Genomic DNA, 42,162 nt, shown 5'->3' on the forward strand with positions numbered 1-42,162 from the left:
CTCGTAGTTGTTTATAAGCCACAGGCCTAGGCCCGTGCGGGTCCTTCGGCTGCCCCGGTCGTCCGAGCCGGCCTGAACAGATCGCCGACCGGCACGACCGGAAGACCGGTCGGGCGGTACGCGGCGGGGGCGGCGGCCGGAACGGCCGGGTTACGCGGCGGCACCGGCTCGATCCGCCGGTAGGGCGCGCCGAGCGGAGGCCGCGGGTCGCCCTCGCCCCTGTTCGGCCAGAACGCCATCGCTCGCTCCGCCTGCGCCGTGATGGTCAATGACGGGTTGACGCCCAGGTTCGCGGTGACAGCGGCACCGTCGGCGACATGCAGGCCCGGGTGACCGAAGACGCGCTGGTAGGCGTCGACCACCCCATGCTCCACGGACTCCCCGATCGCCGCGCCGCCCAGGATGTGGGCGGTGATCGGGATGTTCGCCAGCTCCGTGATCGAACCCGCGGGATGGCCACCGAGCCGGGCGGCGACCCGGCGCGTCGCGTCGTTGCCCTCGGGGATCCAGGTCGGGTTCGGCCCGCCGTGGCCTTGGCGGCTGGTCAGCCAGGACAGGCCCCACGGCCCACGACGGCGGCGCACGATCAGCGAGTTGTCGTGGGACTGCATGACAAGGGAGATCATCGTCCGCTCGGACCACCGCCACGGCAGCCCGGTGAGCAGGGCCAGGTGCGGCCGGCGCAGGCAGGCGCCGAGGAACTTCAGCCACCGGGGCACCCGCCCGCCCCCGTCCGTCATCACCGACGCCAGCGGCGCCAGCGCGTTGCTGCCGATGCCGTAGCGGACCGGCTCGACGTGGGTGTGCTCGTTCGGATAGAAGCTGGACGTGATCGCCACCCCGTGGGTGATCCGCCGATCCGGGCGCACCTTCGTCGCGCCGAGGATGGCCTCCGAGTTCGTCCTGGTCAGGTAGCCGAGCCGGGGCGAGAGGTCGGGCAGCCGGCCGGCGTCGCGCATCGCGAGCAGCAGCCGCTGGGTGCCGAGCGCGCCGGCCGCGAACACGACCTGCTCCGCCCGCCAGCCGCGCCCGCGCCGCCGTGCCCGCGCGCGGCCCCACGGGGTGACCGCGGGCCAGGCGCCGGCCGGCTCGCCGAGGACCTGGTATCCGCCGCCGGGCAACGGGGTGACCGACCGGATCGTGGTGTCGGGCACGACCGTGACGCCGAGCCGCTCCGCCAGGTAGAGGTAGTTGCGGTCGAGGGTGTTCTTGGCGTCGTGCCGGCAGCCGCTCATGCACTCGCCGCATTCCAGGCAGCCGGTCCGCCGTGGCCCGGCGCCGCCGAAGAACGGGTCGTCGGCCGTCTCCCCCGGGGCGGGCCGGCCAGGGGGCCCGAAGTAGACGCCGACGTCGGCCAGCCGGAAGGTGTCACCGACGCCCATCTCCTCGGCCACGGAACGGAAGACCTCGTCGGCGTAGGTCGTCGTCGGGTTGGGGACTACACCGAGCATCCGCTCGGCCTGGTCGTAGTAGGGCGCGAGCTCGGTCCGCCAGTCGGCGAGGGCAGCCCACTGCGGGTCGGCGTAGAACGCCTCCAGCGGGCGGTAGAGCGTGTTCGCGTAGACCATCGAGCCGCCGCCGACGCCGGCACCGGAGAGCACCAGCACCCGGCCCAGCAACGTGATCTTCTGGATCCCGTGGCAGCCCAGCCAGGGCAGCCACAAGTATCGCCGCAGGTCCAGGCTGTTGCGCGGCAACGGCGACGCTCCGCCGCCCTGGCGCCGGTCACCCGAGCCCGCCTCGGCCACCCGGCCGGCGGCGTCGTCGGCGGCCGGGCCACCGGCAGCCGCGGGTGGCGGGGTGAACCGGCGGCCGGCCTCGACGACCGTCACCCGGTAGCCCTTCTCGGCTAGGCGCAGCGCCGTCACGCTGCCGCCGAACCCGCTACCCACCACCAGAACGTCGACGTCGAACGCACCGTCGTCGTCCTGGGCCGGTCCTGATCCCCCGGTTTCCATGACCCCATCATTCCCCCGCCGCCGCCCTCGCCATCGGAACCGGTGTCAGGTGGGAGGCCAGGAGGGGTCGGCCGCCGCCCGGCGGCCGTCAGGGTGAACGTCAGGGGCGAGAGTCAGGAGGCGCGGGCGCGGGCCAGTAAGGCGGCCTGCTCGGCGCCGAGGGCGGCGGCGCGTTCGATCTCGGCCACGTCCGGCAGCGCGGGGCTGTCCTCGCCCGCCCGGTCGGACCGCGGCTGGGCCGGTGTCTGTGCCACCGCGTTGCGCCAGCTCCGACAGGCCGCGCAGGGACACTGGTCGCTGGCCCGCGGCAGGTGCTTGAGCCGCCAGGCCAGGTTGTCCCCTGGGCTGTCGGACCCGACCTTCACCCCGCCGACGACCATGTGCACGAGGTGGGTCGCGAGCGTCGGCGCGGTCCAGCCGCCCTCGCGCAGGATGTCCGTCAGCCCGTCGACCGAGTCGTCGAACATCTCCGGCTCGCAGCGCATCGCCTGGGCCAACGTCGTGACCACCTGCCGCGCCGCGACGACCACCGGGTCAGGCGCCTCCTCGACGACCGGCGCCTCCTCTACAGGCGGTGCCTCGGCGACGGCCGGCGCCTCCGGCGCGGACGGTGGCGGACCGCTCGCGACGGCAACGTCGACCGGCGGCACGCCCACGGCCTCGAGCGGAGGCTCGGCCGGGGTCGGCCTGGCCGGCTCGAAGGGTTCCGTCCCAGGCGCGAAGTTCCGGTCCTCGATGATGATGCGGGTCGGCGTCACCGTCTCGTCGGTGATGATCCGAGTCGGCGGCAGCAGCTGGTCGGCAAGCCGGCCGAGCGGGGTGTCGTCCCGACCGTCCGCGGTCGGCCGGCTGCCCAGGAAGGCGCCGACGACCTGGGCCCGCCGCCGCACGGCCGCCTTCGAGTTGTCCAGCGGCCGCCCGCCACGGCGCCGGAAGACGTGCCTACCGACGATCACGCGCGGTCGGTCGCCGGTCGCCGTCAGCGGGCCGTCCTCCTCGGTGACCTGCTCCTCGTCCTCTTCCCACTCGACGACGGCCGTCTCGGTCGCACCCACGGCCGCCCGCCGGGACTTCGGCCAGCCGGCCACAGCGGAGGCCGCGACCTCGTCGGGCGCCCGCGTCGGGGCGGTGCGCTCGGGCAGCGGGAACCCGGCGCGTTCCGGGACCTCGTCCAGCGGCCGCCACCCCTGCATCGCGGCGCGGGCCGTCGCGGCCAGCGGGCCAGGCCTGGCCGGCCGGTGACTCGCGGGTACCGGGCCGGGCACGGGCGCCTGCCCGGCGACCGACGCCTGGGCGGGCGCAGCCAGGCCGACCCCGGCCGAGCGGGCGACCTCCGTCGGCAGAGTCAGCACGAAGCAGGCCGGGCGACCGGCGGCGGGCCGGCCGACCGTGCTGAGCCAGCCGAGCTCGCGCAGCTTGGCGAGCTGACGCTGGACGTGCGTGCGGCTGTACCCGGTCTGCTCCACGAGGACGGGCAGCCCGGGCGCGCAGAAGGCGGCGCCGGCCGGCAGGTCCGGGTCGGTGCCATCCGCCGGCTGCACGTGGCTGGACAGGACGAGGGCGACCAGCTTGGTCGCGCGAGGCAGCCCGGCCTGGGCCACTGTGCGGTGCCAGCCCACGTTGTCGGCGACGAGGTGGTCGGCGGAGGGCGTCGAGACCAGCACCAGGACCCCGGGAAGGGACAGCTGGCGCATCGTCTCGTCGGTCCTGACGGTCTGGCCGGTCTCCACGGAGCGTCGCCTCCTTCCTGCGTGTCTGCTCGTGCATCGCGCGTTCCTCGCCATCGGCCGACGGCGGGTCGGCTCGGCGCTGTATCGCGGGTCACGGAGCGGGTGGACGGTCTGGGCCGTCGGTCTCGGGTGCGGGCCTGCCGCGGGCCTTTCGTGCTCGGGCGGTCAGCCGGTCAAGGGTCGTGCGCTCGTCGCGGATGGGTCTCCGGGAGGCCGTCGCCGGGTATGGCGAGGCCGGCCTTCGCTATGCCGGTTCAGGCACGTTACCCCCTGCCGGCGAAGGGGTAAGGGGCTCGCGGCCAAGGGGCACACACCACGGCAACATGCCTGTGCGCGCGCACAACAAGCTCCTTACCAGCACTTATGCCTCTCTTCGGTCGAGTGACGCGAGTTCCAGCAGTCGTCCGAGCCTGCGCCGCATCGACACTCATCGACGCCGCGAAACGCCGACCCTCTCGCAGCCCACCCGGCCGCAATCTGACACCTACGTCAGGCCGCGCCAGCACTCCCGAAAACCGTTCGACGGGGCGGCGGGACCACAGAAGACGATGATCGCCAACGGTGCCTCCACTCGAAGGTGACGGAGCCCGTCGGTAACGTTGGGTCATGTCCGCCGACGAGGCGCAACGAGCCGATCCGCCCCGGGCCGAGCCGCTTCCAGCCGTCGGCACGCCGCGGGACCCGGCGGCCGTGGCCGGCACCGACGAGGACCCCGCGGCCGCCGTGCCCCAGCTCGTCAGGGCGCTCGCGGCCGCACCGGTCCAGCGGCACTGGCTCGACCAGGGGTCCTGGGTCGACGTCGGCCGCGGCTGGCTGCCTGGCGCCGAGGAGCTCTACCAGCACGTCCGCGACACGGCACCCTGGCACGAGGGCGCCATGTGGCGCTATGAGAAGTACGTCGTCCCGCCGCGGCTTTCCGCCTGGTACCCACCGGGCCAGCCGCCGCCGTACCCGCAGCTGTCGGCCGCCCATCTCGCGCTGCGCCGCCGCTACGGCATCTCCTTCGACGGCTTCGGCCTGTCCTACTACCGCGACGGCGCCGACTCGGTGGCGATGCACCGGGACAAGGAGCTGCGCTGGCTGGACGACACCGTGATCGCGATCCTGACGCTCGGCGCCCGCCGGCCGTGGACCGTCAAGCCGGCCCGGCTGCCCTCCGGCCGCCGCATCCTGAACGACGCGACCGACACGACGGGCCTCCTCGACCTCGCGCCCGGCCCGGGCGACCTGCTCGTCCTCGGCGGCCGGGCGCAGCGGAACTGGCTACACGGAGTACCCAAGGTGACCGGGCACGTCGACGGCCGGATCTCGGTCCAGTGGCGCTGGACGAGCCGCACCGGCCAGCCGGAGCAGGGCGCCGGCTACATGGCGTCCCGCCACTTCGGCCGCTAGCCGAGAACAACGGCCGGTCGATCGAGCCGGGCGGACGGGCGCGCCCCGCGATCCCGTCGGCGGGCGCCGGACCCCCGATGACGGACCGCGCGAGCACGCGCGACCCCTCGTCGGGCCGGTCGCCATCGAACATGAATCGAACATTCGTTCGTACTCATGAGGTGGCAACTGACGCTCACCACCCCCGAGAGCCCGATCTCTGTGACCGACATCACAAAACAACGGACGCTCGTCTTCTGGTCAGGGCAGTGGCGTCAGGGTGACGGCGAGCAGGCCAGGACGCAGGTCGTCCCAGCGATACCAGGCGGTCAGCTCCCGTCCGGGGTGCTCCCACGGGTTGCGCAGCTGCACTCGCCCGCCGGCCACGTCGACGGCCAGCACCGTGTACGCGTGCCGGCCGACCAGGCCGCTTCCTACCCGCGGCGCCTCGCCGTCGGTCGAGACGATCACCACGTCCCCGGCCGCCAGCCGGGCCGCCAGCTCGCCGACGGACACCTCCCCGGGCCGGAGCGTCCGGTGCGGCCGGCCGGTCAGGTCACTGGTCGCCACCCCTGGATCGCCACCGTTGATCGAGTCGTAGCCGCCGTGTGCCCGGGCGTACGCCTTCTCGTAGACGGCCGCCCACAGCTCGGGCCGGCCGGTGCCGTCATAGGCCGCCATCCCGGTCCGCGCCGGACGGCCTGCCGCGTCCCCCAGGCCGTCACCGGAAGCTAGGCCGGGCAGGTCACGGGTGACGGTGACGGGGAAGGCCCGGCCGTCGCGGTACAGCGTGACGGTGAACGTGCCGTTGGCGTTCTCCCGGATGCCGTCGGCCAGCAGGGCCGGGCGTTGGCGGGCCAGTCCGACGAGCGCGGCCGCGAGGTAGCAGTCGTCGACGCCGCCCTGGCCGACGTCGGAGGAGAAGATCCCGTCGCGGACCACCGCGTCGGTCCGGTCGGCGTCGGCCCCGTCCGCGCCGGGGGCACCGCCGCGATGGCCGCCGGTGCCCGGCGCGGCGGGCTCGAGGTCCGGCAGCAGCCGGACCAGCTCGTCGAGCATCGCCGTCGGCGCACTGGCCAGCAGCAGGTCCGCGACCGCCGTCAGCGCGGTCAGCTCGGCCCGGGTCCGCGCCGCCAGTCGCTTCTTCAGCCGTGTCACCGCGGCGGCGAACACCGCCAGCGGCGCGCCGCGCAACCGGCTGATCACCGCCTCCCTGGCCGCAGGCGGCAGCGCGGCCAGCCGCCGGCCCACCTCGCGCACCTCACCGGCCGACAACGCCTTCGGCTCCGTCCCGATCAGGGCCACCAGACCCGCGGCCACGGACCTGATCTGCCGAAGGCTCGGGGCCGGGGCGTCGTCGAACCAGGCCCGCTGGTCGATGAGCAACCCGCCGGCACGCACGGCGTCCTCGGCCGCGGCGAAGTGCGCCATCCGCCGGTCGAGCGACGCGGCCAGCCGGGGAGCGCCGACGGCGACGACGTGCGCGCCGAGCCTGAGCACGTCGGTCGCCGCCGCCAGCCCGGCGACCCGGAACGATCCCGGCGGCCCGACCGCGACGACGGCCCCGATGGCGCCGCCGAGGCCGTCGCCGGTGCTGGCGACGAGCTCGGTAAGGGCGAGGACGGCGGCGTGCAGCGCCTGGTCCTCGGTCGCGTCGACGGCGCCGGTGAGCCGGGCCGCGGCGGTGCCGGCGGCACGCAGCCGCCCGGCGAGGGCACCCAGCCGGCCCGCGTCGAACGAGACCGGGCCGTCCCCGCCGACGTCCCCGCCGGGCGGGTCGGCCGGGTCGGCGCCGTCGCTGCTCAGCCCGGCGCCTAGAGCGCGGACCAGCGCCAGGTCGGGGGAATCCCAGCCACGCGGCAGCGCGGGCACGACCACGGCCGGGCCGGCCCCCACCAGGGTGGACCCCTCAGCCGCGTTGCCGTCTCCGACGAGGCCTGGACCGCCGACCCGGCCGTCGGTCGAGCCGGTGGTGACCGCCCTGGTCGCGGCGTCGAGGACGTCCGCGACCCGGGAGTACCAGCCCGACCGGAGCGCCAGCGCGTCGGCGCCGGCCGTCAGCGCCTGCTGCCAGGCGTCGACGCGGGCCGTCGAACGCCGTTGCCAGGGTGAGGACCAGGTGTCGGTCGTGTTGAGCTCCGCCACTGGCTCCAGCAGGGTGGCTGTCGTCACGGCCAGGCGGCGCAGCGCCAGCGCCGCGTCTCGCAGCCGCGCCACGGCGGTGCCGACCACGGCCGGCAGCCGCACGGCCTGGTCGTCGGCATAGTCCCGGTCCCGCGCCATCGGACCCCCCGCACCCGTTTCGTCCCGCGCGGATCAAGGTAGGGGCGCCGACGGCGAATGTCACCCGGGAGCTTGATCGGGAGCCGTCCACAAGGGAGGCCCGGATGAGCGAGTTGCGTTAGCTTGGGCGGGGTAGCTGTCGTCCGCCCTGACCGTCACCCGCCCTGGCTGGCACGGCCGGCGCCCGCCCTGACCGTCACGGCCAACGCGCGGGCGGCGTACCCGCAGGTGCGCTCCAACGACACGTGCACCTGACCGACAACCGCGGCTGGAACGACCGCCCGCGTACCGCCCGTCGAAGGAGTCCCCCGTGCCCGAGGCTGTCATCGTCGCCACCGCCCGGTCCCCGATCGGCCGCGCGTTCAAGGGATCGCTGAAGGACCTGCACCCCGACGACCTCGCGGCCACCATCGTGCGGGCCGTCCTCGACAAGGTCCCGGCGCTCGACCCGACGACCATCGACGACCTGATGCTCGGCTGCGCCCAGCCGGCCGGCGAGCAGGGCTTCAACATGGCCCGGGCGGTCGCCGTCCAGCTCGGCTACGACTTCCTGCCCGGCACGACGGTGAACCGCTACTGCTCCTCGTCGCTGCAGACCACGCGGATGGCCTTCCACGCCATCAAGGCCGGCGAGGGCGACACGTTCGTGTCCGCCGGGGTCGAGATGGTCAGCCGCTTCGGCAAGGGCAACGCCGACAACCTGCCCGACACGCACAACCCGCGTTACGCCGACGCCGAGGCCCGCACCAAGGCCCGGGCCGAAGCCGGCGCGCCGGTCTGGACGGACCCGCACGAGGCCGGTCTGCTGCCCGACATCTACATCGCCATGGGCCAGACCGCCGAGAACGTCGTCCAGCACACCGGCCTGACCAGGGCAGACCAGGACGAGTTCGCGCTGCGCTCGCAGCAGAACGCCGCCAAGGCGATCGCCGACGGCTTCTTCGAGCGCGAGATCACCCCGGTCACCCTGCCGGACGGCACTGTCGTCTCGACCGACGACGGCCCGCGGCCGAGCACCACGCTGGAGGCGCTGGCGGCGCTCAAGCCGGTCTTCCGGCCGGATGGTTCGGTGACGGCCGGCAACGCCTGCCCGCTGAACGACGGCGCCGCCGCTGTCGTGGTCATGAGTGACACCCGGGCCCGCGAGCTGGGCCTGACCCCGCTCGCCCGGATCATCGCCACGGGCGTCACCGGCCTGTCCCCGGAGATCATGGGCCTCGGCCCGATCGGCGCGGTCCGCCAGGTCCTCGACCGGGCCGGGATGACGATCGGCGACGTCGACCTGGTCGAGATCAACGAGGCGTTCGCGGCCCAGGTGATCCCATCGGCCCGCGAGCTGAACATCGACTTCGACAAGCTGAACGTGCACGGCGGCGGGATCGCGCTCGGCCACCCGTTCGGCTCGACCGGCGCCCGCATCCTGACCACCCTGCTCAACGGCCTGCGCACCCGGGACAAGACCATCGGCCTGGAGACCATGTGCGTCGGCGGCGGCCAGGGCATGGCCATGCTGGTCGAGCGCCTCAGCTAGCCCCCGGCCCCAGCAAGGTCGGCCCGTTGACATGATCGCCGTTTTGGCCCTCAAGTGGTCACAAAATCGCTGCGGATACAGCCACCCGAGGGCGAAAACACCGATCTTGCTGGTCTCAGGACGAGGCCAGCCCTGTCAGATGCGGCACTAGGCGCCGGCCCCGGCCCTGGCGTGGCCCCGGGCCCCTTCCCGCACGCCACGCCGGGCTGCGGTGCTCCCTCGAAATGGCGATCAGCCGGGGGCTGATCGCCATTTCGCCTGGATCGCCCCGACCGCCACCTGGAGCCACCTGGGCGCAAACGGCGATCAAATTCCCCTACGGCGGTCGACGGTCGCCGTAGAGCATGCGGCGCGGGCGGCGAGAATGGCGGACCGCTGGCCGTGGACTGGGGTTAGCGGGCGCATGGAGGGGACAAGTTCCCAGGGACGACCAGCTATCGACGATAGGTGACCAGTCGAGGGGGCAGCGATGCATGCGACCGCAGGAGACCGGGTCTGCGTCCGCAGCCGGACGGTAGGCCAGGCAGAGCGACACGGTGTGGTGCTGGAGGCCCGCGGCAAGCCGGACGGACCGCCCTACCTGATCCGCTGGGACGACGGCCACGAAGGCCTCTGCTTCCCGAGCGCCGACTCCGTCCTCGAGATATTCGCCAGGCAACACGCCTAGCCCGACCAGCGAGAACGACTGGCACCGCACAAAGGTGGCCGTAGCCGGGGGTAGGCCGAAAGCGACGAGGGCCGCCCCTGAAGGAGCGGCCCTCGCGTTCAGTCTGGGGAGCCGGGCGGCGCCGGCCCGGACTCAGTAGCGGTAGTGGTCAGCCTTGTACGGGCCCTCGACGGCGACGCCGATGTACTCGGCCTGCGCCTTGGAGAGGGTGGTGAGCTTGACCCCGAGGGCGTCGAGGTGCAGCCGGGCGACCTTCTCGTCGAGGTGCTTCGCCAGCGTGTAGACGCCGGTCGGGTACTCGTCGGTCTTGGTGAACAGCTCGATCTGGGCGATCACCTGGTTGGTGAAGCTGTTCGACATGACGAAGCTCGGGTGGCCGGTGGCGCAGCCGAGGTTCATCAGGCGGCCCTCGGCCAGCACCAGGATCGAGTGGCCGTCCGGGAAGACCCACTCGTCGACCTGCGGCTTGATGTTGACCTTCTCGATCCCGGAGATGCGGGCGAGGCCGGCCATGTCGATCTCGTTGTCGAAGTGGCCGATGTTCGAGACGATCGCCTGGTGCTTCATCGCGGCCATGTGGTCGGCGGTGATGATGTTGAAGTTGCCGGTGGTCGTCACGAAGATGTCGGCGATCCCGACGACGTCCTCCAGCGTGGTGACCTGGAAGCCGTCCATGGCCGCCTGCAGCGCGCAGATCGGGTCGATCTCGGTGACGATGACCCGGGCGCCCTGGCCGCGCAGCGCGTCGGCGCAGCCCTTGCCGACGTCGCCATAGCCGGCGACTACGGCGACCTTGCCGCCGATCAGCACGTCGGTGGCGCGGTTCAGACCGTCGATCACCGAGTGGCGGCAGCCGTACTTGTTGTCGAACTTGCTCTTGGTGACCGAGTCGTTGACGTTGATCGCCGGGAAGAGCAGGTTCCCGCCCTTGTGCATCTCGTAGAGCCGGTGCACACCGGTGGTGGTCTCCTCGGTGACGCCCTTGATCGACTCGGCGGCCGCAGTCCACCGGCCCGGCTTCGCCGCGATCGTGGTGCGCAGCGTCTCCAGGACGATCGCGTACTCCTCGGAGTCCGAGGCGTCGGTCGCCGGGACGGCGCCCGCCTTCTCGAACTCGGCGCCCTTGTGGACGAGGAGGGTCGCGTCACCACCGTCGTCGAGGATCATGTTCGGCGCGCCGCCGTCCGGCCAGGCCAGTGCCTGGTCGGTGCACCACCAGTACTCCTCCAGCGTCTCGCCCTTCCAGGCGAACACCGGGATGCCCTGCGGGTCGTCCTTGGTGCCGTTCGGGCCCACGACGATCGCGGCGGCCGCGTGGTCCTGCGTCGAGAAGATGTTGCAGGAGACCCAGCGAACGTCTGCGCCGAGCGCGACGAGGGTCTCGATCAGCACGGCGGTCTGGATCGTCATGTGCAGCGAGCCCATGATCCGCGCGCCCCTCAGCGGCTGGCTCGCGGCATACTCGGCGCGGGTCGCCATCAGGCCCGGCATCTCGTGCTCGGCCAGCCGGATCTCCTTGCGACCGAACTCGGCCAGCGCAAGGTCAGCGACCTTGAAGTCGAAGCTCATCTCTCTCCTTCGGCGCTCCGCGCGCGCTCCTGAGACCCTTTTTGACCCTGGTCGATCTAGGACCTTTGTGACCACAGCCCGATGCCCGAGCGAGGGATTCATAGCCCGTGCCGTCTGGCGTCACGGTACGGCACTCGGCAGCGCGCAGCGGCGACCGGCCCCATAGTCGGGACCGGCCGCCGACCGTGATTTTCCCCGCCCTAGCAGGGCCTTCCGCGTCTGAGGCAGCGGTGAAACTTGACGCGAACTGGTCAGGAACCGATCGAGCCGACGCCCGGTCGGCGCCCGGTCCGCGCCCGCGCGGCAGGCGCCGACCCGCGTTCGGACGCGACCGTCGCTACGCCACGCTGCTGCCCGTCGGCGTGTCCGCCGGGGAGGTGGCCCGGCCGGCCGCCGCGCTTCCGGCCCCGCCCTTCGGGCGGTACACCCAGCCGCGCTCGTCCGCCCACACCAGCAGCGGCGGAAGCACGACGAGCGCAGACAGCAGCGCGACCGCCACGTTGAGCGCGACGATCAGGCCGAAGTCGCGCAGCAGCGGCAGCGGGCTGAACGCCAGCACCAGGATGCCGACGACGGCCGCCGCGGCTGACACGAGGAAGGCCCGGCCGGTACGCGCGGCCGCCTCGTCGACGGCGGCCCGTGGCGCCAGGCCGAGCGCCCGTTCCTCCAGATGCCGCTGCACGATCAGGGTGGTGAACTCGGTGCACAGCGCGATGACCAGCGGACCGCTCACGGCCGTCAGCGGGGAAAGTTCCAGGCCCGATCCCCGCGCGATCAGCGACGTCAGCCCGACCGCGATCAGTACCGGAACCACCGACAGCAGCGCCTTGACGAGGCTCAGGTACCGGATCAGCAGGACCAGGAAGACGCCGATCAGGGCGTAGTAGGTGAGCAGCGCCCGGTTGTGCTGGATGTTGTCCAGCAGGCTGGTGCCGACGACGGCGAGACCCGACGGCGTAGCCCGCACCCCGGCCGGCGGCTGCACGGTCGCGCGGATGTCCTTCACGACCACGGCGCGCTGTACCAGCGAGCTCGGGCCGGTCTGGAAGATCAGGTTCATCGCGCCGGCGGTCCCGCCGGGCGAGCTGAGGTTGACCGTGCTGCTGCGGATCGCGGCCGGAGCGACCCCGTAGGCGGCCCGCACGTCGTCACCGGTCGGCGGCACCATCTTCGCGCCGGGAACGTCGAGCAGGTAGCCGACGGTCGTGACGAGGCTGGAGGCGTTGGTCAGGACGTCGGGGTGCTTCGCGATCTGATCGCGAGCGACGGTGTTCACGAACGCGGCGGTCTTGTCGTCGAAGAGGTTGTCCGCCTGGATGTAGACGCCCAGCTCGCTGGTGGTGCCGGCGTGGTCGCCCAGGTAGTCGAGGTCCTTGATGACCTGGCTGTCCTGGTTGACCCACTTCTGCGGGTCGGTCTGGATCTTCTGGCCGCCCTCGACAAACGCCCCGCCGACGAAGACCGCGATCGCGATCACGACCAGCGGCAGCGCGGCGAGGCGCGGCAGCGACCCGAGCGCGACGGTCGCCCGCCCGAGCGGTCCGCGGGTGTAGTCCTTCGGCTGGGTGGGCCGCTTGTCCTCCCGCCACGCCAGCGTCGCGGACGTCAGCAGCACGGTCGCGAGCACGATGACCGGCAGGCCGATGGCCAGCAGCACGCCGAAGTCGCGGATCATCGGCGTGGCGTTGAACTCCAGCGCGAGGAACGCGACCACGGCGGCGACGGTGGCCAGCAGCAGCGCGGGCATCAGGTTGCGCAGCGTCGCCGCGACCGGGTTGTCGGCCCGGTCGAGCTGTGCCTCCTCCTCGACCCGGCTGTGTAGTTGGACCGCGAAGTCGATGCCGACGCCGAGCAGCACCGGTAGGCCGGCGATCGTGACGACGTTCAGATGGATACCGAGGTAGCCGGCGAGGCCGAACGCCCAGATCAGTCCGACCACGACGACTCCGAGTGGCAGCAGCCGCCAGCGCACCGCGAACGCGACCAGCAGCAGGCCGACCATGAGCGCCAGGGCGATGGCGCCGAGGGTCAGGAAGCCCCCGCGCAGGTAGTCGTTGATGTCCTTGAGCAGCACGGAGGCGCCGGTCGTGACGACGTGCGCGTTCTCGAAGTGCTGCTTGGCCATCGCCTCCTGCACCAGCGTCGCCGCAGCGCCCTCGTCCTTGATCGAGGCGTTGCCCTCGAGGCGGACCACCATCTGCGCGTTGGTGCTGTTCGGGAAGAACGGCACCAGCGCCTCGCGGACCTTGCCGCTGTTGTCGTAGAGCAGGAAGTTGTCCCAGGCCTGGGAGCCGATGGTCTGCTGCGCGGGCGGGATCGCGTTGACCCGACCCAGGGTCTTGATCGCGTCCTGGAGCCGGGTCGCCTGTGACGTCGGATCGGTGTCGCGCTGCTGCGCCGAGAGCAGCATCTTGGCGGCCGGGCTGTTGATCGGGTTGCCGTCCGCGCTGCTGACCAGGTTGTGGGTGAACTGCAGCGCGGTGACCGGGGTGACGACGGCGACGATCCGCTTGTCGGCCTCGAGCTCCTTGGTGACCGCCGCGAACGCCCTGAGGTTGTTCGGGGTGAACAGGTCAGTGAGGTTCTTGCCCGGGTCGACCGTGAAGTCCGTGATCATCGACTCGCCGCCGAACAGCGACTGGTAGGCGTGGTTGTCCTTCGCCACCTGCGAGCCCGAGTTGACGTAGTTGCTCTGGTCCGTACTGAACTTCAGCTGGGAGATGCCGAAGCCCAGCCCCACCGTGAGCACGAGCGCGATGACCGCGACGATGCCACCGCGCTGACCCGCCAGCCGGGCGGCTGACGTCCAGAAGGCTCCGGACCGGCCGCCGGGCGTGGGTCCACGCGACTCGGAGGGACCTGTGGGTGTGGACACGAGCAGACTCCCGGCGGGGTTCAGTGGGGCGGCGGTGGCTGCCCGGCTGGTTACTGGTGAGTTAGGTAACAGGTCCCAAGCTGTATAGCCCAAGTCTCACGCAGATGCGCAGTGCTCCCGGGACAGCGGCCGCAACAAACTTTCAAGGCGCGGGAAACGTCACGCTCGGCGATCACCCCTACTCGCCGAGTAGATCCTTGGTGAAGTGGATCTCGGTCGTGTTGGAGAGATCGTGGAGGTCGCGGGTCCGCCCGGCGCTGCGGTAACCCAACCGCTCGTAGAGCCGGTGCGCGTCCGAGAACCGGGTGTCGGACCACAGCTCGACTACCTGGGCGTGCCGGCGCCGGGCCTCCCGCTCCACCAGGAAGACGAGGGCCTGACCGAGCCCGCGTCGCCGGGCGCTCGCCGCGACGTAGAGCGACTTCAGCTCGACCCAGCCAGGCGCGGTCTCGCGCACCGCGACGCTGGCGGCGAGCAGGCCAGCCCGCCCGCCGTCCTCGTCCTCGACAACCCTGTTCTCGTCAACCTTGTCCTCGACGACCCACATGCGGCCGCGGTAGCGGGCGGGGTCCCGGTCGCCGGTGTACGCCGTCGCCGGGGCACGCATCCACGGCTCCTCGCCGTCGACATCGAGGACGCAGCCCGGGTACTCGGCCCAGGCCGCGCCGATCAGCCCCTGCACCGCCGGCCCGTCCTCGTCCTGGACCGGCCGCAGCCCCGGCAGGATCGACCGCCGCATCCAGACATGATCGATGCCCGCGGTCCGGTCAGTCGGCCCGAAGGTCTCGTAGCCGAGGCCGAGGTAGAGCCCGGCCACGGCCGCCTGCGAGTGCAGGCGGATGCCGGTCAGGCCACGCTCGGCCGCGCGTCGCTCCAGCGCGACCGTCACCGCCCTGGCCAGCCCGCGACCACGCACGTCCGGCCGGACCGCGACCCGCCCGATCACCCCGACGGACTCGCCGAAGCGGTCCGCGACCGGCCCGTCCGGCACCGGTTCGACCGGCGCCGATCCGTCCGCTGTCGGCTCGTCCGGCACCGGGCCGAGGTCGAGGTCGGGAATGGCGGCCGGGTCCAGCAGCCGCGCGGTCGCGAGCGCCCCGCCCGCCTCGTCCCAGATGACGGCGTGGTCGGCGGCGAGATCCGCCGCGTCGTGCTCCAGCTCGGCAGGGACGCCCTGCTCCTCGACGAAGACGGCCGTCCGCAGCGCCCGCGCCGCCGCGGGGGGCGGGCCCGGCAGCACGACGACGCGCGGCGCTCCGCCGTCGTCGCCACCGCCGCCCTCGGTACGAGGACCTGGACGAGCCGACACAACCATGGGCCGGAGTCTAGAAAGCGGACGGGCGGTCGGGACGGTGCTCGACCGGCCGGCCGTGCCCCTCGTCCGCCGCGTTCGGGCCGCCCCGGCCCTGCCGCACCGGCACTTCAGGGCCGCTGCGCGGAAGGCCTCGACACGCGGTCCATCCGGGCCCGATGACCCGGAGTGACAGAGGACACAGAGAATGAGAGTCGCAAGTCGCGCTTTTCTGGCAAGGCCGGCGACAGCATCGTCTCCTGACCGGCCCGGCAGGGCGGCAGAAATGAGCCTCTCCCGCCGCGACTCGGACACGACCCGAGGTCACGCGGGATCGCGTGCATGGCGGAGGCTCTCCGGCAAAACAGGGGTCAGAAATGGACATAATGAACAACTTCCGCGCGCACGACGTGGGCGCCGGCAGCTCCGGGTCGATGGCTCGGTCCGGCCGCCGGGGGCGGTGACGTGGCCGCCACCCGTTATCCATCCGCCGCCTGGCGCCCCGTCGTCAACACCTCCGGCACGATGATCGAGCCGACGCGCGGCCTCATCCCGCACGTCCAGCAGGGCAACGGCTCGCTCTACGGCATGTTCAACACCCCGAGTACCCAGGTGTCCAGCCATCTGTGGCTGTCCAAGGGCGGCGGCTGGGAGCAGTACGTCGACCTCGCCGACAAGGCCTGGGCCGAGGCCGCCGGCAACCCGTACTGGATCTCGGTGGAATGCGAGGGCTACGACACCGAGGACTACTCGCCGATCCAGGTCCAGCGGCTCGCCGAGTTCTATGCCTGGGGCATGACCGAGTTCGGCTGGAAGGCCGAGATCACCGACAGCGTCGACGGGTACGGCATCGGCACCCACCGGATGGGCGGCACCGCCTGGGGCGGCCATTCCTGCCCCGGCGACATCCGCGCCAACCGACGCCAGGACGTCCTCTCGGCCGCGCTGGCGCTGAACGGCACCCCGCCGCCCACCCCCAACCCGTCCCAGGCCCAACAGCGCTACGTCAACATGCCGACGCTGCGCAGTGGCAGCAAGGGCTCGGCCGTCGTCACCCTGCAGAACGCGCTGAACATCATCTTCGGCCACGAGGCACCGACCGGCGACCCGAACCGGCTCGTCCCGGACGGCAGCTTCGGCCCGGCGACCATCGCCCGGGTCGGTTCGCTGCAACGGCTGAACTCGCCGTACTACGGACCGATCGGGGTCGACGGCGTCGTCGGCCGGCAGACCTGGCTGAAGATCGGCTACATCCTCACCGGCATGAACCGCTGGGTCTGAGGCGTCGACGCCTGGCGGGCACACGGCACCTCCGACGCCGAACCGGCCGCGGCGCTACTCGGTGGGCTGCCGTGCGCCCGGCGCGCCGCGGCGGCACGGCAGACCGCGATCAGGCCGCCGGCGAGGAACGAGGAACCGAGCCAGCAGGCTCAGCCTCCAGGTCAGGGCCGGGCCGGTCAGGGGCGGGCCCAGACCCGGCAGCTCGAAGGGCCGCCCGACAGTCCAGGGGCGGGCGTTCGGACACGACGGCCGGTGAATTCGAGTCCTTCTGACCGATACCCGGTCAGGCCGCGCTCGACGTGATCACAGGTCAGCATTTTGAACGCCGTTCCCCGGGCACCGGTGACGTTGATTTCCCGGCGGGTCGGCCATGGGTCACCAATCGGATTGTCCGCCTTTCTTGTTTCCACCGGTAAGTCCTCACCCGAGTTCATTTTCCATTTGCCAGAGGGGCGCGCGGCTCGTTCTGCCCGGGCCGGCTCGCGGCATTGGTCTGCACAACCATGGCGACCTCGGGCCACGGTCGGTGACAGCGGGCAGAAGTAGCACTAAATTCTGGGCCGACGCCGGTGGGGCAAGCACCGGCGAGCGGCCGACTCCCCGATCTCACCGTCGGGCCGTGACCGGCCCCGATCGTGGATGGAGCATCACGTGACTGGTACGACGGAGCTCTACACATCGGGGGAATATCTGGGCCTGAACCCGGGCTGGCACGACGACGACGGCGCCTGGAAAGCACTCCAGATTGCCCGGATACTGGAGCGGAACAACCTGCACCCAAACTCCGTCTGCGATGTCGGCTGCGGCACCGGAAGGGTGCTGCGCGAGTTGTCGCACCATCTTCCTGGAACACCCCGGATGGTCGGTTTCGACATCGCGGCGGCGCCGCTCGGACTCAGTGAGGACGCCGGCGATGGTGTCGAGCTCGTCGCTGGCGACGCACGTGCGTCGGACGAGCATTTCGACCTGCTGATGATGGTCGACGTCTTTGAGCACGTCGAGGACTATCTCGGATTCCTGCGAACCTTCCGCGACCGCGCGGGTGCCTTCGTCTTCCACATACCGCTGGACATGTCGGTGCAGACGGTGCTGCGGGCGAAGCCGCTGCTGGGCGCGCGCCGCGGCGTCGGCCACCTGCACTACTTCAGCCGCGCGACCGCGCTCGTCACGCTGGCGGACGCCGGCTACCGGGTGATCGACGAGGCCTACACCCGCGGTGGGGTCGAACTCGCCGTCTCCGGCCGGCGCCGGGTCGCCCGGGTGCCGCGTCAGGTCGCCCACCGGCTGAATCCCGACCTGGCGGCCCGGGTGCTCGGCGGCTTCTCGCTGCTGGTCCTGGCGGAGGGTGCCTGAGCGTCCCTACGCCTGACCGGGCCTTGGAGTCCAGGACCTTGGAGTTCAGGCCCTAGGAGTTCAGGTAGGCCAGGACGGCGAGAACCCTGCGGTTGTCGTCCGCCGAAGGAGGCAGGCCCAGCTTCGCGAAGATGTTGTTCGTGTGCTTGCCGACCGCCTTCTCGGTGATGAACAGCCGGCCGGCGACGGCCGCGTTCGACCGTCCCTCGGCCATCAGCCCGAGCACCTCGCGCTCACGGGCCGTCAGCGCCTGCAGCGGCTGGTCCCGGGACCGCCTGGTCAGCAGCTCGGCCACGACCTCCGGGTCCATGGCGGATCCGCCGGCCGCGACCCGGCGCACCGAGTCCACGAACTGGCTGACATCGCCGACCCGGTCCTTGAGCAGGTAACCGACCCCGCCGCCGGGGCTCGAGAGCAGCTCGCGGGCATAGACCGGCTGAACGTCCTGGGACAGGACCAGCACCGGCAGCCCCGGGATCTGGCCACGGGCCTCGATCGCGGCGAGCAGGCCCTCGTCGGTGAACGTCGGCGGCAGCCGGACGTCCACGACGGCGACGTCCGGCCGGTGGGTCACCAGCGCGCGCAGCAGCGCCGGCCCGTTGTCGACGGACTCGACCACCTCGAAGTCGAAGGCCGTCAGCAGCCTGATCAGTCCATCCCGCAGCAGAGCCAGATCCTCGGCAAGCACCACACGCACCCAGCTAGCCTGTCACCCCGCCCATCCGGCCGTCGATCAGGCCGGATTGACCGCTTTCGACCGGGCCAGCCATCCTGGCAGCGACGACAGCGGTGCGGGAGGCGCGTTGACGAACCAGCAGGCCACGGGTGGCGACGGGGCGGCGAGCCGGTGGGGAACGCTGGCGAGCTACGCGGCGATCGCCGCCTGCACCCAGCTGCTCTGGCTGACGTTCGCGCCGATCACCACCGACGCCGCCCAGCACTACGGCGTCTCCGAGGGAGCGATCGGCTGGCTGGCGAACGTCTTCCCGCTGCTGTACGTCGTGCTCGGGATTCCGGCCGGCCGGCTGCTCGACCGGTCGATGCGGACGTGGCTGGCCGTCGGCGCCGTGCTCGCCGCGGCCGGCGGCCTCGTCCGGCTGGCCGGTGGCGGGTTCGGCGTCGCGATCGCCGGCCAGCTGCTGGTCGCCGTCGCCCAGCCGCTGGTGCTGAACGCGGTCACGGCGCTGGCCGGCGGCTACCTCGCGCACCGGCACCGGGCCGCGGGGATCGCGCTCGGCTCGGCCTCCCTGTTCGTCGGCATGATCGCGGCCTTCGTGCTCGGTGCCGCGGTCGGAGCCAGCCGGATGACGACGCTGCTCGCCGTCCAGGCCGCGCTCACCGTGGTCGCGACGGTGGCCGTGCTGGTGGCGTTGCGCCGCCCGGGACCGTTCGCCGCCCTGGCCGGTGCCGGTGCCGGTGCCCGGGGCGGCGAGCTCGTCCCCGCCGGGGCGGCCGCGCGCGGCGCGGTCCGGCGGCTGTGGGCCGACGAGGTCGTCCGCCGGCTGGTCACGATCGTCACCCTTGGCTTCGGCGTGTTCATCGCGCTGACGACCTGGCTGCAGGCCCTGCTCAAGCCGGCCGGAGTCTCCACCGGCGTGGCCGGGGCGCTCCTGCTCGGGATGGTGGCCGCCGGCACGGCTGGCTCCGCGGTGCTGCCGGCCTGGGCCGCCCGGCGCGGCCGTCGGACGGAGGTGATCCGGCTGTCGGTAGGGGTGACGGTGGTTGGCTGCGCGGTGCTGGCCGTCGCTCCCGGCGTGGCGACAGCGGCGGTCGCGGTCTGCCTGATGGGGTTGCTGCTGCTCGCCGACCTGCCGATCCTGCTGGAGGTCGCCGAGAACCGCCAGGGTGGCGACGTGGCGACCCTCGCCGCCCTGGTCTGGCTCGCCGGTAACGCCGGCGGCGTCGTGGTGTCCCTCGCGGTCCAGGGCCTGCTGCACCATCCCGCCGCGGCCTTCGCCCTGCTCGCCGTCGTCCTGCTGGCCGGGGTCCCGGTGATGCGAACCCGCTGGCTCGACGCCCCCGCCCGCGGCGACGCCTCGCCCGCCACGACCCCTGTCAGCGAGGCCGTGCCGTCCGTCTGACCCGCGCCTCGGCCCGTCAGACGGACGCCACCGCTTCCGGGTCGGCTCAGCCGCCGCCGGCAGTGGCGGCCGCGTCGGCCTTCTGGTCCCGGACGACCTTGCGCAGCGCCTCGCCGACCGGCCCGAGGCCCGCCGCGAGCTCGCGCGCCCGGTCCCGGTGGGCGCGCCGCTCCCGCCTGGAGAACAGGACGCCCATCTCGGCGATCAGACCGAGGGCGGCGAGCTGGCGGTCGCGGTCGGCGACGCGGGCCGCCGGCGACGCGCCTACCAACGTCTGACGCACGTCGCCGATCAGCTTCCGGGCCAGCCGGGTGTCGCGCACGGTCACGCTCGTGCGCGGGATCAGCCCGATCACCCGGTAGCGGTCGACGCGTAGCCAGCGGCCCGCCTCCAGATAGTCGCGGGCGCACCGGGTCGTGACCCGGTTGTCCTTGGCGATCCAGTGCCGCAGGGACCGACGGCGCCCTGAGCCCTCGATCTGGTCGAGCACCCGCGTCAGGATCGGATCGTCTGGAAGCACGGCCAGGCCGGGCCCGGCTGCCACCGCCGCGCGCCGCTCAGGGTCGACTGGCACGACCTTTCCGTCGGCCACGGCGACCCGCCCGCGCCGCTCCAGCTCCAGCACGGCGGCCGCGCGCAGGCCGGGGCCCAGGTAGCCGGACCTGTGCCGGCCGGCCATCCGTTCGCTCTCGGGGTTGTAGGTCAGCAGGTACAGCTGGGCCGGCAGCGAGTCGGGCAGATCCACGGCCTGCTCCTCTCGGACACGAGGTCCGGGCCACGGGATGGTCCGGCGTTCGGGGGTTCGGGTTCGGATGTGCGCCACGGACGCGACGCGCCACCATCAGGCCGTCAGGCATCCGGTGCGGGCTCGCGGCCGAGCGGGGTCTCGCCGGCGCCGTCGTCGGGCGCCTCGTCCGTGATGTCGTCCGGCGCCTCGGTGTCGTCAGCTCCGAGGGCTGGGTCGGGTGGGAGGGCTGGGTCGGGTTCCCGTGCGCCGTTGGCCTCGGCGGCGGGCGGGCGGCCGCGCCGCGGCATCCGTCCGACGGCGGACGGGAGCCGGCCGGCGGAGGCCAGCGCGCCGCGCAGCACGAACTCGATCTGGGCGTTCGTGCTGCGCAGCTCGTCGCCGGCCCACCGGGCCAGTGCGTCGTGCACCGCCGGATCAAGCCGCAGCAGGATCTTCTTACGTTCCGTCATGGGCCGGGACTAGTGGTAGAGCGACCCGGCGTTCACCACCGGCTGGGTCGACTGCTCGCTGCACAGGACCACCAGCAGGTTGCTGACCATCGTCGCCTTTCGCTCCTCGTCCAGCTCGACTACGTCCCGGCTTTCCAGCCGGGCCAGGGCCGCCTCCACCATGCCGACGGCGCCCTCGACGATCCGGGCCCGGGCCGCGACGACCGCGTTCGCCTGCTGGCGGCGCAGCATCGCCTGGGCGATCTCCGGCGCATACGCCAGCCGGGTGATCCTCGACTCGATGACGTGGACCCCGGCCGAGGCGACCCGTGCGGCGATCTCCACCGAGAGCATGGCCGTGATCTCGTCGGCGTTCTCGCGCAGCGACATCTGCCCCGTCTCGTGCGCGTCGTACGGGTAGCGCGTCGCGACGTGCCGCACGGCGGTCTCGGTCTGGATCGCGACGAACTCGATGAAGTCGTCCACCTCGAAGACGGCCTGCGCGGTGTCCGCGACCTGCCAGACCACCACCGCGGAGATCTCGATCGGGTTGCCGTCGGCGTCGTTGACCTTGGCGACGCCGGTCTCGTGGTTCCGGATCCGGGTCGAGACCCGTCGCCGGCTCGTCAGCGGGTTCACCCAGCGCAGGCCGGTGTGGCGGATCGTCCCCACGTAGCGGCCGTAGAAGGTCACGACCCGCGCCTGGCCCGGGGCGACGGCCGTCAGCCCGCCGAAACAGATCAGGCTCGCGAGGAAGAGCAGGATCCCGACCACGAGCGCCGCGGTGCCGCCGACGGCCACGCCGTTCGCGAACAGCACGCCGGCCAGCACGATCAGCCCGGCGGCCACCAGCAGTGCGCCGAGGGTGCCGAAGAACCCCACGGCGCCGGAGATCCCGGTGATCACCCGCTCACCCACCCGCGGGGCCGGCATGTCGATCGTCTCTCGGGGATCCAGCTCGGGACGGACCTGCGCGCCGGCCGGGCCCTCAGGCCCCCGCGGCGCGTCACCGCTGCTCATAGCGGCCATCTCCTTCGATCTCGATGGCGCGGGGACCGCCCCGCCGGCAAGCCCGGCCGCGCCACTATCAAAGTGATATCACTTTTTCGGGCCCGAGCCAACCGCCGGTCTGGCCGGTCGTGTGTCACGGCGGTAAATCCCAGCGGACGATCTTCCTGGACGTCGGGTTCGTCCGTACCGTCGTCGCAGGCAGGCCGCCGCGCGGCGGCGCCGAGCCGGCGCCGCCCGAACTGCCGACCCCCGGAGCGGCGTCCCGGCCGGCGCGGCGGGCCCAGTGAGGAGTGAACTGCGATGCGTGACCTGCGTGCGCTGCCCAAGGGGCACCTGCACCTGCACTTCGAGCTCGGGATGCGGCCGTCGACGCTGGCGGACCTCGCCGCGCGCAACGGCGTACCGACGCCGCCCACGACCGGGTTCACCGAGTTCGGCGGCTTCGGCGTCGTGATCGGCGGAATCCTGCCGATGTTCCGCGAGGTCGCCGACTTCGAGCGACTGGTCGACGAGGTCGTCGAGGACGCCGCGCAGGAGGGCGTCGTCTACCTGGAGCCGAGCTTCTACCCGTACCCGTACCTGGATGTCTTCGGTACCGCCGAGGCCGCCTGGGAAGCCGTGCTGGCCCGCTCCGCGCTGGCCGGCGAGCGCCACGGCGTCACCGTCCGCTGGATGGCCGCCGTCGACCGGGTCTTCGACACGCCGGAACAGGCCGTGGAGGTCGCGAAGCTCGCCGTCCGCAACCGGGACGCGGGTGTCGTCGCGCTCGGCCTGCACAACGACGAGAACGGCTACCCGCCGGAGCCCTTCGCCGACGCGTTCCGTTACGCCAAGGACGCCGGCCTGCTCTCCACCCCGCACGCCGGCGAGCTCGACGGCCCGGCCTCGGTCCGCGGCGCGATCGACGTGCTGTTCGCCGACCGGCTGCAGCACGGCATCCGCGCCGTCGAGGACCCGGCGCTGGTCGAGGTGCTCGCCGCGCGCGGCACGGTGCTGGACGTCTGCCCGACCTCGAACCTGCAGCTCTCCGTGGTCCCGTCGCTGGCCGAGCATCCGTTGCCGGAGCTGCTGGCCGCCGGCGTGCGCTGCTCGATCAACGCGGACGACCCGCTGCTGTTCGGGCCGAGCATCCTGCGGGAGTACGAGCTGTGCCGAGACACCTTCGGCCTCGGCGACGACCTGCTCGCCACGTGCGCTCGCAGCTCCGTCACCGGCGGAGCCGCCCCGGCCGAGGTCCAGGCGGCCGCCCTGGCCGGCATCGACGCCTGGCTCGCGGCTCCGGCCGGCTGACCGCCGGCGCCGCCGATCAGCCCTGACGCCGATCAACCCTGGCCGACCGGGCCACGCCATGATGGCGGGGTGGCGGACAGGCTGAAGGTCGTCATCGCGCCGGACTCGTTCAAGGGAACGCTGGCGGCCGATCGGGTCGCGGCGGCTCTGGCCGAGGGCTGGCTCTCGGTCCGGCCGACGGACGAGGTTGTCCGGCTGCCGATCGCGGACGGCGGCGAGGGCACGCTCGACGTCTTCGCCGCCGCCGTACCAGGAGCGCGCCGGCGGCCGGCCACGGTGACGGGCCCGCGCGGCCAGCTGGTCGACGCCGAATGGCTGGCCCTGCCCGACGGGACCGCCGTGGTCGAGCTGGCCCGGGGCAGCGGGCTGCCGCTGATGGGCGACCGGCGGAACGCGCGCGCCGCGCACACCCTCGGCCTCGGCCAGCTCCTCGCAGCGGCCCTCGACGACCCCGGGATCCGCCGGATCATCGTCACCCTCGGCGGCTCCGCCTCGACCGACGGCGGCACCGGCGCGCTCGCGGCGCTGGGCGCCCGGTTCCTCGACGCCACCGGCGCCATGCTGCCGCCCGGCGGAGGCTCGCTCGTCCGATTGGCGGGCGTCGACCTGGCTGGCCTGCGCACGCCGCCGCCCGGCGGAGTGCTCTGCCTGACCGACGTCGACGCGCCGCTGTGCGGCCCGCGCGGCGCCGCCGCCGTCTTCGGTCCGCAGAAGGGCGCCGACAAGGCCGACGTCCCGGTGCTCGACGAGGGCCTGCGGCGGCTGGCCAGCCTGCTCGGCGGCGACCCAGACGTGCCGGGAGCGGGAGCGGCGGGCGGCACCGGCTACGGACTGGCCGCCGCCTGGGGCGCTCGGCTGGTTCCGGGCGCGGCGACGGTCGCCGAGCACGCCGGCCTGCCGGACGCCCTGGCCGAGGCAGACCTCGTCATCACCGGCGAGGGCCGCTTCGACGCCACCTCCCTGACCGGGAAGGTGGTCGGCGGTGTCCTGAGCCTGGCTGCCGCCCGGCCCGGCGCGGCCGGCCCCGTGCCTGTCCTCCTGGTCGCCGGCCAGCTGGGCGCACCCGCCCCCACCGAGGTCCGCACCGCACTGGCTTTGGCCAACCTCGCGGGTGGCGTCGCCGCGGCGGTAGCCGAACCCGAACGCTGGCTCATCAACGCGGCCACCCACCTCGCCGCCGCCGCTACCAAGCAGGTCGAGGGCCAGCCATAGGCGCCAGGGCCGCCGCCAGCTCAACGCACGTTGATCGTGATCAACGCCTCCGCACCTATGGTTGCATGCCCGGCGAGCTGGCCCGCGTTCAGGCGTTCCGGGGGTCTGGTTCCTGGTCGGGGTAGGGGGCGCGGAGGCGGTACGGGGGGCCGGCCTGGGTGCTCGAACAGCGGGGGCAGATGACCGTGGGCGCCGCGGCCGGTACCAGGAAGCGGTGGGTGCAGGCGCCGGGCCAACGGAGCTGGCGGACGGCGTCGGGCAGGACGCGGCCGAATGGCAGCCGGTCCAGGCCCGCGCGGTCGCGTAGCCGGCCCAGTGGCAACCGGTCCAGCCGAAGGCGCTCCAGCCCGAGGCGGTCCAGCGGGAGGCGGGGCAGGCGGCGGGCGACGCAGGTGAGCCTGGTGTCGCAGGGCGGCTCGTCGCCCACCACCCGAGGATGGACCGAGCCGCAGACGCCACAGACGACCTCGGGCGGGGACGCGACGAAGGTCGGGTTCCGCGAGGTGGCTGAAAAGATCTGTACCTCGGCGTGATGGGGAGTCGGCCCCGCGCAGCTGTCGCACTGGATGTAACGGACCGCGGTCGCCCCGTCTCCACGGGTGTCCTGGATGAGCGCCACCATGGCGGACTGGATGCCAGGCCCGGCCGGCTCGGATCCGGTCGGGTCCGGCTCTTCGCGACTGGGCGGCCCCACATCCACCATGGTCGCTGACGACCGGGCCTCCGGTCTCGCCACAGTGCGGATCGGGGCGACTGTTGGCTCAGGTCACGGCCGTGTCGCGGCTCGATAGGCCGACCGATGTCCCGGCCAAGGAACCCAGCCGAAGTACCTAGCCGAAGTACCCGGCCGAGGAACCCAGCCGCGAGGACGGTCAGGTCGAGGTCAGCGGCCCGATGAGCAGTTGGCGGACGCTGGACGACACGCAGGCCGTGATCCCGCCGGACAGGGGCACCGACAGCGTCACGGTTCCGCCATCCGGCGGCGTGACGCGCAGCGCCGCGGCGAGCCTCGTCTGGCTCGCGGCGGTACAGCCGCGCTGGATGCCTGCCTGGGTGATCCGCAGCATGGCGGTCGCCGTGCCCCCGGCCGGGAGCAGAACCGCCGTTGCCGGACCGTCGTCCGTGTCGTCCGCCGGAGCGCCGAAGGCCGCGCCATCCGCGTCGACGAACCGGACGTCGGGGTAGCCGGTCAGGCGGCAGGCGACCGTGCCCTTGTTGCGCAGGACCAGGTCGTTGTAGACGTGGCCGGCGGTTCCCTCCGTGTGCCGCAGCGCGCCGGTGAGACCGCGTGGCGGACAGACCGGCGCCGCGGCGACGACGGCCGCCGGGGGCTCCAGATCGGTCGTCTGAGCCGCGGACGGTGATACGGCCGCCGCTGCGGTGGCCGTATCGCTGGGGACCCCGGCGGCGGCCTCGTCTGAGGCGGTTACGGGAATGGCGGTTACGGGAATGGCGCCCTCGGTGGCGACGGCGTCGGAAGGGACAGCGTCGGTCGAAAGGGTCGCCGGGACGACGCGGGCGGGCACTGCGGCCACGGGCCGGTAGTCGGACCGGCTCGCCGTGACGGTGGCTGTTCCGGCTTCGGTCGCCGGCGACCCACACCCGGCGCACGCGACCAGGCCGAACGCGGCGAGCGCCACTGCGGTGCACGACCTCCAGTGCGCTGGCGGGGCCCAGACCCGATCCGTCCGCATCTTGGGCTCCTTGGACTGGCGAGCGGCTGGCCTCACGCCGCTTATGCGACGCAACGCAAGGCCACGATGACGCAGAAGACCGTATCCACCCGCCATCGAACCGGAAAGCGCGACACACCGCTATTGAAGTGTCGCTTAGTGTGCCCACTCGCCGCTAGAACGACGACCGGCTCATCAGAACCAGCCGAAGGTGCGGCGCGGCCGCGCCGCGAGCAGCACGGCGGCGGTGAGGTTGTCGCCGGCTCCGGCGGCGCCGGCCCTGGCGATGAGCGATCGAGCGGTGGCCCTGGCGGCGTCCGGTTGGCCGCCGTCGGCGCCGGCCCGCGAGGCCGCCTCGATGGCGGCGCCGAAGGCGCGGCCCAGGTAGTCGGGAACGCCGTCGGAGACGACGACGAGCAGGTCGCCGGGCCCGCGGCGACGGCGGGTCACCGGGTGACCCGCGAATGGATCCGCCGGAGAGGTGGGCCCGAGAAACTCGCTCGGCTCGTCCAGCAGGTGCAGCCGGCCGCGCCGGACGACGGCCGCCGTCGTGTCGCCGTAGCCGACCGCGGCGAAGGCCGCCGCGGTCACGACGACCAGGCTCAGCGCTGTCCGCGCCGGCCGCGGCTCACCGCCAGGGGCCATGGCGGCGGCTGGCACGGCGCCGCCCGGGGCCGGTGGGCGGGCGACGGCGCCATGCGCCGCCGCGGCGAAGGCGGCCGCGAGCTCGGCCTCGTCGCCGGCCCGATGCGCGAGCAGCGCCGGGGCCCGCGCCGCGAGGGCCCGCAGCGCGGCGGTCGAGGCGGCCGAGCCGTTGTGGCCATCAGCCACGGCCAGCAGCGCGCCGGCCGGCCCGACGGCAAGCAGCGCCCCGTCCTCGTTCGGCTCGACCGCGGGCACCGCCTTCGGCCGCCAGCCGGCCGACAGCGCGGCACCGAGCATCGCCGGACCGCCGTCGCCCTCGACGGACAGCCCGCCGAGGGCGACCTCACCCAGAGCCGGATGGTCCGGACCGAGCAGCAGCACGGTCCGGACCGCATCGCCAGCCGCGCGGCCAGTGGCCACCCGCGGGGCCGGCCCGGTCGGGTCAGCACGCCGTCGGGCGGGAGATCGCGCCGTCATGACACCCCGGCGGCGGTCACCCGGAGGTGAGGGCCGCGCCGGGCTCCAGCGCGGCGCGCGGTGCCGGCACGGCCACCGGGGCCGGCGAGCGATGCCAGACGGTCCGGTTCACCTGGTCGATGTAGCTCAGGATGATCCGCAGGACCCGCGTGGAGACGTCGTCGACGTCGTAGTCGGGAGGCAGCCGGCGGCCCGCGCCACCGGCCGTGAGCCCGGACGCACCCGGTTGGGCCCACGCGGCGCCGCTCGGTCCGGTCGGCTGGTCGGTCACCGCGGCGACGGCGGCGAGGACCCGGTCCGGCCGCAGCACGCTGGACACCAGCACACCGTGGTCGAAGCCCTCCGGCCGCTCGTGCGACTCTCGGATCATGACGGCCGGGAAGCCGAGCAGGGCGGCTTCCTCGGTGAGCGTGCCGCTGTCGGAGATCACGCAGTGCGCCCCCCGCTGCAGCGCGACGTAGTCCGCCAGCCCGAACGGCCGTAGGAAGCGCACCCGCGGGTCAAGGTCGGCGACCGACGAGGGGCCGCCGGGGGCCGCGAACGCGTCGGCGCCCAACTCGTCGAGCCGGGCCCGGGTCCGCGGGTGCGTCGAGACGACGACCGGCATGTCGAACCGGTCGGCCAGCAGCGTCAGGGTGGCCAGCAGCGCGCGCAGCAGGTCGGGATGGTCGACGTTCTCCTCGCGATGCGCGCTGACCACCAGGAAACGCCCCGCCGTCAGCCCCAGGTCGGCGAGGACCGTGGAGCCCTCGATCTGGGCCCAGTGCTGGGTGAGGACCTCTTTCATCGGCGACCCGGTCACGAACACCCGGTTCGCGGGCAGGCCCTCGGCCAGCAGATGACGGCGCGCGTGCTCCGTGAGCGGCAGGTTCACGTCACTGAGGTGGTCGACGAGCCTGCGGTTGATCTCCTCCGGGACCCGGTCGTCGAAGCAGCGGTTTCCGGCCTCCATGTGGAACACCGGGATGTGCCGCCGCTTGGCCGGGATCACCGCCAGGCAGGTGTTGGTGTCGCCGTAGAGCAGCACGGCGTCGGGGCGTTCGGCCGCGAGCACCCGGTCCACCCTGGCGATCACCTGGCCGATCGTGTCCGCCGCCGTCGCGCCGGGCAGCACCGCGTCCAGGTGGTGGTCAGGCGGACGGATGCCCAGCTCGTCGAAGAAGATCTGGCCCAGCTCGTAGGCGTGGTTCTGCCCGGAGTGCACCAGCCGGACGTCGACGTGCCGCTCCAGCGCGGCGATCACCCGGCTGAGCTTGATGACCTCCGGTCTGGTCCCGACGATGACCATCACCTTGACCCGGGTGGGCGCTACTCGCGCCGGCCCCTGGTAGGCCAGCCGCATCGCGTGCTGCTTGGCGTTGTCAGCCATCACGGCGACCTCCGTCGTCTCGCAGCGTGATCCGCTCGACGAGCTCGTCGAGCATCGCGTCCCAACCGGGCGCGGTGTATCCGGTCGCCTCGGCGAACCGGTCGGCCAGCAGGCTCCGGTCGCAGGCCGGCCCCTCCGCGGCTACGACCTCGGCCACCGCGCGGGAACCGCCGGCGCGGCGCAGCCGGTCGGCGAGCCGGGTCAGCAGCTCGTGCTTCGTGATCGCCTCGGCCGTCGCGACGTGCCACAGCCCGGTGAGGTCCTCGTGCTTGGTCAGCAGCCGGTCGACGACGCGGGCGAACTCCATCGTGGTGAGCCCGGTGTAGATGGCCCGCCGGTAGCCGGAGACCTGGCCGCTCTGGGCGAGGAACCACTCCACCAGGCCCGACCCGCGGCCGGCCGGCTCAAGGCCGATGATCGACGTCCGCAGGGTCACCACCGGCGCCTCGCGGATTTCCCCGAGCAGCTTGGACATGCCGTACACGTCGACCGGGTCGGGCTGGTCGTCCTCGGTGTACCGCCCGCGCCGGCCGGAGAACACGCAGTCGGAGCTGACGTGCACCATCCGGACTCCCGCGATCCGGCACAGCCGGGCCAGCCGGTGCGGGAACACGGTGTTGATCTCGACGGCGGGCAGCGCCGTCCTGCCCTCGGGCCGCTGCTTGACCAGACCGACCGCATTGACCACCGCTTCGGGGCGGAAGTCGGCGAGCAGCGCGGCGAGGTCGTCCTGGCAGCGGACGTCCAGGCCGGCGAAGATCCGGTTGGCCGGCAGCGCGCCGGCCCAGGGGTCGGACCGGTCCTTTCGGCGCGGTGGCCTGGGCCCGTGGACGGTCACGCCGACGTCGTGGCTGCCTGCGAGCGCGCTGGCCAGCTCGTGTCCGAGCATCCCCGCACCACCGAGCACGAGCACTCTCATCAGGTCGTCTCCGTCAGGTCGGCGGCGGGCAGCTCGGGCCCAACCGGCTTGGCCTCTTTCCGGCCGGACCGGCCGTCGACGCCACCGGGACGGCCGTCAACGGTTGGCCTCCGCGTGGCGGCCACCGCTGCCGAGCCGCTGGTCGGGCACCCGGCCGGCGGTTCCGGCCGGCAGGGCGCCCGTCCGGGCCTGCTGCTGGCCATAGCCGTAGCCATAGCCGTAGTGCCCGTACCTGCGCCTGGAGCCGGTGGACTTGTTGAAGACGTAGCCGAGCAGCGGCGTCCCGACGAACTCGAGCCGGTGGCGGACCTCGGCCAGCACCCGCAGCGGCGTGCCGCGCCCGACGATCAGCACCACCGCGTCGGCCTGCGCCGCGATCGCGGCGGCGTCGCTGACGGCGAGCAGTGGCGGCGAGTCGACGATGATGATGTCGGCGTGGCCGCGCAGCCGGCCCACGGCGCCGCGGAACCGGCCGGTCCTGAAGAAGCTGGCCGGGTCCTCCAGGCGGGCGCCGGAGGCGATCACGTCCAGCCCCTCCGTGCTGTCCAGGTCGAGGGAACGCAGCACCTGGTCGACCGGCACGTCGGCGCCCAGGTCGGACAGGCCGGGCTCGTCGGGCACCTCGGCCAGCCGGGTCAGTCCACGCATCCGCTCGTCGCCGTCGACGACGGCGACCCGCCGGTCGTCTCGGGCCATCGCGATCGCCAGGTTCAGCGTGGTGACCGTCTTGCCGTCGCCCTGACGGGGGCTGGTGACGGCGATGACCCGTCCACCGGCACCACCCTCGGGCCAGGCGCGGGCCGTGGCCGCCATCGCGAAGCCGATCGACTCGACCAGGAAGTTGTAGGCCTCCCCCGCCGGTGACGATGGCTCGTACGCCGCAGGCAGCGCTCGGCCGCCGGCAGAGGGGACGAACTCGGGGACGTCGCCGAGGAGCGGGACGCCCAGCACGGTGGCGGGGTCCTGCTTCTCGTCGGCCTTGCGGCGGTACTCCGCGCGCCACCAGACGACGGTGGCCGCGAGCAGCAGCCCGACAAACGCTCCGACGACGCCCCCCACCGACGGCCTCGGCTGCGTCGGCGAGGACGGCTGCTTGGCCTCCTCGAACATCTGGACACCGTCGCCGTAGGTGGCGGTGTCGACGGCGATCTCGTCGGCCCGGCTCTGCACGGTCAGCAGCTGGGTAGCCGCGGCCTGGCGGGCGGCGGACAGGGCCGGGTCGGCGCTGCCGTCCTTGGTCGACGCGAGTTGGCCGTCGAGCTCGCTGATGCTGTCGCGCAGCCGCGAGATGGTCTGGTCCAGCTCGTCGGTCGTCGACTTGGCGTTCTGGGCGGCCGATGAGCGCACGGTCTCGCGGTAGGCCTGGCAGACGGCGTTCGCCACTTCGGCCGCGCCGGCGGCCGTCGGCTCGGTCGCGGTCACCATGACCTGCTCGAGCTGGTCCGACGAGGTCGCGCTGACCCGGGTACGCAGCTCGTCGACGCTGAGCCGGTTGTGCAGGATCTTGGTGGCCGCGGTCAGTACCTCGGTGGACGTGAGGTAGCTGGCCTGGCCGCGCACGTACCGCGACGGGTCGACGATCACCCGGTTGTTCTGGCTGAAGACGCTCGTGCTTCCCGGGTCGTTGAGCAGCATCGTGGCCGTGCTCGTGTAGAGCGTCGACTGGAGCGACGAGAGCAGGACACCCGCCGCGCCGAATGCGACAGTCACGGCAAGCAGCAGGTGCCATCGGCGTGCGAGGACTCCGGCAAGGTTCCGGCCACCGCCGACAGCGCTGTCCGTCTCCACAGGCTCGTTTCCTTCCCCGCTGGGGTGGCCGCCGGGCAGCGCCGGGCGAACCACCAACGTCGATCACTTAGAGTGTCTGGCCAACTATGTTGAGTGACAGTAGGGCCGGGATGGGCCGCACGGCGGAGGCGCGCCGACACTGGCCAGCCATCGAGGCATCCGCCGCCACGAGATCCGGGCGAGCGTCGCCACCTGAGCCATCCGGCGACTGAAAGTAGTCACGTTGATGCTTTGAGCATCTATTGAAGCGACCTAAGCTCACGGCGTGTGGCCGAAGACACGCTGGGAGACAGGAAGCGATCACCCATTGCTCAAATCAGACCTCGACCTGCTGTGCGCTCCAGACGGCACCAGCGCCCTGACCGTGGTGCCGGCACCGATGGCGCCCAGCCCGGAACTGTGGACGCTCGCCGCGCACGTCGCGCCGGCGCTCGCGCCGCTCCCACGGCGAGCCCCGGAATCCGTCGCCGCGGGAGTCACCGCGGGCCCGGCGCGGGCAGCCCGTCCTGACCCGGCCCAGCACTGGCTCGGCACGGCGGCCGGCATCCGCTATCCGGTCCTCGCCGGAATCCCGCTGCTGCTTTCCGGCTACGCGCACGACGCGGCCGGCCCGCTCGGCGTGACGGCCGGCAGCTCGCGCCGCGAGCTCGACCATTACTCGGCGGTGAGCCTGCGCCTGGCCGCCGATGTCGCGGACGACCAGACCCTCGCCGGGCTACGCGCGCTGGCCACCGTGGCCGAACGGTCCGGCACCCTGCTGGACGAGACCTGGGTGGACGCGCCCTACGACGGACCGGCCCAGCTGCGGTGCTACGAGTTCCTCCGGCCGATGGTGCGCGGTGGGACCGCGGTCCAGATCGGCGGCAGCGGCACCCACGCGCTGAAGTTCCTGCTCGCCGGCGCCGCGCGCGCGGTCATCGTGTCGCCCGTCGTCGGCGAACTGCTGCTCGCCGACGCCTTCGCGCGAGCACTGGGCCTGGCCGACCGGCTGCTCCCCGTCGCCGGAACCGGCGAGCATCTCCCGTTGGCTGCCGGCAGTGTGGACGTCCTTTACTGCGGCGGGACGCTGCACCACCTGGACACCGCGCGCGCGGGGCGGCAGTTCGCTCGGGTGCTCACCGCCGGGGGCCGCTTCGCCGCGGCCGAGCCGTGGAAGGTGCCACTCCTGCACGCCGCCGGCACCAGGCTGTTGGGGAAGCCTGAGCCCGTCGATTGCCAGCCGATCGACGCCGCCCGGCTCGGCGCGCTGCGCGGCGCCTTCGGCGGCCGGGTCGACGACCACAGGCACGGCGCGTTCACGCGCTATCCCGCGCTCGCGTTGGGAAGGGCCGGTCTCCGGCTGCCCGCGCGGACGCTGCTGCGGGTCATGCTGCGGGAGGACGCGCTCGAACTGCCGGGCTCCGCGCTGGGCAGCAGCCTTTCACTCACCGGATGCCAGGCGCCCAGCCCGCTGGCCGCCGAGGTCGGCCTGCCTCACGCGCGGGCTACCGCCGGGCGGGCCGCGGACAGCACTGAGACCGCCGGCGACCTGCCGGCGGTCTCAGTCTCGGGCGAACGTGGTCAGCGATAGCGCGGGGATGCCTGGTCGGCTCGCCGAGCGGACCCGGGGTACGGAGTGCTGTCCGTCCAGCCACCGCCGAGGGCGTCGCCACCCGTCGCACGGCGGCGGCGCATCCGCACACCCGTCGTCACGAGGTCGACGCCGTAGACCAGCAGGAACAGCCCGAACAGCAGGGTCACGCTGAGCACGCCGATGCTCGGGTGGGTGAACACGACGATCCCGAACACGATGCTGGCCAGGCCGACGAGCACCATGCCGGTACGGACGCCGCGCCGGGCGGGCATCGTGAACGCGGCACCGACCTCGACCACGCCGGTGACCACCGCCCAGATCCCCAGCCAGATGGTCAGCACGAACACCGTCATCGCGGGCCAGACGAGCGCCACCACACCGGCCGCGATGTCCAGCACCCCGAGGGCGATGCTGCCCGCGGCAGAGCCGGACCGGTCAATCGAGGACGCACGGTGGAAATGGCCGATCGCGTCGCAGAACACGTAGATCGCAAAAAGCACGATCAGCGCGCTCACGGTGACCCCAGGCCAGGCGATGGCGACAATTCCCAGCGCCACGGCAATAGCGCCGCGCAGCAGGAAGGAAGTGGATTCCGACCTGAGCATGTCCCATCACCTCCAGGTTGTTGCTCGGTCGCTACCAAGCGTGCCCACCCAGCCTGGACCGGACGCCTGGCATCTCAGGGTCAGGACGGTTGGCCCGGTCCGGAGCGGTCCGAACCGGGGCGAAGCACCGGGTTGCCCCGACCCGGGAAAATTCGGCTGAATAACGCGCGAGCGTTGGGACAGGATGGCGGGCATGGCCGCTCCAGCCGAGACCGCAACCGTCCGTCCCACGCCGCCGACGCACAGCTACTCCGTCACCTGCGAGTGGTCGGGCTCGACCGGGGTCGGGTACGACCGGTACTCCCGGGCGCACGTCGGGCACGCACCCCCGGCGGCCACGGCGGTCCGGCTGTCCTCCGACACCGCGTTCCGGGGCGATCCCTCGCTGCTCAACCCCGAGCAGCTGGTCGTCCTCGCGGCGTCTTCGTGCCAGCTGCTGGCCTTCCTGGCGATCGCCGCACGGGCCCGGGTCGACGTGCGGGACTACCAGGACACCGGCGCCGCCGTGATGACCGAGGACGGCCGGGGCGGCGGCGCCATCACCGAGATCACCCTGCGGCCCCGGATCACCGTCGTCACCGACGCCACCGAGGAGCGGCTGCGCAGGCTCGCCCAGCTCGCCCATGAGCAGTGCTTCATCGCCGCGTCGCTGAACTGCCCGGTCACCGTCTTCCCAACGTTCGAGATCCTCACCCCGTACGCGTTCCGGGACACCGAGACAGCGGCCCGCCGGCTGGCGCTGGTCTCCGACGTCTTCGATCCCGGATCCCGCGCCTTCGTCCACGACCGGGTCAGCGCCGCCTTCGTCCACGACCGGGACAGCGCCGCCTCCGTCCACGACCGGGACAGCGCCGCCTCCGTCCACGACCGGGACAGCGCCGCCTCCGTCCACAACCGGGACAGCGCCCACGGCCCGTCCGGCGTCCGCCTCGCCGTCGATCTCGGCTGCGGTCCGGGCCACACCACCCGGCTGCTGGCCGCCGCGACCGGCGCGGCCCGCACCGTCGGGCTGGACGCGTCGACGGCCTTCGTCGCCACCGCCGTCGGCACCGAGCCGGTGACCGCCCAGGGCGGCGGGTTGAGCGCCGATGGCGCCGCCGAGCTGGCCTTCCTGCGTCACGACGTCAGCCGGATGCCGTTCCCGGCCCAGGCACGCGAGGCCGACGTCGTCTACGCCCGGCTGCTGCTGCCCCACCTCGTCGACGTCACGGACGCGATCGGCGGCTGGATCACCCAGGTCGCCCCGCATGGTCTGCTGCTGCTCGACGAGGTCGAGTCGATCGACACCGACCAGCCGGCACTCGCGACCTACCTCGACCACGCCCGCCAGCTGCTGGCCGCCCGTGGCACGACCCTGCACGCCGGCCGGCTGGTGAACACCGCGCTGCACGACCTCGCCGCGCACAGCGCGGGGTCGTCGTTCGAGGTCGAGTACAACGCCACCGAGCCGGTGCGCCCATCGGTCCCGACCGCGGCGGAGATGTTCGGCCTCAACCTGGCCGTCTGGCGCGTCGACCCCCTCTACCGCGACCGCCAGCCCGAGCTCGACCGGCTGGCCGCCGACCTCGCGGCCCTCGCGGCCGGCCCGGAGCACGACGGTCACATCACCTGGACCATGCGCCGCGTCGCCGTCCGCCGCCTGGCCGGCTAGGGACCGCCGGACGCGGACGCGGAGCAGCGGCGGCTCCGTGGGCGTTGGACCGGTCGAACTGGCCGGCGTCGGCAATCGCGGGGCAGGACGGCCACGGTGAGAGGGGTTCGCGGATGCAGGCCGAGGGCGGAAGCCGGACGGCGGTGCTGACCTGTCAGGGACGGGCCGTCGCCGACGGGAGCGGCGCCGCCGGGCGGTTCGCCGACACCGTCGCGCTCGACCTGCTGCGCCCCGACGAGCGGCTCGTCGTCGAGCAGGTACGGGCCGGGACACCGCCCAAGGGCGCGGCGGCGCGGATGGCCTACGAGTCCGCGAAGGCCTGCGCCTCGGTGATGGTGCCGCGCACGATCGCGGCCGACGACGCCATCAGGGACCGGCCCGGTGGCGTGGCGCCGCAGCTGGTCCTGCTGGGGGCCGGGCTGGATGCCCGAGCCTGGCGGATGCCCGAGCTCGCCGGCACCGACGTCTTCGAGGTCGATCATCCGGCGTCCCAGCGGGACAAGCGCGACCGGCTCGCCGGCCGGCCACCCCTCGCGCGCTCGCTGACGTTCGTCCCGGTGGACTTCTCCAGGGACAAGCTCGCCGAGGCGCTGGCCGCCGCCGGTTTCCAGACCTCGAAGCCGACGACCTGGGTCTGGGAGGGCGTCGTCCCCTACCTGACCCCGGCCGAGGTCAGCGCGACGACGGCCGCCGCAGGCGAGCTCTCCGCCCCCGGCAGCCGGCTGGTCGTGCTCTACCTGGCCCCGAATGCCAGGGCATCCGCCGGCGTACTGGTCGCCCGCGCGATGAGCCTGCTCGCCCGCCAGCGCAGCGTCTGGGCCGACGAGCCCCGCCGGTCCGCCTGGACCGCGCCGAAGCTCGCGGCCCTGCTCGCCACACACGGCTTCGCCGTGACACGCGACGAGTCCCTGCTCTCGATCTCCGAGCGTCTCGCCCTGCCGAACACGCGCGGCGCCTCGATCGCGCACGCCCACCTGGCCGTCGCCGACCGCTGACCCACGCCGGCTCGCCGGATCCCGTCGCGTAGGCCGGGCCGGTCAGAACGAGGGGACGTCCCGGCGCCGCAGACCCAGTAGTCCGGCCGCGCCGAACCCGAGCGCCAACAGACACAACACCACCAGCGGCAGGGGGGAGACGGCGCCGCCGGCGGCCCGAGTGGTGTGGGTGAACGGCGAGACGTCCAGCAGCCAGTGGTCGAGGTTGAGGCCGGACCCGACAAGACTGATCAGGAGGCAGCCGATCAGTGCGGCCCAGCTGGCCGGCCACAGTCGCGGCCAGAGGCCGAACACGGCCAGCGCGGCCGCCGCGAGCACCGCGACCGCAGGCAGCTGTGTCGCCGCCGCGACGACGCCCCGGCCCGTCTCGCGGGCGAGGCCGCCGGCGCCAGCCCCGTAGACCAGCCCGGTGACAGCGCCCGCGAGCAGCATCGCGACGGCCGGGCCCAGGCACGCGAAGATCAGATGCCCGGCCGCCCAGCGCAGCCGGCCGACGGCCGTCGCGAGGACCGGTTCAGCCCGGCCGGCCGCCTCCTCGGCGCGGAGCCGCAGTACTGCCTGGATCGCGTAGCCCGCGGCGATCAGGCCGAGGATCGACATGATCGTGGCAAGATACGCGTCCACAAGACCGGCCCGGCCGCCGATCCGTTGGAGGACGTCGCGCAGGCTCGGGTTGTCGCCGACGAGGTCCGCCACGCCGCTCGCGACCCCGCCGAACACGACGCCGAGCAGGCCGAACCCGGTCAGCCAGCCGGCGAGCAGGCCGCGGTGCAGCCGCCAGGCCAGCGCGACCGGCGAACCCAACGCGGGGCCGGCTACCGCCGGGCCGAGCCGGTCGGGCAGCAGCCCGGCGCCCAGGTCGCGGCGCGCGCAGAGCACGAACGCCACGCCGACCAACCCGGCCACGAGGGCGCCGACCACCGCGAACACCCACCACCGCTGGGCACCGGATGTCCCGGCGTACGGATACACCCGTTGGACCAGGCCGATCGGCGAGATCCACGACAGCCATCCCAGGCCGCCGCCGGAGCCACCGGGGGTGGCCGAACCGCCGCGGTCGCCCAGGATCCGGGCCGCGTAGGAGACGCCGAGCACCACGCCTCCGATGCCCCGGGCAGCACCGGCACCGGTGGTCAGCTGCGCGACGACCGCCGCGACTCCGGCGAAGATCCATCCGGCCGATGCCCACTCCAGGCCGGTCGCGATCGCCCCGGCCACCGGCAGCTGCCGCAGGCTCAGCGCCACCGCGGTGATCAGCGCGACCCCCAGGTTGGCGGCGAACGCGACCAGCAGCGCCGCGGCCAAGCCCGCCTGTCGGCCGACAGCGGTGGATCCGATCAGCTCGCGGCGGCCGGCCTCCTCCTCGGCCCTGGTGTGCCGGATGACGACGAGAAGACTGATCAGACCTGTGACGACTGGGATAAACCCACCACGCCAGACGATCAGCTCACCGAGGCTGGAGCCGGAGAGCCGGCCGTAGAGGGCGGTGAAGGTGCCGTTGCGGGCGCTGGTCGCGGCGAACCGAGCCCGGTCGGCGGCCGTCGGGTAAAGGTCATGGAACGTCACCGCGAAGCTGAGCGGAAGGATCCCGACCACATAGACCCAGCTCGGCGCCAACAGCCGGTCGCGCCGAGCGACCAGCCGGACCAGCGCGCCCGTCCCCGTGAGACCGCCCCCGCGCCGGCGCCCGGGCGGCTGCTCCCGCTCCCGCGCGGGAGCGATGTCCGTCGTGGTCATCGCCGCGCCGCCTGCGTCGTCCGGTCCACGTCCGGCCCGCTCGCCGCGGCGTGGTCATAGTGGCGCAGGAACAGCTCCTCCAGCGTGGGGGGCTGGCTCACCAGCCCGCGCAGGCCAGCGGCCGAAAGGCGCGCCACGGCCGGGCCGAGCGCCTCGGCGTCCACCTCGAAGCTGATCCGGACTTCCTGGGCCGTCAGGTCGTGGACTCCGGCGAGAGCGCTCAGACCGGCCGCGACGGCATGGACATCGGCCGACGGCGCGAGCTCGGCCGAGACGGCGGTCCGCTGGAGGTGGCGCAGCTCGGCGAGGGTTCCAGCCTCCACCGTCCGGCCATCGCGGATGATCGTCACCCGGTCGCACAGCGCCTCGACCTCGGCGAGGATGTGGCTGGACAGCAGGACGGTCCGCCCGTCGTGGCGCTGTTCCTCCCGCACCAGGTCGCGGAACTGGTCCTCCATCAGCGGGTCGAGACCGCTCGTGGGCTCGTCGAGCAGCAGCAGCTCGACGTCGGAGGCGAACGCCGCGACCAGTGCGACCTTCTGTCGGTTGCCCTTGGAGTAGGCCCGGCCCTTCTTGCGCGGATCCAGGTCGAAGCGTTCCAGCAGCTCGGCGCGCCGGCGCCGGTCGAGGCCGCCGCGCAGCCGGCCAAGTAGGTCGATCGCCTCTCCGCCGGAGAGGTTGGGCCACAGGGTGACGTCGCCCGGGACGTAGGCGAGCCGGCGATGCAGCCCGGTCGCGTCTCGCCAGGAGTCGGCGCCCAGGACAGTCGCGCGCCCGGCCTCGGCCCGCATCAGTCCCAGCAGGATCCGCAACGTGGTGCTCTTCCCGGCACCGTTCGGCCCAAGGAACCCGTGCACCTCTCCGGTCCGGACCGTCAGGTCCAGTCCATCCAGGGCCCGGGTCGCCCCAAACGTCTTGACCAGGCCCTCGGCCCGGATCGCGTCATCCATGGCTTGAGTCCCTCGTTCTCGGGGGCCGCGCCGCTGGCAGCCCTGCCTCGAGCCGCTGGTACGCCAGGCGGGCCTGCGCCGCCTGCTCCGCGGTCAGCAGCGGCTGGGAGTACAGATCGATGAGCGCCTTACCCAGCCGGATCTGGCCGGCCGCGTCGAGGACGTCGGTGCCCAGCGCCGCGGAGACCTGGTCGTGCAGCATCAGCAGCCCCGTCTGCATCGCGATCAACGCGGTGGCGAACGCCCGTGGGTCGGCGGCCGCCACCGCGAGCCGGCCGTCGGCGAGCCACTGTTCGGTCAGCGCGACCATCTGCTCGAACAGCGCGACGGCCGCCGGCGAGCCGTCGACCAGCGACCGAGCCAGGTAGCGCCGCATCTCAAGCACTTCGGGGAACACCGTCGGCAGAAACGCGGGGTCCGCCGCCTCGCCTGGCCGCAACGCCTCGTCCTTGATGGCGACGGCGCGTTCGAGGGCATAGGAGTCGCAGGCGGCCCGCAGCGCCTCCTTCGACCCGAAGTGATGGCGGACCAGCCCTGAGGACACCCCGGCCGCGGTCGCGATCCCGCGGACCGTGGTCGCCTCGAAACCCTGCTCGGCGAACAGCCGCAGCGCCGCGTCCCGGATCCGCGCCTTCCCGGTCAGATCTACTTCATCCCGTCCGACCCGCATCGCGTCCCTCCTCGCCTCGGGACTATACGCAGGAGCAGGAGACTACACAGTTGTGTAGGCAGAATCAGGCCCCGATGACCCAGAGAGGCAGGATCAATCCGCCGCGACGCGACGGACGCCCGGGAACACCGAGCATGGCCTCGGTCAGGCCGGGGCTGGCCGAGGCCGAGGCCGTGGCGGCTGGCTAGGCGCCGAGGAAGTCGAGGACGGCCGCCATGGCGCGCATGTTGGACTGCAGCGAGAAGTGGTCCGCCCGCTCGATGAGGACACCCGTGGCGTTCGGGAGCATGGCCGCGAGCGCCTCCGGGTCGCCGGCCTGATCCCGCTCGCCGGTGACGACGAGCACCTCGCAGGTGATCGCGGCCAGCTCGACGGCGGTCAGCGACTCGACCGGGCGGCGGGCGAAGGCGGCCAGCGGGGCGAGATCATTGCCTGCGCTCTTGGCGAGGCCCCGGAACAGGCGGGCGCGGACGTCCGTCGGATCGTCGTTGTCGATCGCGAACGGCACCGCCTCGCGGATCTCCAGCACGGCCGGTCCGATCCCCATCAGGGCGAGCCGGTCGAACGACGCGATCCCGCGGGCCGCGATCTCCAGCAGGGTCCTGGCGCCGGCCGAGAAGCCCACCGCGTCGACGGGTCCGCGGTCGGCGAACGCGGCGGCGACGGTCGCCGCGACGTCGGCGTAGTCCGCCGGGTCGGTCGAGCGCGCCGCCGTGCCGTGCCCGGGCAGGTCGACGGCGATCACCTCGCGGCCGGCCTCCCGCAGCATCTCGATCCAGCCGGCCGGCCCCCAACCGTGCTCGCTGGAGGACGCAAACCCATGAACCAGGACGACAGGCGCCGAATCAGCCACCCGCGCACACTAACTGCCGGTGTTTCGACCCGTCGAGCGACACCTGGTGGTCGCGGTACTCCGCCCGTTCACAGTCACCCGGCCTGAGTCACCCACATTGGTCAGGTCAGCGGTCGCGGAGGCGGTAGCGCGACCAGGGCAGCGGGTCGTTCGTGCCGCGACGGGTCCGCGCGGGGCCGGCCGCCGGTTCCTCGGGCTCCGCCTGGCGGGCGGGCGGAACCGTGGCGCTCGGTCGGGGCGGCCCGGCCGGCGCGAGCGTCGAGCGTGGGAGGTCCTCGCCGCGGGGGACGGGTCCGCGCGCCGTCTGGTAGCCGATGGCGATCTCGGCACGGGCGAGCCAGTCGAGGTCCAGGTTGGGGGCGACGTCGACCAGCAGCGCGTCGATCCGGTCGACCAGGACGTCGGCCTCCGGGCCGCGGCGCTGCCGGCGCGCGGCCATCGCCCAGCGGCTGGTCGCGCTCTCCAGGTCGTGACGCGGGCTGGTGTCGTGCAGGCCGCGCCGGACGATCCCGGCCAGCTCGTCGGACAGCCGGGTCGACGGCGCCCGCTCCGCCAGGGCGACGAGCTCGGTGGCGAGGGCCAGCGCCCGTCCCCAGGCGAACAGGCCGCTGTGCTTGCTGGGCATCGCGGCGAGCTGGCTGATCCAGCTGGTGGTGACGCCGAGTGCGCGGGCGACGGCGCCGACCCCGCGGCGGGTGCCCTCGTCGGTCATCTCGGGCAGCAGCTGGTGAACGGTCATCGCCTGCAGGCTGGCTCGGCTCTCGGACAGCTCTCGCAGTGCCCGCCAGCGCACGGTCGGCGGCGCCTCGGCCCAGACGTGGACCATCGCCGTCAGGAGCTCGTCAACCTGTCGGTCGACCTGGTCATCACGCCGACTCACCGGTCAAACCGCCCTTCACCTCGCTTATTACCGGTGAACATCCGTCAAGTCACGGTAAACGACAGCGCACGGCGACTGAACCGTTACCTTTGGGACGTACGCCCGGCCCAACGGTCTTCGCGCTAGAGCGTCGCCCAACAAGAACCCGCACCCGACACCGGGTCCCGAGCCGACCACCCCTGCGCCGGTCCGCGCACCCAGCGCGACCACCAGAAGCGTCGACCGCTGGAACGCGACCGGCGGCCCGGGTGACCGTCAGTGGCCGCTGGGCTGGATCGGCGCCGGGTAGCCGGAGGGCGGTTCGGCCGCCCAGGCGGCGGCGCCGACGGCGCCGGCGAACCCGTCCACCGCCGTGACGATGCGTGGCGTCTCGACCAGCACCGTGTACCGCGACATGACCTCATCGATGTGTGGGCGGAACGCCGGCAGCCCGGCAGCGACACCCCCACCGACGACGATGACCTCCGGTGCGAGCGCGTTCGTGAGCCCGGCCAGCGCGATCCCCAGGGCGTGCCCGGCGCGGGCGACCAGCCGTGCGCACGCGGGATCGATGGGCGCGAGCCGCACCACGTCGGCGGGCTCGACCGCCTCCGGCTGTCCGCCGACGGCGGCGGCGAGCGCCGGCGCGCGCCCCCCCCCCCCCCCGCCCCCCGCCCCGGCGGCCCCCGCGCCCCCCCCCCCCGCCCGCACGCCGGCGC

Annotated in this window: 34 protein-coding genes; 11 read left to right on the plus strand and 23 right to left on the minus strand. The window is 73.2% G+C overall.

Translation table 11 applies throughout. The features are described from left to right. Positions 1 to 26: 26 nt before the first annotated feature. Positions 27 to 1,958, minus strand: coding sequence for an FAD-dependent oxidoreductase (locus I6A60_RS18525; protein ID WP_203011700.1), 1,932 nt, complete (start codon positions 1,956 to 1,958; stop codon positions 27 to 29). Positions 1,959 to 2,071: 113 nt separating this feature from the next. Next, on the minus strand, positions 2,072 to 3,688 hold the full coding sequence (locus I6A60_RS18530; protein WP_203011699.1) for a hypothetical protein: 1,617 nt from the start codon (positions 3,686 to 3,688) through the stop codon (positions 2,072 to 2,074). 606 nt (positions 3,689 to 4,294) lie between these two features. On the opposite strand from I6A60_RS18530, the gene I6A60_RS18535 reads away from it, so the two are divergent. Then, positions 4,295 to 5,080: an alpha-ketoglutarate-dependent dioxygenase AlkB gene (locus I6A60_RS18535; protein WP_203011697.1), complete on the plus strand. Its 786-nt coding sequence runs from the start codon at positions 4,295 to 4,297 to the stop codon at positions 5,078 to 5,080. A 240-nt stretch (positions 5,081 to 5,320) separates the two neighbouring features. Here I6A60_RS18535 and I6A60_RS18540 read toward each other — a convergent pair whose 3' ends face one another. Then, positions 5,321 to 7,342, minus strand: a complete 2,022-nt coding sequence (locus I6A60_RS18540; protein ID WP_203055656.1) for a C2 family cysteine protease — start codon at positions 7,340 to 7,342, stop codon at positions 5,321 to 5,323. A gap of 310 nt (positions 7,343 to 7,652) precedes the next feature. On the opposite strand from I6A60_RS18540, the gene I6A60_RS18545 reads away from it, so the two are divergent. After that, positions 7,653 to 8,873, plus strand: a complete 1,221-nt coding sequence (locus tag I6A60_RS18545; protein WP_203020464.1) for an acetyl-CoA C-acetyltransferase — start codon at positions 7,653 to 7,655, stop codon at positions 8,871 to 8,873. A gap of 469 nt (positions 8,874 to 9,342) precedes the next feature. Next, entirely contained in the window at positions 9,343 to 9,540 is a 198-nt protein-coding gene (locus I6A60_RS18550; RefSeq protein WP_203020462.1) for a DUF1918 domain-containing protein, read from the plus strand. Positions 9,541 to 9,672: 132 nt separating this feature from the next. On the opposite strand, the gene ahcY is transcribed toward I6A60_RS18550, so the two are convergent. From ahcY to I6A60_RS18565, 3 genes are all read right to left on the minus strand, one after another. Further along, a complete protein-coding gene (gene ahcY / locus I6A60_RS18555; RefSeq protein ID WP_203020460.1) occupies positions 9,673 to 11,109 on the minus strand; it encodes an adenosylhomocysteinase in 1,437 nt (478 codons plus the stop codon). Positions 11,110 to 11,446: 337 nt separating this feature from the next. Further along, positions 11,447 to 13,984, minus strand: a complete 2,538-nt coding sequence (locus I6A60_RS18560) for an RND family transporter (RefSeq protein ID WP_203020458.1) — start codon at positions 13,982 to 13,984, stop codon at positions 11,447 to 11,449. A gap of 178 nt (positions 13,985 to 14,162) precedes the next feature. Next, a complete protein-coding gene (locus I6A60_RS18565) occupies positions 14,163 to 15,299 on the minus strand; it encodes a GNAT family N-acetyltransferase (RefSeq protein WP_238435720.1) in 1,137 nt (378 codons plus the stop codon). 441 nt (positions 15,300 to 15,740) lie between these two features. On the opposite strand from I6A60_RS18565, the gene I6A60_RS18570 reads away from it, so the two are divergent. Both I6A60_RS18570 and I6A60_RS18575 read left to right on the plus strand, forming a co-directional pair. Continuing rightward, complete coding sequence (locus tag I6A60_RS18570) at positions 15,741 to 16,556, plus strand: N-acetylmuramoyl-L-alanine amidase (protein ID WP_203020456.1); 816 nt, start codon at positions 15,741 to 15,743, stop codon at positions 16,554 to 16,556. Between the two features lie 651 nt (positions 16,557 to 17,207). After that, positions 17,208 to 17,909 carry a class I SAM-dependent methyltransferase gene (locus tag I6A60_RS18575; protein ID WP_203020454.1) on the plus strand — a complete coding sequence of 234 codons (702 nt, stop codon included), beginning with the start codon at positions 17,208 to 17,210 and terminating at the stop codon, positions 17,907 to 17,909. A gap of 52 nt (positions 17,910 to 17,961) precedes the next feature. Here the strand turns inward: I6A60_RS18575 and I6A60_RS18580 are convergent, their stop codons facing one another. Further along, positions 17,962 to 18,606 (minus strand): response regulator transcription factor, encoded by a 645-nt coding sequence (locus tag I6A60_RS18580; RefSeq protein ID WP_203020452.1) that lies wholly within the window; start codon positions 18,604 to 18,606, stop codon positions 17,962 to 17,964. 106 nt (positions 18,607 to 18,712) lie between these two features. On the opposite strand from I6A60_RS18580, the gene I6A60_RS18585 reads away from it, so the two are divergent. Then, positions 18,713 to 19,990 carry an MFS transporter gene (locus I6A60_RS18585; RefSeq protein WP_203020450.1) on the plus strand — a complete coding sequence of 426 codons (1,278 nt, stop codon included), beginning with the start codon at positions 18,713 to 18,715 and terminating at the stop codon, positions 19,988 to 19,990. Between the two features lie 46 nt (positions 19,991 to 20,036). Here the strand turns inward: I6A60_RS18585 and I6A60_RS18590 are convergent, their stop codons facing one another. The 3 genes from I6A60_RS18590 to I6A60_RS18600 form a co-directional block, all read right to left on the minus strand. After that, positions 20,037 to 20,735, minus strand: coding sequence for a GPP34 family phosphoprotein (locus I6A60_RS18590; RefSeq protein ID WP_203020448.1), 699 nt, complete (start codon positions 20,733 to 20,735; stop codon positions 20,037 to 20,039). A gap of 104 nt (positions 20,736 to 20,839) precedes the next feature. Next, positions 20,840 to 21,187, minus strand: a complete 348-nt coding sequence (locus tag I6A60_RS18595) for a hypothetical protein (protein ID WP_203020446.1) — start codon at positions 21,185 to 21,187, stop codon at positions 20,840 to 20,842. Between the two features lie 9 nt (positions 21,188 to 21,196). Continuing rightward, entirely contained in the window at positions 21,197 to 22,186 is a 990-nt protein-coding gene (locus I6A60_RS18600) for an SPFH domain-containing protein (protein ID WP_203020444.1), read from the minus strand. Between the two features lie 291 nt (positions 22,187 to 22,477). On the opposite strand from I6A60_RS18600, the gene add reads away from it, so the two are divergent. After that, positions 22,478 to 23,467, plus strand: a complete 990-nt coding sequence (add, locus tag I6A60_RS18605; RefSeq protein WP_203020441.1) for an adenosine deaminase — start codon at positions 22,478 to 22,480, stop codon at positions 23,465 to 23,467. A 69-nt stretch (positions 23,468 to 23,536) separates the two neighbouring features. Beyond that, complete coding sequence (locus tag I6A60_RS18610; RefSeq protein WP_203020439.1) at positions 23,537 to 24,679, plus strand: glycerate kinase; 1,143 nt, start codon at positions 23,537 to 23,539, stop codon at positions 24,677 to 24,679. A gap of 88 nt (positions 24,680 to 24,767) precedes the next feature. Here I6A60_RS18610 and I6A60_RS18615 read toward each other — a convergent pair whose 3' ends face one another. The 6 genes from I6A60_RS18615 to I6A60_RS18640 all read right to left on the minus strand — a co-directional run bounded on the left by I6A60_RS18615 (position 24,768) and on the right by I6A60_RS18640 (position 31,604). Next, on the minus strand, positions 24,768 to 25,382 hold the full coding sequence (locus I6A60_RS18615; protein ID WP_203020437.1) for a hypothetical protein: 615 nt from the start codon (positions 25,380 to 25,382) through the stop codon (positions 24,768 to 24,770). 169 nt (positions 25,383 to 25,551) lie between these two features. After that, positions 25,552 to 26,373 carry a DUF4232 domain-containing protein gene (locus I6A60_RS18620; RefSeq protein WP_203020435.1) on the minus strand — a complete coding sequence of 274 codons (822 nt, stop codon included), beginning with the start codon at positions 26,371 to 26,373 and terminating at the stop codon, positions 25,552 to 25,554. Between the two features lie 174 nt (positions 26,374 to 26,547). Next, positions 26,548 to 27,378 carry a protein phosphatase 2C domain-containing protein gene (locus I6A60_RS18625; RefSeq protein ID WP_203042552.1) on the minus strand — a complete coding sequence of 277 codons (831 nt, stop codon included), beginning with the start codon at positions 27,376 to 27,378 and terminating at the stop codon, positions 26,548 to 26,550. 112 nt (positions 27,379 to 27,490) lie between these two features. Continuing rightward, positions 27,491 to 28,816 (minus strand): non-hydrolyzing UDP-N-acetylglucosamine 2-epimerase, encoded by a 1,326-nt coding sequence (wecB, locus tag I6A60_RS18630; protein WP_203021331.1) that lies wholly within the window; start codon positions 28,814 to 28,816, stop codon positions 27,491 to 27,493. 19 nt (positions 28,817 to 28,835) lie between these two features. Then, a complete protein-coding gene (locus I6A60_RS18635) occupies positions 28,836 to 29,762 on the minus strand; it encodes an SDR family oxidoreductase (protein ID WP_203021325.1) in 927 nt (308 codons plus the stop codon). Positions 29,763 to 29,858: 96 nt separating this feature from the next. Beyond that, positions 29,859 to 31,604 (minus strand): AAA family ATPase, encoded by a 1,746-nt coding sequence (locus I6A60_RS18640; RefSeq protein WP_307873750.1) that lies wholly within the window; start codon positions 31,602 to 31,604, stop codon positions 29,859 to 29,861. Between the two features lie 253 nt (positions 31,605 to 31,857). Between I6A60_RS18640 and I6A60_RS18645 the strand changes: the two genes are divergently transcribed. Beyond that, positions 31,858 to 33,120, plus strand: coding sequence for a methyltransferase domain-containing protein (locus I6A60_RS18645; RefSeq protein WP_203021323.1), 1,263 nt, complete (start codon positions 31,858 to 31,860; stop codon positions 33,118 to 33,120). On the opposite strand, the gene I6A60_RS18650 is transcribed toward I6A60_RS18645, so the two are convergent. Continuing rightward, positions 33,111 to 33,728, minus strand: a complete 618-nt coding sequence (locus I6A60_RS18650; protein ID WP_203021322.1) for an HdeD family acid-resistance protein — start codon at positions 33,726 to 33,728, stop codon at positions 33,111 to 33,113. The genes I6A60_RS18645 and I6A60_RS18650 overlap by 10 nt on opposite strands. A gap of 193 nt (positions 33,729 to 33,921) precedes the next feature. Between I6A60_RS18650 and I6A60_RS18655 the strand changes: the two genes are divergently transcribed. Beyond that, positions 33,922 to 35,379, plus strand: coding sequence for an OsmC family protein (locus tag I6A60_RS18655; RefSeq protein WP_203055657.1), 1,458 nt, complete (start codon positions 33,922 to 33,924; stop codon positions 35,377 to 35,379). Between the two features lie 113 nt (positions 35,380 to 35,492). Further along, positions 35,493 to 36,374 carry a class I SAM-dependent methyltransferase gene (locus I6A60_RS18660; RefSeq protein WP_203021320.1) on the plus strand — a complete coding sequence of 294 codons (882 nt, stop codon included), beginning with the start codon at positions 35,493 to 35,495 and terminating at the stop codon, positions 36,372 to 36,374. A 42-nt stretch (positions 36,375 to 36,416) separates the two neighbouring features. Here the strand turns inward: I6A60_RS18660 and I6A60_RS18665 are convergent, their stop codons facing one another. From I6A60_RS18665 to I6A60_RS18690, 6 genes are all read right to left on the minus strand, one after another. Next, positions 36,417 to 38,111 carry an ABC transporter permease gene (locus I6A60_RS18665; protein ID WP_238435723.1) on the minus strand — a complete coding sequence of 565 codons (1,695 nt, stop codon included), beginning with the start codon at positions 38,109 to 38,111 and terminating at the stop codon, positions 36,417 to 36,419. After that, complete coding sequence (locus I6A60_RS18670) at positions 38,108 to 39,061, minus strand: ABC transporter ATP-binding protein (protein WP_203021319.1); 954 nt, start codon at positions 39,059 to 39,061, stop codon at positions 38,108 to 38,110. The genes I6A60_RS18665 and I6A60_RS18670 overlap by 4 nt, the downstream gene beginning before the upstream one ends. Continuing rightward, positions 39,054 to 39,731 carry a TetR/AcrR family transcriptional regulator gene (locus tag I6A60_RS18675; protein WP_203021318.1) on the minus strand — a complete coding sequence of 226 codons (678 nt, stop codon included), beginning with the start codon at positions 39,729 to 39,731 and terminating at the stop codon, positions 39,054 to 39,056. Before I6A60_RS18675 ends, I6A60_RS18670 begins: the two co-directional genes overlap by 8 nt. Positions 39,732 to 39,915: 184 nt before the next feature. After that, the gene (locus tag I6A60_RS18680) at positions 39,916 to 40,584 is read right to left on the minus strand and encodes an alpha/beta fold hydrolase (protein WP_203021317.1); all 669 of its coding nucleotides are present in this window, start codon (positions 40,582 to 40,584) and stop codon (positions 39,916 to 39,918) included. Positions 40,585 to 40,690: 106 nt separating this feature from the next. Then, a complete protein-coding gene (locus I6A60_RS18685; RefSeq protein ID WP_307873749.1) occupies positions 40,691 to 41,464 on the minus strand; it encodes a hypothetical protein in 774 nt (257 codons plus the stop codon). A 255-nt stretch (positions 41,465 to 41,719) separates the two neighbouring features. Continuing rightward, positions 41,720 to 42,162: ROK family protein (locus I6A60_RS18690; RefSeq protein WP_238435724.1), on the minus strand; the 443-nt coding region annotated here is incomplete at its 5' end.

Source organism: Frankia sp. AgB1.9, assembly GCF_016786355.1.
Classification (GTDB): Bacteria; Actinomycetota; Actinomycetes; order Frankiales; family Frankiaceae; genus Pseudofrankia.

Coding starts and splice junctions, on each gene's coding strand:
- I6A60_RS18525 (WP_203011700.1), bottom strand. CDS start 1,958: ATGGAAACCGGGGGATCAGGACCGGCCCAGGACGACGACGGTGCGTTC.
- I6A60_RS18535 (WP_203011697.1), top strand. CDS start 4,295: ATGTCCGCCGACGAGGCGCAACGAGCCGATCCGCCCCGGGCCGAGCCG.
- I6A60_RS18540 (WP_203055656.1), bottom strand. CDS start 7,342: ATGGCGCGGGACCGGGACTATGCCGACGACCAGGCCGTGCGGCTGCCG.
- I6A60_RS18550 (WP_203020462.1), top strand. CDS start 9,343: ATGCATGCGACCGCAGGAGACCGGGTCTGCGTCCGCAGCCGGACGGTA.
- ahcY (WP_203020460.1), bottom strand. CDS start 11,109: ATGAGCTTCGACTTCAAGGTCGCTGACCTTGCGCTGGCCGAGTTCGGT.
- I6A60_RS18565 (WP_238435720.1), bottom strand. CDS start 15,299: ATGGTTGTGTCGGCTCGTCCAGGTCCTCGTACCGAGGGCGGCGGTGGC.
- I6A60_RS18595 (WP_203020446.1), bottom strand. CDS start 21,187: ATGACGGAACGTAAGAAGATCCTGCTGCGGCTTGATCCGGCGGTGCAC.
- I6A60_RS18600 (WP_203020444.1), bottom strand. CDS start 22,186: ATGAGCAGCGGTGACGCGCCGCGGGGGCCTGAGGGCCCGGCCGGCGCG.
- add (WP_203020441.1), top strand. CDS start 22,478: ATGCGTGACCTGCGTGCGCTGCCCAAGGGGCACCTGCACCTGCACTTC.
- I6A60_RS18615 (WP_203020437.1), bottom strand. CDS start 25,382: ATGGTGGATGTGGGGCCGCCCAGTCGCGAAGAGCCGGACCCGACCGGA.
- I6A60_RS18620 (WP_203020435.1), bottom strand. CDS start 26,373: ATGCGGACGGATCGGGTCTGGGCCCCGCCAGCGCACTGGAGGTCGTGC.
- wecB (WP_203021331.1), bottom strand. CDS start 28,816: ATGCGGCTGGCCTACCAGGGGCCGGCGCGAGTAGCGCCCACCCGGGTC.
- I6A60_RS18635 (WP_203021325.1), bottom strand. CDS start 29,762: ATGAGAGTGCTCGTGCTCGGTGGTGCGGGGATGCTCGGACACGAGCTG.
- I6A60_RS18650 (WP_203021322.1), bottom strand. CDS start 33,728: ATGCTCAGGTCGGAATCCACTTCCTTCCTGCTGCGCGGCGCTATTGCC.
- I6A60_RS18655 (WP_203055657.1), top strand. CDS start 33,922: ATGGCCGCTCCAGCCGAGACCGCAACCGTCCGTCCCACGCCGCCGACG.
- I6A60_RS18660 (WP_203021320.1), top strand. CDS start 35,493: ATGCAGGCCGAGGGCGGAAGCCGGACGGCGGTGCTGACCTGTCAGGGA.
- I6A60_RS18665 (WP_238435723.1), bottom strand. CDS start 38,111: ATGACCACGACGGACATCGCTCCCGCGCGGGAGCGGGAGCAGCCGCCC.
- I6A60_RS18670 (WP_203021319.1), bottom strand. CDS start 39,061: ATGGATGACGCGATCCGGGCCGAGGGCCTGGTCAAGACGTTTGGGGCG.
- I6A60_RS18675 (WP_203021318.1), bottom strand. CDS start 39,731: ATGCGGGTCGGACGGGATGAAGTAGATCTGACCGGGAAGGCGCGGATC.